This is a genomic window from Bradyrhizobium sp. U531 (assembly GCF_051710265.1).
In the GTDB taxonomy this organism is placed as follows: Bacteria; Pseudomonadota; Alphaproteobacteria; order Rhizobiales; family Xanthobacteraceae; genus Bradyrhizobium.
Map to the genome: position 1 here is coordinate 829827 of NZ_JASVEN010000001.1, position 56438 is coordinate 886264.

Genomic DNA, 56438 nt, shown 5'->3' on the forward strand with positions numbered 1-56438 from the left:
AGTGATAGCTGTCGTAGAGCTTGAACGCGCCGGCCTGATGCACGGCGCCATGGCCGAACGGCGCCTGCGAGGCCTTCAGCTTCAACGGCTTGAGCACGCTGTCGTGCGCAATCCGGCCGAGCGCGATGATCGCGCGCAGCTTCGGCATGCTCTCGAGATTGGCGATCAGAAACTGCCGGCAGGTGTTGATCTCGACCGGCAGCGGCTTGTTCTGCGGGGGAACGCAATGCACGGCATTGGCAATCCGGCAGTCCACCAGCTTCAGCCCGTCATCGGGACGCGCCTGATAGGTGCCCTTGGCAAATCCGTATTCGAGCAGCGTGGCGTAGAGCAGGTCGCCGGCATAGTCGCCGGTAAACGGCCGCCCTGTGCGGTTGGCGCCCTGCATTCCCGGCGCGAGGCCGACGATCAGTAGGCGTGCCTTGGTGTCACCGAAAGGCGCGACCGGCGCATTGTGCCACGACGGCTCGCGCGCGCGGTTCGCCTCGCGAAAGGCGACCAGGCGCGGACAGAGCGGACAATCGCGGTCAGGAACGACGGTGGGAGGCTGGCGGCTGGAGCGTGCCGCCTCACTCCTCGAAGTCGTCATCGCCCCTCGGCGCCATGGTGGTTGCGCGCTGGAGGAATTGCGGGGCGTGGTGGCGTCCCTCGCCACGCTCGCCGCGGTCACGCGGAGCGGGACGTTCGGACGGATCGCGGCCGAGCTTGGACTGCAGCTCGACGAGGTCGGTGAAGACGTCGGCCTGGCGGCGCAGCTCGTCGGCGATCATCGGCGGCTGGCTGGCGATGGTGGAGATCACCGTAACCCGGACGCCGCGGCGCTGCACGGCCTCGACCAGGGAGCGGAAGTCGCCGTCACCGGAGAACAGCACCATCTGGTCGACGTGCTCGGCGAGCTCCATCGCGTCCACGGCGAGCTCGATGTCCATGTTGCCCTTGACCTTGCGGCGGCCGGAGGCGTCGATGAACTCCTTGGTCGCCTTGGTGACGACGGTGTAGCCGTTGTAGTCCAGCCAGTCGATCAGCGGGCGGATCGAGGAGTATTCCTGATCCTCGATGATCGCGGTGTAGTAGAACGCCCGGAGCAGCGTCCCGCGGCTCTGAAATTCCTTCAGCAGGCGCTTGTAATCGATGTCGAAGCCGAGAGTCTTGGCCGTCGCATAGAGATTGGCCCCATCGATGAAGAGCGCGATCTTGTTGGTCGGAGAAGGTGACATTCAGTTTGCTCGCGTAGAGTTCGTGATTGATCGTTTTATTGTTGGCGCGGCGACAGCAGGCCGCGCATTTCTAAAGTGCCCGTAAGACCCCTCGAAACTGCAAATCCGAAGAAGTCGGGGCAATCAAGGTATAGTTATGACGGACTTGCAAAGATCCGGTGCCGCCCTCGATGGCAGCCCGGGAAACCACCCATCCCAGCCCCAATGTGGGGGTAGCAGAGCCGTTTGGCGAGGCCAAATCACAATTTGGCCTTGCGAAAACGCCCCGGTCCCTATAACTAGCCCCAATCATCCACATATTTCGTCTCACCCACAACGGAGCGACAGTCCATGGCTCGCGTCACCGTAGAAGATTGTATCGACAAGGTCGACAACCGGTTTGACTTGGTCCTGCTGGCCGCCCACCGCGCCCGCATGATTTCGTCCGGTTCACAACTAACGGTTGACCGCGATAACGACAAGAACCCTGTTGTGTCTTTGCGCGAAATTGCCGACACCACCATCTCGCCGGAGGACCTCCGCGAGGAGCTGGTGCACTCGCTGCAGAAGTTCGTCGAGGTCGACGAGCCCGAGCCGGATACGGTGCCGCTGATCGGTTCCGCCGGCGCGAGCGTCGATGCCGACGACACCGAGGTCGCCGTCGAGCGGATGACCGAGGAGGAGCTGCTGAAGGGTCTCGAAGGCCTTGCCCCGCCCGAGGAGCAGCCCGAGGAAGACGAGTAAATCGTCCGTCGCGACCGTCGAATTCTCGTGATTTTGTCAAAGGCCCGAACCCTCGTTCGGGCCTTTGCTTTTGTTGACCTTTTCGTGGTTACCTGAGTGGTCGATTGGCGAGGAGTCCTGTCACCGAATTGATCGGACACCAGCGCGATCGGCGCTAAGATGTATGCAACGAGCTGCTCCAGGCTCGTTTGAAGGCAGGACGGCATGGTATATCGGCGCCGCAGATCCACGCAGATGCAGGCCGCAACCGAATCGGTTGCCGTGGCCCCGACTGCGCCGGTCGCGCGCCCGGCCAAGCCCCGCGCGCGGATGATGCGTCAATATGACCTCGTCGAGCGCGTCCGGTCCTACAATCCCAACACCAACGAAGACCTGCTGAACCGCGCCTATGTCTACGCCATGAAGGCGCATGGCTCGCAGACCCGCGCCTCGGGCGATCCGTATTTCTCGCACCCGCTCGAAGTGGCGGCGATTCTCACCGACCTGAAGCTCGACGACGCCACCATCGTGGCCGCGCTGCTGCACGACACGATCGAGGATACCGAAGCGACGCGGGCCGAGATCGACCAGATCTTCGGGCCGGAGATCGGCGCGCTGGTCGAGGGCCTGACCAAGCTGAAGCGGCTCGAGCTGGTGTCGCGGGAGGCCAAGCAGGCCGAGAATCTGCGCAAATTGTTGCTGGCCATTGCCGACGATGTCCGTGTGCTCCTGGTCAAGCTCGCCGACCGCCTGCACAACATGCGCACGCTGGACTTTGTGCCGACGGATTCGCGCCGGCGAATCGCCGAGGAGACGCTCGACATCTATGCGCCGCTCGCCGGGCGCATGGGCATGCAGGAAATGCGCGAGGAGCTGGAGGATCTGTCCTTCCGCACCCTCGATCCCGAAGCCTATTCGGTGGTGATGCAGCGTCTCGACGCGCTCGCCGAACGCAATCGCAATCTGATCGGCGAGATCGAGGACCAGCTCTCCAACAATCTGCGCCACCGCGGCCTGGGCGCGCGGGTCTACGGCCGCCGCAAGAAGCCGTTCTCGATCTGGACGAAGATGGAGCGCAAGTCGGTCGGCTTCGAGCAATTGTCCGACATCTTCGGCTTCCGTCTCGTCGTCAACGACATCGAGGCCTGCTATCGCGCGCTCGGCATCGTCCACACTACCTGGCCGGTCGTGCCGGGGCGGTTCAAGGATTACATCTCGACGCCGAAGCAGAACGATTATCGTTCGATCCACACCACGGTCATCGGCCCCGGCAACCAGCGCGTCGAGCTGCAGATCCGCACCGAGGCAATGGACCAGATCGCCGAACGCGGCATCGCCGCGCACGTCTTCTACAAGGAAGGCGTGGGCTCGCCGACCGAATTCCTCAAGCGCGAATCCAACGCGTTCGCTTGGCTGCGTCACACTATCGGCATCCTCTCCGAGAGCGCCAACCCCGAGGAATTCCTCGAGCACACCAAGCTCGAGCTGTTCCACGACCAGGTGTTCTGCTTCACCCCGAAGGGCAAGCTGATCGCGCTGCCGCGCCATGCCAACGTGATCGACTTCGCCTATGCCGTGCATACCGACGTCGGCAACAGCGCCGTGGGGTGCAAGATCAACGGCCAGTTCGCGCCGTTGTCTTCCGAGCTGCAGAACGGCGACGAGGTCGAGGTGCTGACCTCCGAAGCGCAATCGGCGCCGCCTTCGGCCTGGGAGACGCTGGCGGTCACGGGCAAGGCGCGTGCCGCCATCCGCCGCGCCACGCGGACCGCGGTGCGCGATCAATATGCCGGTCTCGGCCGCCGCATCGTCGAGCGCCTGTTCGAACGCGCCAAGATCGAATATGCCGACGACAAGCTCAAGGGCGCGCTTCCGCGGCTCGCGCGCACCTCGATCGAGGACGTGATGGCGGCTGTCGGGCGCGGCGAGATCAAGGCCTCCCACGTCGCGCGCGCGATGTATCCCGACTACAAGGAAGAGCGTATCGCGCGCTATGGCGTGAAGAAGGGGCTCGCCGCCAAGCTCAAGGAGAAATCCTCGGAGCCGCCGCGCAGCCCGGTCGCCATCCCGATCCGCGGCATCAATTCCGACCTGCCGATCAAGTTCGCGCCGAACGGCGGCGCGGTGCCGGGAGACCGCATCGTCGGCATCGTCACGCCGGGCGAGGGCATCACGATCTACCCGATCCAGGCGCCAGCGCTGAAGGATTTCGAGGAAGAGCCGGAGCGCTGGCTCGACGTTCGCTGGGACATCGAGGACTCCGCGCCGCAGCGTTTCCCGGCGCGCATCAAGGTCGAGAACGTCAACGAGCCCGGTGCGCTGGCGCAGATCGCGACCGTGATCGCCGAGCACGACGGCAACATCGACAATATCAGCATGCAGCGCCGCTCGCCCGACTTCACCGAGACGACGATCGATCTCGAGGTCTACGATCTGAAGCATCTGAGCGCGATCCTGGCCCAGCTGCGCGCCAAGGCCGTCGTCGCCAAAGTCGAGCGTGTTAATGGATGAACTCCGTCGTTGCCGGGCTTGACCCGGCAACCCATCTCTTCGAAGAGGATGGATGCGCGGGTCGAGCCCTCCGCATGACAAGTCGAGAAATGTCACCTTCGCGAGTCCTGAGAATGCCTGCTGCTCCGCTCCGCCTCGGCGTCAACATCGACCACGTCGCAACCGTGCGTAACGCGCGCGGCGGCCGCCATCCCGATCCGGTGCGCGCCGCGCTGCTGGCGATCGAGGCCGGCGCCGACGGCATCACCGCCCATTTGCGCGAGGATCGCCGGCACATCCGCGACGAGGACATGGCGCGGCTGAAGGCCGAAATTTCCAAGCCGCTCAATTTCGAAATGGCGGCGACCGACGACATGATGCGGATCTCGCTGGCCACCAGGCCGCACGCCGTCTGCCTGGTGCCCGAACGCCGCCAGGAAGTGACCACGGAAGGCGGGCTGGATGTGGTCGGCCAGCACAACGCGCTCGCGCCCTATATCGCGCGGCTGAACGATGCCGGCATCCGCGTCTCGCTGTTCATCGCGGCCGATCCCGCCCAGATCGAGATGGCGGCGCGGCTGCGCGCGCCCGTGATCGAGATCCACACCGGCGCCTGGTGCGATGCCGTCACCGACGGCCACACCGAGAAGGCCGAGGCCGAATGGCAGCGGATCGTGGCGGGGGTGAAGCTGGCCAGGACCGCCGGGCTCGAGGTCCACGCCGGCCACGGGCTGGACTATGTGACTGCGGAGACGATCGCAGCGCTGCCTGAGATCATGGAGCTGAACATCGGCTACTACATGATCGGCGAAGCGCTGTTCGTCGGTCTGGCCGAGACCGTGCGCAGCATGCGCGCGGCGATGGACCGCGGCCGGAGCCGGGCATGATCATCGGCATCGGCTCGGACCTGATCGACATCACCCGCGTCGCCAAGGTGATCGAACGCCACGGCGAGCGCTTCCTCGACCGCATCTTCACCGCGGCCGAGCGGGCCAAGGCGGAGCGCCGCGCCAAGAACGAGAAGATGGTGGTCGCGACCTACGCCAAGCGCTTCGCCGCCAAGGAGGCCTGCTCCAAGGCGCTCGGCACCGGCATCAGGCGGGGGGTGTGGTGGCGCGACATGGGCGTGGTCAATTTGCCGGGCGGGCGGCCGACCATGCAACTGACCGGCGGGGCCCTGGCCCGGCTTCAAGCCCTGACGCCTGAGGGGTTCGAGCCCCGGATCGACCTGTCGATCACCGACGACTGGCCGCTGGCCCAGGCCTTCGTCATCATTTCAGCCGTCCCCAAGGCCCAGCCCTGATCCAATCCGGGGGCTCGTTATAATTCGCGTTAAAAATCAATATCTTACGCAGTTTTGATGCGATCCTTGATTGCGTGGCCTCCGACAACCGTCTAAAAGTCCGCAGACCGCAAATCAGCTTGGGTAAATTCGGCTTTACGCCGGAATTGGCCCTCACTATCAGAATCAGGACAATCTCCTTGCGTCGCGAACCGGGGCCGTTCGCGGGAGGAGGGCGCTCTGTGATCGCCGGCCGGAATTGAGAGAGCAATGAGCGTGACTTCGGGAACGAAAACTGAGAGCGGCGTCGGCGAAACGATCCGGGTCGTGATCCACGCTCTCCTGATCGCGCTGGTGATCCGCACCTTCCTGTTCCAGCCCTTCAACATCCCATCCGGCTCGATGAAGGCGACGCTGCTGGTCGGCGACTATCTCTTCGTCTCGAAATATTCCTACGGCTATAGCCACTATTCGATTCCGTTCTCACCGCCGCTGTTCTCCGGGCGGATCTGGGGCTCGGACCCGCAACGCGGCGACATCGTGGTGTTTCGCCTGCCGAAGGATGATTCCACCGACTACATCAAGCGCGTGATCGGCCTTCCCGGCGACCGCATCCAGATGCGGGACGGGCTGCTCTACATCAACGACACGCCGGTCGAGCGGCAGCGGATGAGCGAATATGTCGGCGAGGAGCCGTGCGGCTCGGAAGGCGGCGGCATCTCCCGGGTGAAGCGCTGGAAGGAAACGCTGCCGAACGGCGTGTCCTACGAGACGCTCGATTGCGCCGACAACGGCTACGTCGACAACACCAACGTCTACACGGTGCCGGCTGGCCATTTCTTCATGATGGGCGACAACCGCGACAACTCGACCGACAGCCGCTTCCTCGGCCAGGTCGGCTACGTGCCGCAGGAGAACCTGATCGGCCGCGCCCAGATGATCTTCTTCTCCATCGCCGAAGGCGAGCATGCCTGGATGTTCTGGCGCTGGCCGTGGGCTGTGCGCTGGAATCGCTTCTTCAAAATCGTCCGATGAAAGACGAAGCCAAGGACATCGCAATTCAACCGATCGAGGCGCAAGCCGCTCCCGAGAGCGAAGCTGCACCGAAGACGGCTGCAAAGAAAAAGCGGGTCCGCAAGGCCAAGGCGACGGACGCGAATGCGGCGCTCGAGGCGCGCATCGGCCACAGCTTCGCTGACCCGAACATGCTGATGCAGGCGATCACGCATGTCTCGGCGCTGAAGTCCGGGCGCAAGCGCGGCGACAGCTACCAGCGCCTTGAATTCCTCGGCGACCACGTGCTCGGGCTCGTCGTCTCCGACATGCTCTATCACGCCTTCCCGAACGCCGATGAGGGCGAGCTCTCCAAGCGTCTTGCCGAGCTCGTGCGCAAGGAAAGCTGCGCCGACGTCGCCAAGTCGCTCGGACTGCTCGACGACATCAAGCTCGGCTCGGTCGGCTCCAGCGCCGATGCCCGCTTGCGCAAATCCATTCTCGGCGACATCTGCGAGGCCGTGATCGGCGCCGTCTTCCTCGACGGCGGCTACGCGGCGGCATCCGAGTTCGTCAAGCGCAACTGGACCGAGCGCATGCACAAGCCGCGTCGTCCCTTGCGCGATCCCAAGACGGTGCTGCAGGAATGGGCGCAAGGGAAGGGGCTGCCGACGCCGGTTTATCGCGAGGTCGAGCGCACCGGTCCGCATCATGATCCACAATTCCGCGTCGCGGTGGACCTGCCGGGGCTCGCGCCGGCCGAGGGCATCGGCGGCAGCAAGCGCGCGGCGGAGAAAGTAGCAGCTTCGGTGATGATCGAGCGTGAAGGCGTTGGCGGCGGCAATGACGGCTGAAACGAGCGGCGAGACGCCGACTGCGACGCGCTGCGGTTTCGTTGCGCTGATCGGCGCGCCCAATGTCGGCAAGTCGACGCTGGTCAATGCGCTGGTCGGGGCCAAGGTCACGATCGTCTCGCGCAAGGTGCAGACCACGCGCGCGCTGATCCGCGGCATCGTGATCGAGAACAATTCGCAGATCATCCTGGTCGACACGCCCGGCATCTTCCTGCCGAAGCGGCGGCTCGACCGCGCCATGGTCTCGACCGCGTGGAGCGGGGCGCATGACGCCGATCTCGTCTGCGTCTTGCTCGACGCCAAGACCGGCATCGACGAGGAGGCCGAGGCGATCCTGACCAAGGCCGCCAGCGTCAACCACGACAAGATCCTCGTCATCAACAAGGTCGACCTCGTCCAGCGCGAGAAGCTGCTGGCGCTGGCGCAGGCCGCCAACGAGCGGATGAAGTTCGCGCGGACCTTCATGATCGCCGCGATCTCGGGCGACGGCGTCGACGACATCCGCAAGACGCTCGCCGAGATGGTGCCGCCGGGCCCGTATCTCTATCCCGAGGACCAGATGTCGGACGCGCCGATGCGACAGCTGGCGGCCGAGATCACGCGCGAAAAGATCTATCAGAAGCTGCACCAGGAATTGCCCTACCAATCCACGGTCGAGACGGACAAGTGGGAGGAGCGCAAGGACAAGTCGGTGCGCATCGAGCAGACGATCTTCGTCGAGCGCGAAAGCCAGCGCAAGATCGTGCTCGGCAAGGGCGGCGCCACCATCAAGTCGATCGGCGCGGATTCGCGCAAGGAGCTGATGCAGATTCTGGATGTGCCGGTGCATCTGTTCCTGTTCGTCAAGGTGCGCGAGAACTGGGGCGACGATCCCGATCGCTATCGCGAGATGGGCCTGGACTTCCCCAAGGAATAACCAAGACAAGATCGGCTTCCGATGAACGTGCCCAGCAACGTCCGGCGCTTCGAAGCGCTGCTCTATGCATCGTTGATGCTGGACGCCGTGTCCGTTGCGGTCCAGGACCGCACGCCCAATGCCGAGATGACCGAGCAGGTGATCATGTCGGGCGCCTTGCTCGCCGGCGGCATGATCCTGCTGCTGGTCTATTTCGTCTGGCTTGCCGCACGTCATCGCAAGAGCTGGCCGCGCTGGGTGCTGGCGGCGGCGCTCGTGCTGTCGGTGATCTCGCTCGGCCAGATCATCGGCGAGAAGGGCATGGAGCTCGACAGCGCCATCGAGATCGTCTCCTGCGCGCTGACCACGATGGGGCTGTATTTCTCCTTCAGCGGCGACGCGCAAGGCTGGTTCAACGCGTGAGGTTTTGCGCGGTGCCGTAGGGCGGATTAGCGAAGCGTAATCCGCCATTTGATGTGCACGGGCGATCGGCGGATTACGCCTTCGGCTAATCCGCCCTACGATTGACCGTCGGAATCCGCTACACTTCACCCCATGGAATGGACCGACGAAGGCATCGTGCTGGGAGTGCGGCGGCATGGCGAATCCAGCGCCATCGTCGAGCTGCTGACGCGGGCGCATGGCCGGCATCTCGGCCTCGTGCGCGGCGGCGCCAGCTCGCGGCTGCGGCCGCTGCTGCAGCCGGGGAACAGCGTCAGCGCGGTATGGCGGGCGCGGCTCGACGAGCATCTCGGCACCTATGCGATCGAAGGCCTGAAGCTGCGCGCGGCGACGCTGCTGGGATCCTCGCACGGCGTCTACGGCATCACCCATCTCGCCTCCATCGCCCGGCTGCTGCCGGAGCGCGATCCGCATGAGGAGATATTCTCGCTGCTCGCGCATTCGCTCGACGATTTCGACGATATCGGCGGCGCGGCGGTGCACGTCATTCATTTCGAGCTGGCGATGCTCACCGAACTCGGCTTCGGGCTGGCGCTGGAGAATTGCGCGGTCACGGGCGAGACCACCGACCTGATCTACGTCTCGCCGAAATCCGGCGGCGCAGTGTCGCGCGGCGCCGGCGAGCCGTGGCGCGACCGGCTGTTGCGGCTGCCGCCGTTCCTGCGTCATGGCGAAGCCACCAACGATCTCACCGAGCAGGATCTCCAGGACGGCTTTCGGCTCACCGGCCTGTTCCTGCTGCGCCACGTGCTGGAGCCGCGCGGGCAGGCTCATTCCGACGCGCGCGCCGGCTTCATCAACGCCCTGACGAAGCAGCAAGCGAAGGCCGCGATTCCCGCGCCATGATGCCCACGCCATGAGCGAGGCGGGATTCTGCCTTGCCCCTGCACATGGGTTCCCCCGGAACGAAATCGGGCTGGTCGCGTTCGCTCCCAAGGTTCCATAGCGGGGACAGCCTAAATGTTGATCAGGGGATTTGCCTTGTCCGCGGCGCTGCTCGCATTTGCGCCTGATGCCATGGCCGGAGAGCCGCAGCCGGGCGTATTCCGGCGCGCCTCCTGTACCGTCGTGCGGTACTATGTGGCCAAATATTCCGCTGCAGCCGCAGAGACATGGGCCCGATCGAAGGGGGCGACGGAGGCTGAAATCGAAGCCGCCCGGCGTTGCCTGGCCAATGCACCGGTGCCCGCGCAGGCCAAGACCCCGACCGTGACGGCGGGTTGGGCGGGCCAGTAGCGGCCCAGCGGGAACCAATCCATCCTTGCCCGATTCCCTTCCACGGTTTAACCGGGCGGAATGGGAAAACGAATCGTTCCGCCGGAAGAACCGGCCGAAATTCATGAGGTCCGGCTGCAGGAAGCGCTGGAAGAGCGGTATCTCGCCTATGCGCTCTCCACCATCATGCACCGCGCGCTGCCGGACGCGCGCGACGGCCTGAAGCCCGTTCACCGCCGCATCCTCTATGGCATGCGCCTGCTGCGGCTCGACCCCGGCACGGCTTTCAAGAAGTCCGCCAAGATCGTCGGCGACGTGATGGGCTCGTTCCATCCGCACGGCGACCAGGCCATTTACGACGCCATGGTGCGTCTCGCGCAGGACTTCTCCTCGCGCTATCCGCTGGTCGACGGCCAGGGCAATTTCGGCAATATCGACGGCGATAACCCGGCCGCCTACCGCTACACCGAAGCGCGCATGACCGATGTCGCGCGGCTTCTGCTCGAAGGCATCGACGAGGACGGCGTCGAATTCCGCGCCAATTACGACGGCCAGTCGAAGGAGCCGGTGGTTCTTCCCGGCGGCTTCCCGAACCTGCTCGCCAACGGCGCGCAGGGCATCGCGGTCGGCATGGCCACCTCGATCCCGCCGCACAACGCCGCCGAGCTTTGCGAGGCCGCGCTGCATCTGATCGAGAAGCCCGACGCGAAGTCGAAGGCCCTGATGAAATGGGTCAAGGGCCCCGATTTTCCGACCGGCGGCATCTGCGTCGATTCCAAGCAGGCCATCGCTGAAGCCTACACGACCGGCCGCGGCTCCTTCCGCGTCCGTGCCAGGTGGGAGCAGGAAGAGGGCAACCGCGGCACCTGGGCCGTCGTCGTCACCGAGATTCCCTTCCTGGTGCAGAAGTCGCGGCTGATCGAGAAGGTCGCCGAGCTGCTCGACCAGAAGAAGCTGCCGCTGGTCGGCGACATCAGGGACGAGTCGGCCGAAGACGTCCGCATCGTGATCGAGCCGAAGTCGAAGAACGTCGATCCCGCGCTGATGATGGAATCGCTGTTCCGGCTCACCGAGCTCGAAAACAAGATTCCGCTGAACCTCAACGTGCTGATCAAGGGCCGCGTCCCCAAGGTGGTGGGGCTCGCGGAGTGCCTGCGCGAATGGCTCGACCATCTGCGCGACGTGCTGGTCCGCCGGAGCAACTACCGCAAGGCGCAGATCGAGCACCGGCTCGAAGTGCTCGGCGGCTTCCTGATCGCCTATCTGAACATCGATAAGGTGATCAAGATCATCCGCACCGAGGATGAGCCGAAGCCGGCTTTGATGAAGGAGTTCAAGCTCACCGAGGTGCAGGCCGAAGCCATCCTCAACATGCGCCTGCGCTCCCTGCGCAAGCTCGAGGAGATGGAGATCCGCACCGAGGACAAGAACCTCCGCGCCGAGCTCAAGGGCATCAACGCGGTGCTCGCCTCCGAATCCGAGCAGTGGAAGAAGGTCGGCGAGCAGGTCGGCAAGGTCCGCGACATGTTCGGGCCCAAGACGCCGCTCGGCAAGCGCCGCACCACCTTCGCCGACGCGCCCGAGCACGATCTCGCCGCGATGGAGGAAGCCCTCGTCGAGCGCGAGCCGGTGACGGTCGTGGTCTCCGACAAGGGCTGGATCCGCACCATGAAGGGCCATGTCGAGGACCTCTCGGGGCTCGCCTTCAAGCAGGACGACAAGCTCGGCTTCGCGTTCTTCGCGGAGACGACCTCCAAGCTGCTGCTGTTCGCCACCAACGGCAAGTTCTACACGCTCGATGTCGCGAAGCTGCCGGGCGGCCGCGGACATGGCGAGCCGATCCGCCTGTTCATCGACCTCGAGCAGGAGGCCGCGCCCGTTGCGCTGTTCGTCAACAAGGGCGGCCGCAAATTCCTGGTCGCCAGCCACGAGGGCCAAGGCTTCGTCGTCAACGAGGACGATTGCGTCGGCACCACCAAGAAGGGCAAGCAGGTCCTCAACGTCGACATGCCGAACGAGGCGCGCACGGTCACCGAAGTGCTCGGCGACACCGTCGCGGTCATCGGCGAGAACCGCAAGATGCTGGTCTTCCCGCTCGACCAGGTGCCGGAAATGGCGCGCGGCCGCGGCGTGCGGCTGCAGAAATACAAGGACGGTGGCCTCTCCGACATCGCCGTGTTCGAGGCCAAGGCCGGCCTGACCTGGAAGGACTCCGCGGGCCGCGAATTCTCCGCGACCATGAAGGAGCTCAGCGAGTGGCACGGCACCCGTGCCGACGCCGGTCGCCTGCCGCCGAAGGGTTTCCCGAAGTCGAACAAGTTCGGCAAGGTGATCGGGTAGGGCGGCAGGACGCGCTGCTGCCACAGCGGTGGTGTCATGCCCCGGCTTGACCGGGGCATCCAGTACGCCGCGGCCTGTCGCTTCAATCACCGCGACCTCGGAGTACTGGATCGCCCGGTCGAGCCGGGCGATGACAGCAGTGGTGCGATGCGCAGCTCTTCCACTCGTTATAGCGAGGAGCTGCGGCAGCGCCCCTCTCCAATTCGCATTCCACGGCTCGGCGTCGTCTGATACCGTCCACGACGCCGGTGGTCTGGAATGTCGAGAAATAGCGCGATGTACGATGTCATTGTTGTCGGCGGCGGCTCCGCCGGCGCCGCTGTGGCCGCAAGGCTGTCCGAGGATCCCGCGCGGCGCGTGCTGTTGCTGGAGGCGGGCCGCGACTGGCGCGCCGATGAAGCGCCCTGGGAGGTGCGGACGCCGAACCCGATCCCGATCATCCACAAGCGTGAGTACCAAGAGAAATGGCAGTGGCCGGATCTGCTGTCGCGCCGGGTGGCCGGGCAGGAGCCGCGCTTCTACTGGCGCGGCAAGGGGCTCGGCGGCTCCTCGATGATGAACGGCCAGATCGCGATCCGCGGCGTTGCCGATGCCTTCGACGAATGGGCGGCCAATGGCTGCACCGGCTGGTCGGCGAGGGACGTGATGCCGCTGTTCTCGGTGATCGAGGACGATCTCGAGTTCGGTGACGCCGGGGGCCACGGAAGCGGCGGGCCGTTGCCGGTCTATCGCGCCCCTCCGGACAAGTGGGGCCCGATCGATCGGGGCTTGCGCGATGCGGCGCTGGAATGCGGCTATCCCTGGTGCGCCGATCTCAACGGCGCCGACGGCGAGGGCGTTGCCTGCTATCCCATCAACAGCCGCGACTTGCGCCGCATCAGCACCAACGAGGCCTATCTCGAGCCGGCGCGCGGCCGCGCCAATCTGGAAATTCGCGGCGACGCGCTGGTCGATCGCGTCTTGATCAGCGACGGCCGTGCCACCGGTGTCCGCATTCATATCGAAGGGCAGGGCACTCACGAGATCAGCGCGAGGCAGATCGTGCTCTGTGCCGGCGCGATCCACAGCCCTGCGATCCTGCTGCGCTCGGGCGTCGGCCCGGCCGAGGAATTGAAGGCGATGGGAGTAAGCGTCGCGCGCGACCTGCCGGTCGGCAAGCATTACTTCGATCACCCGCTGTTTCGCACCACGGTCCAGCTCCACGAAAATCTGCGCCCCACCGATCCGGACACCCGCCACACCAATTGCTGCGTGACCTATTCCTCGGGGCTCGCCGATGGCGGCAAGCGTGACATGATCCTGATCGCGTTCAATCATCGCGGCATCGGCATGCCCGGTGCGATCGGCGCCGGCCTGTTCAACGCGTACTCCCGCGGCACCATCAAGCTGGCCTCGACCGATCCTGCGATCGACCCTGTCGTTGAGGAGAACATGCTGGCCGATCCCCGCGACATGCTGCGGATGATCGACGCGGTGAAGCGTCTCGCGGTGATCACGTCGCAGCCGGCGCTGTCCGGCATCGCCGACTGGATCCGGCTTGCCGACACCGATTTGACGCTGCCGCAGGCAGCTGCCTTGCCGGATCACGAGCTCGACGCGGTGCTGCGCCGCGAGACCGGCGACATCCAGCACGCCGCCGGCAGCTGCCGCATGACCGGCGTCGATGACGCCGATGGCGTGGTGAATCCCGATGGCACCGTGAAGGGCATCTCGGCCTTGCGCGTCGCCGACGCCTCGATCATGCCGTCCGACTGCCGCGCCAACACGCATTTCACGACGGTGGTGATCGGCGAGGCGATCGCGCGGAGGATGATGCGCTAGGGCGCGGTCGATGCGCAGGGGGCGATGATAGCAGGCGCTCGCCGCTCCCTCCGCGTCATTGCGAGCGCAGCGAAGCAATCCAGAATCCCTCCGCGGAAAGACTCTGGATTGCTTCGCTGCGCTCGCAATGACGGAGCAAAGGGCGAGGGCATCGCTCTCCAATTCGCATTTCAAATAGCGAACACGAATTCGCCTTCTCGCGGCGCGTCTCGCCCGAGTTTTGCTTCATGTGCCGCCCTCGATAAAGACAAGGGCGCAGGGAAGGCCGGGCGCCGGCGGCACCCGCAGGTCCGTGGGCGTCAAGAACGCACACGGGGTGGACCACAGGTGTGCCGGTCGCCCGGCCTTCCCTGCGCGAATGGTTTTAACGGTGTCCTTCGTGCTCTCCTCGGGGAGCGTTGCACTATTGCCCCCGTCGCCTTGCGGATGATCGATGCGCGGACCGGTCGGCCGCCGCATCACCGCATGACTTGACGCCAGAACCGCGGGCGCCGGGACCACACGACTTCTCCGTCCGCGCACGTCCTCGCTGGGACTCCGAGGGGTGGCGTGTGCTCGCCCCCGAAGCCATGCGAAGACGCTGTCAGCGCCGTGTCGTATGCACGAAAAGGCGATTGCTCACGGTCTCCCGCCCTGCAACACCCCTCGCGCCGACGCCGTCGCGTCCATCGCTACCCAGCCCGCGGTTCGTGACGATCGCGATCCGCCCCTTGTCTCGGACCGGGGTGTTTCGTTTGTGCGATAATTCCGAAATTCGGTAAAGTGGAATATTTTGCGCGAGGGGGCTTGACGGGCGAGGAGGCGGAATTGGCCGGCTGTTTTGCCCGACGGGCAATGGCTTTTCAGAAAGGACATTTTTTCGCGCGTCGAGGTCGCGGACGCACATGTCACCTTTGGCCGTTAACGGTTCCAGCAGCAGTTCCATGCCTCGCGGGTTCGATAACTCATCTAAGTGACAAAAATCACATAGTTGAAGGCTTGCCTTTCGGCACTCTGCGCCTACGCTGGATATTTATTGTTTGGGGCGACGATGGGCGTTTTTCGCTGCTGCTTTCTTTTACTCTCGTTTCTCTGGCTATCGCTCGGTTCCGCCTCTGCGGAGCGCCGGGCCGCGCTGGTCATCGGCAATTCCGCCTACAAGAGCGTGCCTCGCCTTGCCAATCCTTCGAACGATGCTGCCATCGTCGGCGGCATGTTCAAGAAGGCCGGCTTCGACATCGTCGACATCAAGCTCGATCTCAGCGTCGTCGACATGCGGAAGGCGCTGCGCGAGTTCGGCGTTAAGGCGCGCGAGGCCGATGTTGCGGTCGTCTACTATGCGGGCCACGGCATCGAGCTGGACGGCAACAATTACCTGATCCCAACCGACGCGACGCTCGAGACCGACACCGACGTGCTCGACGAAACCTTTCCGCTCGACCGGGTTCTGTTTGCCATTGAGCCCGCCAAGCAGCTGCGCCTCGTGATCCTGGACGCTTGCCGCGACAACCCGTTCGCCAAGACAATGAAGCGCACGGTTGCGGCCCGCGCCATAGGTCGCGGCCTCGCCAAGGTCGAACCGACCAGCCCGAATACCATGATCGCCTTCGCGGCCAAGGCCGGCTCGACGGCCTCTGACGGCGATGCCAGGAACAGTCCCTTTGCCGCGGCGCTTGTCGAACGCCTCCCCACGCCTGGGCTCGATCTGCGCAAGGCGTTCGGCTTCGTGCGCGACGATGTCTTGAAGAACACCGGCTACAAGCAGGAGCCTTACGTCTACGGCTCGCTCGGTGGCGATGACGTATCGCTGGTCCCAGCCAAGCCCGTCGCGGCAGGACCACAAGCGAACCCTCAGGATGCGATCCGCCGGGACTACGAGCTGGCGCTACAGGCCGGAAATCGGGATGCCTGGGAAGCCTTCCTGCAGGCCTTTCCCGACGGGTTCTACGCCGGCCTCGCCCGAGCGCAGTTGAAGAACGTCGCTGCCGAAGAGGCCCGCGCCGCAGCAGCCGACAAGGCGCGTCAGGCGGAGGAAACGAAAGCCCGTCTCGCCGCCGAGCGTGCCAACAAAGTTGAGCAGGAGAAAGCATCGGCCGCGGCCAAGGCGGCGGAGGAGAGGCGTCTTGCTGCCGAGAAGGCCAAGCAAATCGAGGAAGCCAAGGCGGCTGCAGCTGAACAGCGCAGGAAAGAGGCCGAGGCTGCCGCGGCGAAGGCCGCAGCCGACAAGCTCGCCGCATAGAAGGCACTGGCCGAAAAGATCGCAAGCGAGAAGGTCGCGGCCGATCTGGCCGCGAAGCAGGCCGCGGTCAACGCGGAGAAGATCGCAGCCGTTGCGCCAGCTTCGACCCCGTCTTCGATGACGCCGCAGGAAACGACGAAGCTGGTGCAGTCGGAGCTCCGCCGCGTCGGCTGTCTGACAGCTGCGGCCGACGGCGACTGGAATGCCGCGTCAAAGCGTTCTCTGTCGCTGTTCAACAGATACGCCGGCACCAAATTCGACGACAAGCTCGCGAGCTTCGACGCGCTCGACGCGATCAAGGCCAAGGCGGGACGAGTTTGCCCGCTGGTCTGCGACCGCGGCTTCAAGGCCGACGGCGACGCCTGCGTGAAGATCGCCTGCCGCGCCGGCTACCGGGTCAATGACGACAATGAGTGCGAGAAGCCTGCGGAGAAGAAGCCCGTCGCGACGCGCAGCGACTCCAAGATGAAGGATGTGGAGCGAAAGCAGACGGAATCAGCTCCGTCGCGTCCTCAGGCCACGGGTCAGATGGTCTGCAACAATGCAGGTTGCCGGCCGGTGAGACCTGGGTGTCGGTTGGCCTATCGCATGGCGGGAACAGTTACAGCTCAAGCCCAGGAAGAGTGCCACTGACGGAATCCGCCAAGAAGCGCTGTCGGCTGGAACATCGCTTCCCGATGACGAATCGGTGGTGGCGCCCATCGACGATAAGCCTAGATCACCCCCGCCAACCTGAACGCCACGCCTGCCGCGCAGCTTCCCGCCAACACCGTCAGCATCCCCAGCTTGAACCGGAAGATCGCGGTCGCCGCCGCGATCGCCAGCACCAGCGCCGGGAGATCGACGCTCGTCGGCACCGGCCTGTCGAAGTTCAGCGGAAACGCATGCACCGGCACCGTCTCGCGGAATAGCGTGTGCAGCGCGAACCAGATCGAGAGGTTGAGGATGACGCCGACCACGGCGGCGGTGATCGCGCTGAGCGCGCCGGCAAGGCCCTTATTGCCGCGCAGGCGTTCGATGTAGGGTGCGCCGACGAAGATCCAGAGGAAGCAGGGCGTGAAGGTGACCCAGGTCGCGAGCAGGCCGCCGAGCGTGGCCGCAAGCATAGGCGACAGTCCGCCGGGATCGCGGTAGGCCGCCATGAAGCCGACGAACTGAAGCACCATGATCAGCGGGCCGGGCGTGGTCTCGGCCATGCCGAGGCCATCCAGCATCTCGTGCGGCTTCAGCCAGTGATAATGCTCGACCGCCTGCTGGGCGACATAGGCCAGCACCGCATAGGCGCCGCCGAAGGTGACCAGCGACATTTTCGAGAAGAACAGGGCGATCTGGCTGAAGACATTGGCTTGCCCAAGCGCGAGCAACAGCACCATGACCGGCACCAGCCAGAGCGCCAGCCACATCGCGCCGACGCGGATCGCGCGCGCGGTGTTGGGTTTGACGTGGTCGGGCACGGCATCGCCGAGCATGCTGTCGATCGCGGCGGTGCCATCGCCGTGGCCGTGGCCGGCCGGGGCAAATTCGGGACGGCCGCTGCGCGCGCCGGCATAACCGATCAGACCGGCGGCGATGATGATGACCGGGAAGGGGACCGCGAAGAAGAAAATCGCGACGAAGGCTGCGGCCGCCAGCGCGATCATGATGCGGTTCTTCAGCGCGCGCTTGCCGACGCGCACCACGGCCTCGACGACGATGGCGAGCACGGCGGCCTTGAGGCCGAAGAACAGCGCCTCGACGAAGCTGACATTGCCGTAAGCCGCGTAGATGTAGCTGAGGCCCATGATGGCGATGATGCCGGGCAGGATGAACAGCCCGCCCGCCATCAGCCCGCCGGCAGTACGATGCATCAGCCAGCCAACATAGGTGGCGAGCTGCTGCGCCTCCGGTCCCGGCAGTAGCATGCAATAGTTCAGCGCATGCAGGAAACGGCCTTCGGAGATCCACTTCTTCTCCTCGACCAGGATACGGTGCATCACCGCGATCTGGCCCGCGGGCCCGCCGAAACTCAGGCAGGCGACGCGAAGCCAGACGCGGAACGCTTCCTGGAAGCTGATGCCGTGACAGGCATCAGCTCCCGCTTGAACACCACGGGTGTCCATTACGCCTTCACCTTGTTGGTCGGCCAGTTATGAGTCTCGGCCGTCGCATCGCGGCACCAGCGGTAGAAGGCATCGTAGAGCGTCATGCCGGCCTCGAGCTGTTCGAGGTCGTCGTCATACATGCGCGACAGCCCGAGCGAGGCCGCGAGCAGGCCGGGTGCCTCCGGCGCGAGGTCCGGCCGCGCGGTGTCGGCGCCGCGCACCAGCGTGGCGAGCCGGAGCAGGGCCGGGGTGGCGATGCCGAACTCCTCGATCATGACGTCGAAGGTGCAGAGCTCGCCGCGGTGGCTCCAGAACACGTTCTCGATGTCGAACGGCGCGGCGTTGAAGCGCTCGCCGACCGCGACCACCTCGGACGGTGCCACATACAGGAAAACCGCGTTGGGATCGACGAAGCGGCGGATCAGCCAGGGGCAGGCGATGCGGTCGACCTTCGGCCGCGCCCGCGTCACCCAGACGGTGCGCCCCTTGGCGTCGCGCGGCGGCAGCTTGCGGGCGTCGATCAGCGGCAGCTTTGCGTCCTTCCAGCCCTCGAAGCCGCCCTCCAGCGTCTCGGCCTGCACCCCGAGTTGCCGCAGCCAGGCCGCCGTGCCCTGCGCGAGCTTTGCACCACGCAGGCAGGCGACGATGGCGGAGCGGCCGGAAAGCTCGCCGCCCCAGTTGGAGACATTGTCGTGGCTGAGCTTGATCGAGCCGGGGATCAACCTGGGATCGGCGGCAAAATCCTCGTCCGTGCGTACGTCGATCAGAACGGGCGCGTTCGCCGTGCCGATCAGCCGGGTCAATTTATCAGATGATATGGTCGTAAACGTTGACATGATGCGTCCTCGCATAAATCAAACGGGACGCGATACTTGGGCATGTCGCCTCGTGGGGAGATCGCTCAAATCCCCATGGCGCCAATTACACCGAAACTAAGAAGCACTGTCAATCCGGGGAATGATTGGTTCTTCGAAAAGGGCGGCCCGCCGGTCTATAATGCGTCCCAACGGACATGAATCTCCTGGAGAATTCGATGCATTCTCATTCCCTCGAGCAATGGACCCGTGACCACGCCTTCCTGGGCGAGAAGCACGACGAGAACGAGCGGCGCACCTGGCTCGTCGTCGTCCTGACACTGGTCATGATGGTCGGCGAGATCGTCGCCGGCTCGCTGTTCGGCTCGATGGCGCTGCTCGCCGACGGTTGGCACATGGGCACGCACGCGGCCGCGCTCGGCATCGCCGCGTTCGCCTACCGCTTCGCGCGGCGGCATCTGGGGAATGCGCATTTCACCTTCGGCACCGGCAAGTTCGGCGATCTCGCCGCCTTCGCCAGCGCGATCATCCTCGGTCTGATCGCGGTCGAGATCGCTTATGAGAGCGTGCTGCGGCTGATCAATCCGGTGCCGATCGTCTATGGCGAGGCGATCGCGGTGGCAGCGCTCGGTCTGTGCGTCAACCTCGCCAGCGCCTGGCTGCTGCGCGACAGCCATGATCACCATCATGGACATGCGCATGGTCACGGCCATGCGCATGATGATCACGACGATGATGACCACGACCACGATCACCACGGCCATCACCACCATCATCACGACAACAATCTGCGCGCGGCCTATGTCCATGTCATGACCGATGCCGCGACCTCGGTGCTGGCGATCGCCGCGCTGGTGGTCGCGATGTCGTCGGGATGGGTCTGGGCCGATCCCGCGGTCGGCCTCATCGGCAGCGTCGTGATCGGGGCTTGGGCTTTCGGCCTCGTCAAATCATCGGGCGCGGTGCTGCTCGACGTGCGGGCCGACGAGAAGCTGGAGCGGGTGATCCGCGCGCGCATGGAGGCCGGCGATGACCGCGTCACCGATCTGCATCTGTGGCAGGTCGGCCCCGGCCATTGTGCCGTGCTGCTCTCCGTCGTGTCGGACAAGCCGAAGCCGCCGGCGGTCTACAAGCGGCGGCTCGCCGGATTGAAGGGCCTCAGCCATGTCACGGTGGAGGTCGAGACCTGTCCGCATTGAGATGACCGGAATTCTGTCGCGCGGCCGGGGTTGATCTTCGGTCGCAGCCTGCACGGCTGCAAGGGAGGACATATGATGCGCAAGGCCAAGCTCGCTCTCGCCATTGCCGCACTGGCGCTGTCAGGTGCCACGGCGTCGGCGCAATCGGACAAGAGCGGTGTCGAAAAACTCTACGTGCTCAATTGCGGGGAGGGCACCGCCGGCGACATCTCGCGCTGGACGCCGGGCCTGAACGAAGGCAAGACGATGGACTTCGTCGACACCTGCTATCTGATCAAGCACGCCAAGGGCTGGTTCCTGTGGGACACCGGGATCGCCGATTCCGTGGCCGCGATGCCGAATGGTCTCGTGCCCGCCGATCCCAAGGCCGTCACCTGGCGCCGGCCGAAGACGCTGGCCGCCCAGCTCGAGCAGCTCGGCGTCAAGCCCGACGACGTCGAGGCCATGGCGGTCTCGCACACCCATCCGGACCATACCGGCAATGTCGAGCTGTTCCCGCAGTCGATGCTCTACGTACAGAAGGCCGAATATGACTGGCCGGGCGCCAACAACACGCCACGCTTCAAGCCCTCGCACCCCGTGGAGCTGCTCACCGGCGACAAGGACGTGTTCGGCGACGGCAGCGTGACCATCCTGTCGACGCCGGGCCACACGCCCGGGCACCAGTCGCTGCTGGTGAAGCTGCCCAAGACGGGTGCTGTGGTGCTGTCGGGCGATGCCGTGCACTTCAAAGACAACTGGGACAATCGCCGCGTGCCCAGCATGAACGTCGACAAGGACCAGAGTTCGGCCTCGATGCAGAAGATCGCGGACACGCTCGCCAAGGACAAGGCGCAGCTCTGGATCAACCACGACAAGGCGCAGCGCGACAGCCAGAAGCTGGCGCCGGAGTTTTACGACTGAGCTTCACTGCTGTTGCCACAGCGGTGGCTGCAGACCTGTGCTAGCCGCCCGTGAAAGCGCCGGATCGGGAGACGACGCGTGGGGGAATGGCTCGGGGTTGCGATCGCGCTGGTCTCGAGCGGCCTCGGCGGCACCGCTGCGGCGATCACCCGCTATCTCGTCGGCGGCGCCGATCCCATCCTGCTGGCGATCCTGCGCTGGGGCATCGGCTTTCTCTGCCTGCTGCCATGCGCGCTGCTGCTTCGCGTACGCTGGCCGCAACCGCGCGACTGGCCGGCCGTGGCCGGGCTCGGCATCGCTTTCTTCGGTCTGTTCTTCATCCTCTACAATATCGCGGTGTCCTACACGACGGCGGCGCGCGCCAGTCTCGCGTTGGCGACGCTGCCGCTGCACACCATGGTGGTCGGCGCGATCCTCGGCGTCGAGCGGCTGACCGCGCGCAAGATCATCGGTGTCGGCATCGCCGTGCTCGGCGTGACCGCGGCGCTGGCCGCGGGCCTTGCGCAAAGCCCGCCGGGCGCCTGGCGCGGCGAGTTGATCATGACCGGCGCAGTGTTCTGCATGGCGTTCTACAACGTGCTGTCGCGGCCCTTGATGCAACGCTCCAGCGCACTCGGCTTTCTCACGGTCGGCATGGGCGCGGGGGCCGCGGTGCTGGTGCCGGCGGGTCTCGTGCGCGGCAGCTTCGCCGCGCTCGATCATTTCATGCCGGCGCAGTGGATCGCCGGCGTCTATCTCGGCATTGGCGGCGGTGCGCTCGCCTTCATCCTCTGGGTGATGGCGCTGGCGCGGGCAACGCCGACGCGGGTGGCCAACACGATGACGGTCAATCCGATTGCCGCCACCTTGCTCGCGGCGCTGCTGATCGGGGAGCCGATCACGCCAAACCTTCTGATCGGGCTCGTGGCGGTGTTCGCCGGCATCTGGATCGCGACCAGCGAGGCGAAGCCGGCCTAGCTTTTCGGCGCCGTGACCGGCGGCGGTGCGCCGTCGGGCGTCTTCTTCGGCTTCAGCGAGCCGGCATAGAACGACACCAGCCAGACCAGGAGGACGGCGAGCAAATAGACGCCCCAGGCCTGTGGCGGCGTGGTCGCCCAGCGCAGCAGGCCTTTGAATGTGCGGGGCGGGCGGGGCTCTTCGTTCATGGCCCGCTTGTGCGCGAAAGCGTGAGGCCGGTCAATCCGGCCGCGGCCCGGTGCGGACCAGGAACAGCGCCGCCAGCGCCGAGAGGCTGAGCGCGGAGGAGACGATCAGCACCTTCGCGCCCATCAGGTCGATCAGAAGGCCGAACGCCAGTGGCGCCACCGCCTGCGCCATGCGGGCGGGAGCGCCGATGATGCCGAGGCGGTAGCCGAAATCCTTCGGCCCGAAGATCGACAGCGGCAGCGTGCCGCGCGCGATCGTCAGGATGCCGTTGCCCGAGCCATAGAGCAGCGCAAATGCGCTCGCGGCGGGAGCGCCGAAGACGGCAAATACGGCGGCGCCGACCGGCTGGGTGATGCAGGCCAGCCGCGTCGACCACAGCGGATGGAAGCGGCTCAGAAAGCTCGCTTCGAGAATGCGCGCGGCGACTTGCGCCGGACCGATCAGCGCGCCGGCGGCGATTGCCTCGATGTGGGTGGCGCCCATCGTTTCGAGGATGCGCGGGAAATGCACGGCCATGGCGCCGGTGACGGTCCACGCGGCGGCAAAGACGAAGGCGAGCAGGATCATGGTGCGGTCGAGCGGCACATGCGGCTTCTCGGCCGCGGCTGCCGCCTGCTTCGCGCCCTTGATCGCCGGCAGCATGAAGAAATTCAGCGGCAGGCCGATCAGGATGTTGGCGGTCGCCCAGGCAAAGCAGGTCTCACGCCAGCCGATATGCGACAGGCCCCAGGCGGTGAGCGGCCAGCCGACGGTCGAGGCAAAGCCCGCCATCAGCGTGATGCCGGTGATCGGCTTGCGCGCCTCGGTGCCGTAGATGCGGCCGAGCGCGGCGAAGGCCGCGTCATAGAGCCCCATCGCCATGCCGATGCCGAGCACGAGCCAGGCGAACACCATCACCGGGATGGAGTGCGCGAAGCCAAGCAGCGCGAGGCCGGCGGCGATGGTCAGGTTCGAGGCCGACAGCACCTGCCGTCCGCCGACGAGATCGATCTGCCGCCCGATGCGGGGCCCGAGCATCGCCGAGATCACCAGCGAGGCCGAGAACGCGCCGAAGATCCAGTTGGAGGAGACGCCGAGGTCGTGCGCCATGGGGTCGGCAATCAGCGCCGGCAGATAATAGCTGGACGCCCAGGCCAGGGTCTGCGTGGTGCCGAGCGCCAGGATGATCGGAAGCGGGCGCGGGCTCATATCGCTGCGTGTCTGGTCGGCGGTGTCATCGGTTCCATTTGCCGCTTGCCGCGCGAGCGCGTCAACTGCGCCTGCGGCATATTCGACCTGCTGCGGGCGGGAGCCTTTGTTGCACCATGCGGGCGCGGCCTTCCGCTCGTCACGAATGCACGTCATAATGGCGCATGCAATTGACCTCGCGCCTCGCGCTGATGAGCTGGCTGACCGGCCAGGGGCTCACGGGCCTTCCCGAAAACGAACTGCTCCGCGGCTTCTGCGAGCGCTGCTGCGCCGAAGGGCTGGAGCTGTCGCGCGGGCTGGTCGTGATCGACACGCTGCATCCGATCTATGAGGGCCGCGGCTTCCGCTGGAGCGACCGGCCCAGCAACGAGAGCGACGCGTTCGAATACGGCTCGACCGCCGAGGGCGATGCCGCCGCGAGCTGGCGCCGCTCGGTGTTTTTCCACATGCTCGAGCACGGCCACGACGAGATGGTGATCGATCTCGCCGACGCGCCGTCGATGGATTTCTCGCAGATCGGCGAGCTCGCCGAGAAGGGCCACAAGCACTATCTGGCCTTCGTGCATCGCTTCGGCGAGACCGGCGCGCTCGGCCTGATGGACTGCCTCTATTCCTGCTGGACCACGCGGCGCGACAGCGGCTTCAGCGAAGGTGAGCTCGAAGCGCTGCGTGATCTCGTGCCGGTGCTGGGGCTTGCGATCAAGTCGGCGCAGCAGGTCGACATCGCCCGCACGCTCGGCCGCGTCTATCTCGGCCGCGACGCCTCCGAGCAGGTCTTGCGCGGGCGCATCTCACGCGGCGTCACCGAGCGCATCAAGGCCGTGCTGTGGTATTCGGATTTGCGCGGCTCGACCGCGATCAGCGAGAGCATCGGCCCTGACGAGATCATTCCGTTCCTCAACGACTATGCGCAGGCCGTGATCGACGCGATCCACGATGCCGGCGGCGACGTGCTCAAGCTGATCGGCGACGGCGTGCTCGCGATGTTCACGGCTGCGGATATGGCGGATGCGCGGCGGGCCGCGCTACGCGCCGAGCATCTGTTCCGCAAGAACGTCGCGGCGCTGAACAGGCGGCGGGAAGCCGACGGCCGTCCGACCACGTCGGCCTATATCGGCCTGCATGTCGGCGAGGTCTTCTACGGCAATATCGGCAGCGAGGACCGGCTCGATTTCACCGTGGTCGGCCCCACCGTCAACGAGGTCAGCCGCATCGCCTCGATGAGCCGCTCGGTCGACCGCGAGCTTCTGGCATCGGCGGAATTCTACAAGGGCCTGGACGCCGCCGGCCGGCGCTATCTCGTCTCCACCGGCCGTTACGCGCTGCGCGGCATCGGCCGTGCGCAGGATCTCTACACGCTCGATCCTGATGTCGACGCCAGCGAGCCGGTGACGGGAAGCTACGAGCGGTACCTGGCGGCGAACTAGGGCTGGATCGTCGTCCCCGCGAACGCGGGGACCCATACCGCGTGATCTATCGAATGCGGACGGTGCCAGTCCCGGCGGACGTGTGTAACGGCGAGCCTTCGTCAACTTCTCCCTGGGGTTATGGGTCCCCGCGTTCGCGGGGACGACATCTGGGCTAGCACCTCACGGCGGCCTCATCTCCCACCATGTCCGGTTGCCGGTCCAGCGCCACGGCCGGCGAGAGCCAGATCACCAGCGCCTGCACGCCGAACACGGCGGCTGCGAGATAAAGGCACGCTTCCGCGCTCCAGAGGCCGCCGACGATTGCGCCCAGCGCCGAGCCGAGCGGACGGGCGCCGTAGCTCATGATGTTGATGGCGGAGACGCGGCCGAGCAGGCGCGGCGGCGTCACGGACTGGCGCAGCGTCGTGGTCGAGATCACCCACAGGATCGGGCCGACGCCGAGCAGGAAGAAGCTCAAGGCCGCAAGCGCGGGCGAGGGGACCAGCACCGTCAGCGCCATCACCACCGCGGCGACGAAGCCGGTGACCGGGCCGAGGCCGACCACGGTGCCGAAGGCGATGCGCTGCATCACGCGGGTGGCGAACAGCGCGCCGATCACCATGCCGACGCCGTACATCGTCAGCACGGTGCCGACGCCGGCGGCGGTCAGGCCGAGATGGCGTACGGCATAGGGCACGAACACGGCGATCTGCAGGAACCAGCCGGTGTTGAAGATGAACTGGGTGATGAACACCGGCCGCAGAAGCGGATGGTGAAACACGAAGGCGGCGCCTTCGCGGATGTCCTGGAATGGATGCCGCCGCGGCGAGGGGCTACGTGCGGGCTCGTAGATGCCTGACAGCAGCACCACCGCGATCGCCGACAGCGCCGCGGCGAAGCCGAAGGCCGGGCTCGCGCCCCACCAGCCCACCAGCGCGCCGCCGAGCGCAGGCCCGCTGGCAAAGGCGACGGTGCGCGCAAGCTCGATGCGGGCATTCGCGGCCGGCAGCAGCTCTGCGCTGACCAGCGAGGGCACCAGCGCCGGCGCGGCCACGCTGTAGACGACGGTGCCGCACACCGCGGCGAATCCGAGCAGCGCCAGCAGCGGCAGGTTGAGCGCGCCGAGCGCCAGCAGCAGCACGATGGTGGCGAGCGCCACAGCGCGCAGGGCCTCGGCGCCCGCCATCAGCGAGCGGCGCGAGATGCGGTCGGCAAGCAGGCCGGCGGGAATGGCGAACAGCACGAAGGGCAGGGTCAGCGCCGTCTGCAGCAGGCCGGTCTGGCCTTCCGCAACCCCGAGCGTGAGCACGGCGACGATGGGCGCGGCGGCCAAAGCGATCTGCTCGGCCGACTGCGCCGCAAGGTTGGACCAGGCGAGGCGGCCAAAGGTGTCGGGGAGACGAGGCGGGTTTGACATGGCTCATTTCCTGCAAAGTCGGATTGGCGCGAGTATCCGGCGCCAGGGGCCGCCAAACCCACCCGGTTTCCGACAGGGCGGCGCATAACGCGGTCGGGACGGGAACTCATGCCACTAGATGCAGTTGCAAATGAGTTGCAATAAGCCCCGACTTCGGTATTCTCGCCCCATGGATGCCCGATCGCCCGATTTGACGCCCGACGCCGCCGGCTGGCGCGCTGATGCGCCCGCCACCAAAAGCCTCGCCGAGGTCAATGCCACGGTCGCCGTTCCGACCGCGGGCCGCTGGTGGCGCCGGCTGCTCGCCTTCGTCGGTCCGGGCTATCTCGTCTCCGTCGGCTACATGGACCCCGGCAATTGGGCGACCGATCTCGCCGGCGGATCGAAGTTCGGCTACACGCTGCTCTCCGTCATCCTGCTCTCGAATTTGATGGCGATCCTGCTGCAGTCGCTGGCGGCACGGCTCGGCATCGTCACCGACCGCGACCTCGCACAGGCCTGCCGCGCCACCTATTCGCCGGGGGTGAACTTCCTGCTGTGGCTCGCCTGCGAGGCGGCGATCATCGCCTGTGATCTGGCCGAAGTCATCGGCACCGCGATCGCGCTGAAACTGCTGTTCGGCATCCCCCTGATCGGCGGCGCGCTGCTCGCCGCGCTCGATGCGTTCCTGCTGCTGTTGTTGATGAACCGTGGCTTCCGTTTCCTCGAAGCCTTCGTCATGGCGCTGCTCGCAGTGATCGCGGTGTGCTTCGCGGTCCAGATCGCGGCGGCCGCGCCGCCGGTCGCGGAGGTCCTGCACGGCTTCATGCCGAAGACCGAGATCTTCACCAATCCGGAGATGCTCTACATCGCGATCGGCATCATCGGCGCCACCGTGATGCCGCATAATCTCTATCTGCACTCCTCGATCGTGCAGACCCGCGCCTATGAGCGCAACGACGAGGGCCGCCGCGAGGCGATCAAATGGGCGACGACGGATTCGACCATCGCCCTGATGCTGGCGCTGTTCATCAATGCCGCGATCCTCGTGGTCGCCGCTGCGACCTTCCACAAGAGCGGACATTCGGACGTGGCCGAGATCGGCCAGGCTTTCGAATTGTTGTCGCCGCTGCTCGGCCTCGGCATCGCCTCGACGCTGTTCGCGGTGGCGCTGCTCGCCTCCGGCCTCAACTCGACGGTGACCGCGACGCTCGCCGGCCAGATCGTGATGGAGGGTTTTCTCGACCTGCGCCTGCCGAGCTGGGCGCGCCGTCTGCTGACGCGCGGCATCGCCATCGTTCCGGTGATCGTCGTCACCGCGATTTATGGCGAGCGCGGCACCGCTGATCTCCTGGTGTTCAGCCAGGTCGTGCTGTCGATGCAGCTGCCCTTCGCCGTCATTCCGCTGGTCCGCTTCGTCTCCGACCGCCGCAAGATGGGAAGGTTCGCCATTCCCTCATACGTTGCTGCGATCGCGTGGATCGTCGCGGGCGCCATCGTGATCCTGAACCTGAAACTGTTGTTCGACACGTTGTTCGGCTGAGGGCAGGGCGCGACCCGCGCCGTGCGCGCGGAGCATGTTTCGACGCTCTGGCCGCGGCGCCGCCTGTCGCCTGTAACCGTTTCGCGCGAGCCCGGCCCAGCCCTTCGGAAATGCACGCCGTCCGGTGGCCGAAGGGCTTTCGGCGCGCGCCGGGCGAACTACCGCTTTTCAATTGGTGTGAAGAGGGTATACTACCTTCAATTGCTGATAGGCCACATCTGCTGACAGGCCATATTATGACGTTGCATTTTTCAGGATTGATTTTTCTCCCGGCGGGATAATCGGCGGTCCCGCGCCGGAGTAAGTGCGCCGATCGCATTTTCTCCGGATCTTCGAAGGGTTGTGCGTGAGGTCGCGCACGAAGCCAATGGTGAAGCCATTGGTGGCTGATTGATTATTGCTGCGCGGGTTCGCGTCCCGGAAAGGGACGATGATCAAGCCAGAATGCGTTGATTGCTGTGTTGAAGTCATTGATGAGCGTGTGCTGCCGTGACCAAGTGTCCAGCATGTTCAGCCCGTATTGCTCGCGAGCATCGCTTCTGCTCGCAATGTGGCGCGCGTCTCGATCGTGCCGTGGAGCAGCCGGCCCGTCCCTCCGTCGCCAGCCCGACTGATCACGACGCACGCGTCGTTCCGCTGCATGATCAGGCCGCCGTTCGGTCGCAGATGCTGACCGAAAACAAGCAGGTCAGCGTTCTCTTCGTCGACGTCTGCGACTCCACCGCGCTGCTCCAGCACTCCGACCCCGAGGAAGCCCGCAACTATCTCGGCAAGGCGCTGAACCATTTGGCCGAAGCGGTGGGGACCTATGGCGGCACGGTGAGCCAGCTGCTCGGCGACGGGCTCGTCGCCCTGTTCGGCGCGCCCGTGGCGCAGGAGGATCACGCGCTGCGCGCGTGCCTCGCCGCCCTCAAGATGCAGCGGGCCAGCATTCCCGGCCACGATGTTCAGGGCGTGGCCAGCCCGATGCTGCGCATCGGCATCAATTCGGGTGAAGTCCTGGTCGGTGTCGTCGGACAATACGGCTGGTCGCATTACGGCGCCGACGGCAAGACCATCCACCTTGCATCGCGGCTGGAAAAGTTGGCGCAGCCCGGCGGCATCCTGATCAGTGCCGCGACACAGCGCCTCGTCGCGCAGCAGATCGACACGCGGCCGATGGGGACGCGTCCGGTACGAGGGCTGGATGATCCGGTCGAGCTCCATGAGGTCGTGGTCGCCACCGAAAGTTCGGCGGCGGCGCCGCTGACGCGCAAGCCGCGCTGGGCACCGCTGGTCGGCCGCGAGGATACGTTGCGGATCCTGGCCGGGGATCTCGACATCGTCCGAACAGGTGCGATGCGAACGATCGGGCTGTGCGGCGATGCCGGAATCGGGAAGTCCCGCCTGATCGCCGACTGGGTCGCTGCCCTTGCAAGCGAGGGCATGGAGGTCTGCATTTCGCAGGCGAGGGGGTATGCGAGCGCGCGCGCCTACAGCACCGCCGCGGATCTGAGCGCAAGCCTGGCCGCATTGCCGCAATCGAGCGAGACGGACGCACAATCGGTCGGGCGGACGCTGGCTGCCGCATGGGCCAGCGAAGGCGCCGCGCATCTTGCGGCGGTCAATGATCTCCTGGGTCTGGAGGCGCCGGACCAGGCGTGGCTGGCGCTGAATCCGGCGCAGCGGCGGCGCCGGATTGGCGAGGCGTTGCTGTGGCTGGTGCGCAGACGCGCCCAGGCGGGGCCGTTCGTGCTCGTGCTCGAGGACGTTTTCCTGGCCGACCGCGACAGCCGGCGGTTGTTCGAGGCACTGCTCCCGAAGCTTCAGGGACTGCCCATCCTGGTCTGTGTCAGCTATCGACCCGATTTCGACCATCAATGGCGCCAGGCCCCGTGGTTTGCAGAACGCGTGATCGAGCCTCTGCGCGACGGCGAGATGCTCAGGCTCGCGCGCGCGCTGCTGGGGGACGACCCGTCCGTGCTCGGCGTCGTCAGTGAGCTGGTCACGCGCGCGGACGGCAATCCGTTCTACCTGGAGCAATTGGTCATCACGCTGATCGACGACGGGTCGCTGGAGGGAACGCCGGGTGCATATCGCCTGCAGCGGCCGCCCGGAGACCTGCGCGTGCCGGGCTCGATTGCCGCGGTGATCGGCGCGCGCGTCGACAGGCTGCCGGAAGCTGCAAAGTCCGCGCTCGAGGCAGCGGCGATCCTCGGCGATCCCATCACGCGCGAGCTGATCGCGGCGATGCAGGCCGCGGACATCGCGCGAGCCGAAGAATTGCTGGGCCTGTGCGTCGCATCCGGCCTGTTGACGGGACCGGATCAGGCGCGCGGTCCGCTCGATCAGCACGCCTTCGCGTTTCGCCACGCCTTGGTGCGCGATGTCGTGCTCGGCGCCCTGACGCGCGCGCGGCTCAAGGCGCTGCACCGTCAGGCCTTCCTGGCGCTGCATGCGCGCCCCGGAGCGACCGAGGCGGATGTCGCCCCGGCGCTCGCACACCATGCCTTCAAGGGGGAGGAGTGGGAGCAGGCGGCCCGCTTCACCGTCAAGTCGATGGCGCGCGCCATCTCGCGCTCGGCCAATCAGGAGGCCCTCCAGCTGTTCGAGAAAGGGCTGCAGGCGGCCGGCCGCGTCGATGACGCCTCGGTGGCGCAGAGCCTCGAGCTGGCGCTTCGACTCGAAGCGATCGGGGCGATGCTGGCGCTTGGACAGATCGACGACATCTTCAGCAACATGGAGCGCGCGGAAGCCATCGCGGTGCAACTGAACGATCAGCGCGCACGGGCGGCGGTGTCGACCGAGACGGCGGTGTTCCTGTGGATGCGCGGACGCTTCGCGCAAGGCCTGGGGTATGCCTCACGAGGTTTGGAAGCGGCCCGTCTCGCGCAGCGCCGCCACATGATGATGGCGGCGCACCAGACCCGCCTGATGCATCTCCATGCGCTCGGTCGCTATGCCGAAGCGGCGATGGAAAGCCAGGTTCTGCTCTCCGACTACGGACCGGAGCTGTCGGCGCATGTCGTGCAGGCCGGATGGGCCGCCATCCCGATCATCAACCTGCATGCGTTTCATGCCAGCACGCTCTGGCGGCTGGGAGACACGGCGAGGGCCCACGCGTTCTGCGCCAAGGCCTATGAAATCCTGTCGAACATCAGCCATCCCTATTCCCGTCTGCTGATCGACACCGTCCAGTCGCAGATCTGGATCGAGAGCGGGGAGCTCGATCGTGCCGAGACCTTGATGCGCACGGGCGTGCAGCAATGCATGACGCACAACGTCCCGACCATGCTTTCGGTCTGCACCGGCGTTCTCGGCAGCGCGCTCGCGCGCAACGGCAAGGCCGCCGAGGCGGCGGCGATGCTGGAGAAGGGCTTCGCCGATCGCATCTACGAGGCGGCCGGACCCTACGGCCGGACGTTCATGCGCGTCAGCCTCGGCGTTGCCTATCGCAAGCTCGACCGGCTCGACGATGCCATCGCGGTCGGCCGCAAGGCCGTCGAGCAGGCCGCCGAAGAATACGGCCACCAGACCGAAGCCCTGTGCGAGCTTGCGGACACCTTGCGGCAGGCCGGCGATCTGGCGGGCGCCGAGGCGCATTTCAAGCGGGCCGCCGAGGCAGCGGAGCGTCTGGGCATGCCGCACTACCAGAGACGGGTTGCCGAGGCGCTCGCAGATTGGCGGAAGGACGGGTACGCAGCATGAAACTCTCGACCTATGAACCCGACGCGATGGCGCCGGGAGTACGCCGTCTCTCCTATGGTCTGTTCTGCTGGCTCAACCGCCACATCACGGTCTTGCGCGCGGTCGGCGCAGTGCTTCGGCGCTGGCCCGCGATAGGCGGCTGGTTCGGCATGGTGGCACGCGCCAGCGCGGTCAAGGACGTGCTGACGCGCACGCCCAGCTTTGCCAACACGGCGCACGCGGCCAACATGGTGTCCGGGGATTACCTCATCGGCATGGATCCCGGCCCGACCTACACGGCCGACAGGGATCTGGTCCACGCGCGCCTCGACGCCCTGGACGTCCCGAACGCGTCCGACGAGGAAGCCAAGAAACGGATTGCGATGCTGGGATCCGGAGATCGCAGTTTCGATCTGATCGACAACTATCTGATGTGGGTCGTATTCCACGCCATGAAGCCGCTGTTCGGATCGGCGACCGACGCGGTGGTGGCGGGCTCGGCGGACCCGGCCGCCCAAGCCGCCGTCGATGAAGGCCTGCAACGGCAATACATGCTGGAGATCCGGTATGTTGCGGGTCAATTGCTGGCCGGCAACCTTGCGACGCTCGACCTTCGGCGGCGGGCGGAGACCTGCGGAGACGCGCTTCAGGCGCGCATCGATCGCGTGACCGGTCCCATCGGTACCGCGTGGGGTGTCAAAAGCGCGTCCGAAGACATCGAGCGAAACGCGGTGGGGCTGGCCTGGATCTCGCATCCGGTCACGGTTCAGTCGGGAGCGCTTGCCGTGCAGGAACTGCTCGGCCGCCCCCAGGTCTACGAGCAGCTGTTGTCCCGGGCCAAAAGTCTCAAGGACCGCGTCTGGACCGACGCCGGCTTCCGCAAGGACGTGCGCGACCATGTGCTCGAGCTCATGCGTTTCCGCCCGATCTTTCCGCTGCTGGCGCGCGACGTGCCAAGGGACACGGAGCTGCAGACCGGCGCGCGGCAGAACGCCAAATGCCCCGGTGGCGGCAAGATCGCGCTGCTGTCGATCGCCGCGCTGTTCGATCCGAGCGTGGTCTCCGACAGCAGGCGCTTCTGTCCCGAGCGTGACTGGGGCAAAGACGATCCCTTGCGCTATCTCATGTTCGGATATGGCTACCGCCAATGTCCTGCCAAGGACCATGCGGTGGACATCCTGACGAGCGCGCTGATCGGATTGCTGACGCTGCCCCGCCTGCAACTGGCGCGCGGTGAGGACAAGGCCATCACCTATGACGGGCCGCTGATGTTGTCCATGCGCATGCGTATCACCTGAGCGAGCGGAGAGACGGCTATGCTCGAGATCGTCCGGCAGCAGATGATCTGCATCGTGGCGCCCGGCTGGGCCGGCGAGGCCAAGCTTCCAACGTCGCTCCACGATGGGTTGAACGCCCTCTTGAAGGACGTCGCGGTGGTCCATTTCGCTTCGATCGGGCTGCTGCCGGCCTTGGACGGCGCGCCGAAGCCGTCGCTCGTGCTCGAGCTGGCGGTCGAGGAGGGCTTCCGCCCCTGCGACCTGCTGTATCGGCTCGTCTACCATTCCGACGGCGCGATGTGGGCGCTGTTCGGCTCCATGATCGCTCCCGGTGTCGCGGTGCCTACGGCCAAGCACAAGGAGCAATTGCTCGCGGATTTGATGAGCTGGCACAGCATCGCCGATGGCGGCTTCGTCGGTGCTCGCGACCGGTCGGTCCGGCAGATCGAGATGGAGAGGGACCTGCTCGACCAGACGCGCACCGAAGCGCGCAACCTCAAGCCGAAATACGGCAACGATCGCACCGCCTTCGCGCTGGCACTGGCGCGGTGGGCCTACGCCAATCCCCGCTTCGGATGGGCGGCGACGCCTTCGCCGCGCTCCTATTGGCGCGGGAAGGGCGCCAGCATCGGTGCGAAGCTCGCTTATCCCGTGGCGGCGATCGTGCTGTGGTTCCTTTTGCTCGGGATCGTCTGGACGCTGCCGCGCGCCTGGAACTGGTTCTTCGGCGCGCCCGGGTCCGTTGGGCAGGCCATCGAAAACGCCATCACCAAGACAACCGAATGCCTGTTCGCGATGAGCTGGCACGGGCTGCTGGCGCTTGCGATCATTGTCTTCCTGGTCTGGCTGTTCCTGGTGCCGCTGCCCGCGCAATTCGTGTCCTGGAGGCGCTGGCTGAACAGCGTGCAGCAGGAGCTCGACCGGCCGACCGAGACGCTCTCGTCGCTGGCCACCTATGTGGGCGGCTGGGTGATCGGCGTGCCGCTGCTCCTGGCCGTCGCCGCCTGCGCCATCGCCTATACGTTCGCTCCGTTGGCCTATGCGCTCGCTCCGGACTATATGCATAACGTCATCGAGCCTAAGCTGCCCAAGCTGACGGGACTGCAGATCACGGTGATCGCCGTCGTCGCGATCATCGCGGTGCTCGTCATCGGCGCGGTGTTCTACTGGCTCAATCGCTATTTCACCGAACTGAGCAAAAAGTTCTTTCATCCGCTTCAAGACGACGTTCCGCGCGCCCAGCAGATCCATCCGTCGGTCGAGCAATGCGAGGCCGATTTGGTCGGCGGCACCCAGCACATGTTCAGCCTCACGGAGCTGCGCGGCCCGCAATGGTGGAGCGCGTGGTGCATCCGCGTGTCGCTGCGCATCGTGACGTTCGCCGGACGGGTGTTCTTCACGCAAGGCTGGCTCGGCAACGCGCCGGGCATCCATTTCGGTCATTGGCACATCATCGACGGCGGTCGCCGCTTTCTGTTCTGCTCGAACTACGACGGCAATTTCGGCGGCTATCTCGACGACTTCATCAACGGCGCGGCCGTCGGCACCACGCTGGCCTGGCGCTGGACCGAGCTGCATCCACGCGACCCGGCGCTGGCGGGACAGCCCGGCGTTGCAAAGTCACGCAGCTTTCCGCCGACGCGCTTCGTCGTCTTCCGCGGCGTGAAGTGCGAGCTGCGATTCAAGTCCTATGCGCGCGACAGCATGCTGCCGCATCTCTATCGTTTCGACGCCTGCAACCGGACCGTCGACCAGATCAACCTCGCGACGGGACTGCGCGACGCCCTGTTCGGCGAGCGCAACGAGAAGAACGACGATCTGATCATGAGGGCCATCGAGACATGAAGCACGCTCCGCGTCTCTCCGAGCAAAGCCACGACATCCAGGGCATGCTGAAGAGCGGCTTCGGCTGGCTCACCACGAGTCGCTTCAGGCTGCTGACGATCCGCGACGAGAAGCTGGCGAAGGCATGGCTGGCGGAACTGCTCGGGACCGGCCTGATCGTCAGTGCGGAACAGGTCGGCAAGGCCAAGAAGAAGCAGAAGGAGAGCGGGCCCCTCGATGCCGTCGTCGCGATCGGCTTCACCTATTCGGGGCTGGTGAAGCTGGGTTGCCAGGAAACCGGCGACCATCCGTTTCCAACCCCGTTCCGCAGCGGCATGGGCAGCGAATTGCGCGCCAAGCTGTTGCGTGACGAATACCGGAAGTGGTGCTGGACCGATCACGAAGGCCCCGGCGGCGGCGAGGTCGTGCATATCCTGCTTGCCGAATGGAAGAAGCGCGGCGCCGCGTCGCGGCTGCCTGCGATCAACCCGAGTGCTTTCTCCGTCATCGAGGCCGGCGACGATTCCGATTTCTTCGACGCGAACGGCAAGCTGCGCGAGCCGTTCGGATTCCGCGATGGCCTCGCCCAGCCAGTGATCCGCGGCCTCAGGGATCAGGATGGCGGGAGCCTGGCGCAGGCGCGGGCGGAGGCCGGGGATCTCTACGACGACCGACTGGTGGAGCCGGGCGAATTCATCCTGGGCTATCGCAACGAATACGACGAGCTGACCTTTTGCCCGGACGTGCAGGGATGGGCGAGCGCAAGCGGACGGTTCACCCTGAACGGAAGCTATCTCGCCGTACGACAGTTCGAGCAGAAAGTGGACGCGTTCAAGGCGTTCGAGGCGTCGCATTCGGATTTCGAGAGGGCGAACGGAGTTTCGGCCGGCGAGAAACTGATGGGGCGCAGGAAGGACGGGCTGCCGTTGTCGTGGAAAGGCAACACGAACGTGCCCGTGTCGGATTCGGCGGCCGATGCGTTCCGCTATCGCGTCGAGGACGCCGACGGTTTCATGTGCCCCAAGGGGGCCCATGTGCGCCGTTCCAATCCGCGGGACTCGCTCGGCATCGACGTGCAATCGAGCATCAAGTCATCCAAGCTGCATCGGCTGCTGCGGCGCGGGCGGCCCTATGCCGAGGCCTCGGGCCGGCAGGGCATCTTCTTCATCGCCTGCAATGCGGATCTCGAGCGGCAGTTCGAGTTCATCCACCAGCGTTGGCTGCAAAACCGGAGATTTGGAACGCTCGAGAGCCAGGATGATCCGATCGTGGGCTCGCAGTCGTGTCCGAAGGCTTTCACAATCCCGGGCGAGGCCAGCGGCGGTGAACTTTCGCTGCAGCACTTCACGGAGACGCTCGGGGGTGGTTACTTCTTCCTGCCGGGGATCGCGGCGCTGAAATTCATCGCCCGGGTTTGATCGCGTTCAGGGTTGTTGTTTGCGGCTGACCTTTCCGGAAGGGCGCTGCGCGCCTTTTGCGGATCGCGTCTCAGTCTTGCGGCTCGGAGGCGGCATCGCCCTGCGCGTCGATACGCAGCCAGCCCGAGGGCGCGAGGCGCTGCTGCGGCAGGAAGCGGGCCTTGTAGTCCATCTTCTTGGAGCCCTCGATCCAGTAGCCGAGATAGACGTAAGGCAGTCCCTGGCGGCGGGCGCGGGCGATGTGGTCGAGGATCATGAAGGTGCCCATCGAGCGGCTGACCTGGCCAGGCTCGAAGAACGAATAGACCATCGACAGGCCGTCGCTGAGCACATCGGTCAGCGCCACCGCGATCAGCTCCTCGCCGCGTCCGGTGATGCCGCTGTCGGGGCCGCGCTTGCGGTATTCGATGATGCGCGTCTCGACATGGCTGTCCTCGACCATCATGGCGTAGTCGAGCACCGTCATGTCGGCCATGCCGCCGTGGCGGTGGCGGGCGTCGAGATAGGCCCGGAACACCGAATATTGCTCGGAAGTGGGAACCGCGCTGCGCTGCTCGCCGATGATGTCGGAGTTGCGCGCCATCACCTTGCGGAAGTTGCGGGACGGCCGGAACTCGTTGGCGACGACCCGCACCGAGACGCAGGCGCGGCACTGGTCGCAGGCCGGCCGGTAGGCGATCGACTGGCTGCGGCGAAAGCCGCCGTGAGTCAGGAGGTCGTTGAGGTCGCCGGCGCGCTCGCCGACCAGATGCGTGAACACCTTGCGCTCATGCCGGCCCGGCAAATAGGGGCAGGGAGAGGGCGCCGTCAGGTAAAATTGAGGGGTGTCGCGCGAGTGCTGGGTCAAGGGACGTCGTGGGCCTCCGAAGTGGGTCTCAGCATCGCGCTACGGAAGCCCCTGGTCAATTGGTCTGCTCGGCGGGTCAGGTCAGACAGCTTAGCGGGTCCTGGTTGACAGGTCCTTGCTCACCAGCTTCGGGCGCCGTGGGTGGCTCCTTGGGCGACGGGTGCGCGGACCGAGTTGTTGATCACGACCGTTCCCAGCACGAGATCGTGCAGCAGGCGACGGCGGCCGTTGAACAGGCCGACCAGCACCACGAAGGGCGACAGGAACGAGAACGTCACCCAGAACAGCACGGCATGGGTGGCGCCGAGCACGAAATAGCCGGGGGCGCCGTACCAGGTGCGCAGCTCCAGATCCATGATCCGCATGCCGATGGTCGCCGACGAGGGGCCGCCGATGCAGGCGCCGTAATAGACGATGGCCCAGATCACGGAGGCCGGCCAGGCCAGCCAGAACAACGCCCAGCCGAGGCCGAGCGTGACCACGCCGAACAAGGCGATGAAGATGTAGCCGAGGATCACCGGGACCGAGATCACGACCATGTCGATCAGGAAGGCGAACACCCGCCGCGTCGCAACACCGCGGAACAGTTCGGGCTGCAGATACGGGTCGAAGGCGTGCGGCTGCGCCCCGCCGTCATTGCGCCAGGCGCCCGAATTGCCCGAGTCGTACGACATGATCCGTCCTCCCAAGGGGGAAACAGAGGGAAAAACCCTCGAGGCAGGACATGGGAACAGGCCGTCCCCCTGCCAAGGGCGCTGGGGCATTAACAAGCCGAAATATTCCGGCGATTCGGGGGCGGGGGGAGGGCTGTCGGTTGAGCATCACCAATGCCGCTACACCCTCGGTGGTCATCCCCGCGAAGGCGGGGATCCATAACCACAGGGAGCAGTTTGGCGAAGACTTGCCGCTTATCCTTTGTCGGTATGACGACAGCGCATCATCGATAGATCACGCGGTATGGATCCCCGCTTTCGCGGGGATGACACCGAAGATGACGCGGCAGCCTACGGCACCTTATCCCTGGCTGCGCAACTTCTCCGCCGCCTTCGGCGCAAAGTAGCTGAGCACGCCGTCGGCGCCGGCGCGCTTGAACGCGAGCAGGCTCTCCATCATGGCGCGCTCGCCGTCGAGCCAGCCGTTGTTCGCGGCGGCAGCGATCATCGCGTATTCGCCCGACACCTGATAGGCGAAGGTCGGCATCGCGAAGGTGTCCTTCACGCGGCGCACCACGTCGAGATAGGGCATGCCGGGCTTGACCATCACCATGTCGGCGCCTTCGGCGATGTCGAGTTCGACCTCGCGCAGCGCTTCATCGGTGTTGGCGCTGTCCATCTGATAGGTGCGCTTGTCGCCGGTCAGCGTCTTGGCCGAGCCGATGGCGTCGCGGAACGGGCCGTAGAACGCGGAGGCGTATTTGGCCGCATAGGCCATGATCTGCACGTCGGACTGACCGGCGCGATCCAGCCCCTCGCGGATCGCGGCAACGCGGCCGTCCATCATGTCGGAGGGCGCGATGATGTCGCAGCCGGCTTCGGCCTGCACTAGCGCCTGGCGCACCAGCACGGCGACCGTCTCGTCGTTCAGGATCCTGCCGTCCGAGATCAGGCCGTCATGGCCGTGGCTGGTGAAGGGATCGAGCGCGACGTCGCAGAGCAGGCCGATGTCCGGAAACTCCTTCTTGATCGCGCGCACCGCCTGGCAGACCAGATTGTTCGGATTGGTCGCTTCCGAGCCGTCCTCGTCGCGCAGGGACGGGTCGGTGTAGGGAAACAACGCGATGCAGGGGATGGTGAGCTTCACGGCGCGCTCGGCCTCACGCACGGCCTGGTCGACGCTGAGGCGCTCGACGCCGGGCATCGAGGCAATCTGCTCGCGCTTGTTGTTGCCGTCGATCAGGAACAGCGGCCAGATCAGGTCGTCGGTGGTGAGCACGTTCTCCCGCACCATGCGGCGGGCCCATTCGGCCTTGCGGTTGCGGCGCGGGCGGACGGTCAGATCGAGGGCATGGGGCACGGCCGTGCCCTCGTGGCGCGAGACCTCGCGCAATTCGATCGGACGTCCGTATTTGATCGCCATCACTCTTCCTCCGGCTGGAATTATTCTTATACCAGCTCGCATGGTTCCCGTCACCGCGGCTTGACCTGCCGCAAGGGATAGCAGCCGATTGATTTTGCAGGGCGAAGCAGCCAAAAGGGGCCCATGTCCGAGATCTCAACCCGCGATGCGGCCCGCGACAACGCCAGGGACGCTGCCAGGGACACCGCCAGAGAGACCGCGCGGGAGAGCGCCATGTCGGTCGCCGCGATCTCGTCGGAGCGGGCCGAGTCCGACGACAATGTCTGGACGCGCCGCCTCGTGCTGTTTCTGCGGGTGATGGCGCTGCTCTCGATCCTGAAGGGTCTCTATCACTGGGCGCAGGTCACCGGCTTCGTCGGCGGCGAGGACGAGGCGTTCGAGAACCAGTCGATGGCCTGGCAGGCGTCGACCGTCTACTTCGCGGTGATCGAGCTCGTCGCCGCGGTCGGGCTGTGGCTGGCGACGCCGTGGGGCGCGGTGGTGTGGCTGACGACCGTGGTGTCGATGGCGGTGATAGAGCTGATGTTCCCGGGGATTTACGGTGGCAGCCTGATCGTCGTCGGCGTCGAGGCCTTCATGCTCGCCGCCTATCTCGCGCTCGCCTGGATGGCCGCGCGCGAACGGCCGCCATAGCGCAAGCGTCGCGATCAACAATGCTCTCGTGCCCCGGACGCAGCGCAGCGCTACTTCAGCGGTGCGCTGCTGAGCCGGGGCCCATCTCTCCAAATTCTCGCTTGCGGCTTTCTGGGTCCCGGATCTTCGCTTCGCTCGTCCGGGACACGGGAGCGGAGTTGTGCCCGGTTGGTTGACCGTTAGTTGCGTAAAATTTGCCGTTACTTTTCGCTAACCAGCCGGTTCCGCCACAGGCCTTACGCGCCCGTTTCGAAACGGAGCGGGGCTGTTCTGGAATGCGACAGTTGCGGCGGACGGAGGGTGAACAGGACCTTGCGAAGGTCAACAGAGGCTTTCGAAAAGTGCTTGTGGCACAGGCTTAATCCGCAATTCACTCTCTTAAATTCATGATCTCTTTATTCTCTTATTTAAGCCGATCTTCAAACGCGCCCCTTAAGTTGCACCTATCAGGCGGGACACAAGTTTCGTCGAATAAGTGTCGATAAAAACGACAACAGGGGAAGTGTCATGATGAAAGCCGTCGCAACTGCGGCAGATACCGCAGAGCGCGTCTCCGGCCAGCAGGGTTCGGTGCAGTCGCTCTATCTGGAAGCTTTGACTCTGGTGGAGCGGCTGCATCGCCGGCTCCTCGACGTGATCAAGGACGAATTCGATCGCCGCGGCCGTGCGGACATCAACTCGGTGCAGGCGCTCTTGCTCTACAACATCGGCGACAAGGAGCTGACCGCTGGCGAGCTGCGCACGCGCGGTTACTATCTCGGCTCCAACGTCTCCTACAATCTGAAGAAGCTCGTCGAGCTCGGCTTCCTCGATCATCAGCGCTCGCGCGTTGATCGCCGCTCGGTGCGCATTCGCCTGACGCCGCAGGGCCAGGAAGTCCGCCGCATCGTCGATACGCTCTACCAGAAGCACGTCAAGACGGTCGAGCAGGTCGGCGGCATCTCGGGCGAGGAGTTCTCGACCCTGAACAAGTCGCTGCATCGCCTCGAGCGGTTCTGGACCGACCAGATCCTGTATCGCCTCTGAGACTTCCAACGAACAAGGCCAAGCCGGCCCACAACAAGACCGGCAAGCCTGCCAAACGTGCCTGACTTCCCCAAGCGCGCCGGCCCGGAGTTGCCCCCGGGCCGGTGCGTTTACGTTTTTGCACCTGCGAAAAAAGTCGCTGAAGCGGGGAACCAGTTCCGGGTCCGGCGCTTATCTCCTTCGGATCGATGGCGATCGGAGAACTTGGCGATGCTGGTCGAGCGCGGGCTTCAGGCGATGAACGTGGAACTCGTGAGCGAGGCCTACGCCATCGCCGCGAATTACCTTCGCCGGTCCGGGGCCATCCCCGATACGCTCGTCACCAACGAAGGCCTGCTCGAAGTCATCATCAAGCTGCTCCAGCACGGCGAATTCAACAAGATCAGGCTCGCCAACAAGGCGATCTCGAGGTTCGAGGCGCAGGCCCGGCCCCGCGCGGTTGCCTGATCAACGCCCAAGACATCGACATCAAGTCAAAAGACATCGACCAACCAGAGGATGCCATGGAAGCCGCCATCGACCGCATCATGCAGACCTATGACCTGCTCGCCAACCGCACCGCCGCGGCCAGCGAGGAGGCGAGGGCCAAGGTCACGAACTACCTCAATACCCTGATGGAAGCCGGCGAGAAGGACCCTCACAGGCTGACGGTCTGCGGGCTGACCTATTTGCGCCAGCTCGACGGCAGCGTGGACCCCGTGAAGGCGGGGTATACCGGGCTGTAGGAGAAAGCCGACCCCGCTCGGGCGGGAGAGGGCGGCTGGTTAAGGGTCCGAAACGGACCCTTCGGAGGCGTCGGGGCGGGCCAGTTCGAAAGAACTGCCTGCCGGCCATATCCCCCAATCCCCCACCACATCTTGCACAAATATCCGCCCCGACCCGCAACTACTTGGCCAGTTGCGGGCGATGTGGTAGATCGCGCTCGCCGCTTCCGATCGCCACACCAGACCGCCCGTAGCCCGCCAAAAGGCTGCGGCGGTGGAGATATTCGCAAGATGACTGCACCCAAGACCGCCTCCGCCCCCGATTCGTTTTTCAGCGCCTCGCTCGACCAGGCCGACCCGGAAATCGCAGCCGCCATCAAGGGCGAGCTCGGCCGGCAGCGCCATGAAGTCGAGCTGATCGCCTCCGAGAACATCGTCAGCCGGGCCGTGCTGGAAGCGCAGGGTTCGGTCATGACCAACAAGTACGCAGAGGGTTATCCGGGCGCGCGCTACTACGGCGGTTGTGAGTGGGTCGACGTCGCCGAGAACCTCGCGATCGATCGCGCCAAGAAGCTGTTCGGCGCGGGCTTCGCCAACGTGCAGCCGAACTCCGGCAGCCAGATGAACCAGGCGGTGTTCCTGGCGCTGCTGCAGCCCGGCGATACCTTCATGGGTCTCGATCTCGCGGCCGGCGGCCATCTCACCCACGGCTCGCCCGTCAACATGAGCGGCAAATGGTTCAAGGCCGCGCACTACACCGTGCGCCGCGAGGACCAGATCATCGACATGGATGCGGTCGCCAAGCAGGCCCAAGAGGTCAAGCCGAAGCTGATCGTCGCCGGCGGCTCGGCCTATTCGCGCGCCTGGGATTTCAAGCGCTTCCGCGAGATCGCCGACAGCGTCGGCGCCTACCTCCTGGTGGACATGGCGCACTTCGCCGGCCTCGTCGCCGGTGGCGTGCATGCCTCGCCCGTGCCGCATGCCCACATCACCACGACGACGACCCACAAGTCGCTGCGCGGCCCGCGCGGTGGCCTGATGCTGTGGAATGACGAGGCGCTGACCAAGAAGTTCAATTCGGCGATCTTCCCGGGGCTGCAGGGCGGCCCGCTGATGCACGTGATCGCGGCGAAGGCGGTTGCCTTCGGCGAGGCGCTGCGTCCGGACTTCAAGGTCTACGCGAAGAACGTCGTCGAGAACGCCAAGGCGCTGGCGGAAGCCATGAAGAGCCATGGCTTCGACATCGTCTCCGGCGGCACCGACAACCATCTGATGCTGGTCGACCTCCGCCCGAAGGGCCTGAAGGGCAACGCCTCGGAGAAGGCGCTGGTTCGCGCCGCCATCACCTGCAACAAGAACGGCATTCCCTTCGACCCGGAGTCGCCGTTCGTCACCTCCGGTATCCGTCTGGGTACGCCGGCGGCGACCACGCGCGGCTTCGGCGTCGCCGAATTCCAGCAGGTCGGCGGCATGATCGCCGAGGTCCTCAACGCGATCGCGCAGTCATCGGACGGCAAGGCGCCGCTGGTGGAAGCTGCGATCAAGGAACGGGTCAAGGCGCTGACCGATCGATTCCCGATCTATCAGTAAGACCAAGAAAAACCGGTTAAGGTCCAACGGATGCGCTGCCCGAACTGCAACAGTCTCGATACGCAGGTAAAGGACTCGCGTCCGACCGAGGATTCTTCCGTCATCCGCAGGCGGCGCGTGTGCGTCGCCTGCAATTTCCGCTTCACCACCTTCGAGCGCGTGCAGCTGCGCGAGCTTACGGTGATCAAGCGCAACGGCCGCCGCGTGCCGTTCGATCGCGACAAGCTGATGCGCTCGGTTTCGATCTCCTTGCGCAAGCGGCAGGTCGAGCCGGAGCGGGTCGAGAAGATGGTCTCCACCATCGTGCGCGAGCTCGAGACCGGCGGCGAGGCCGAGATCTCCTCGGAGGTGATCGGCGAGACCGTGATGGAGCATCTGCGCACGCTCGACGACGTCGCCTATGTGCGCTTCGCCTCGGTCTATCGCAATTTTCGCGAGGCCAAGGATTTCGCCGACGTGCTCGGCGAGCTCTCCGGTGAGGAGGAAGCGCGGCTCGCCGCGATCCGCAAATGATCTTCCGTATCCTGGAAGACCAGTTCGCGCAGAAGGCCCGCGAGGCCAAGGACGCCGATTTTCGTTTCATGCAGCTGGCGCTGACGCTGGGTCGGCGCGGGCAGGGACGCACCTGGCCCAATCCGGCGGTCGGCGCCGTCATCGTCAAGGACGGCATCATCGTCGGCCGCGGCTGGACGCAGCCGGGCGGGCGGCCGCATGGCGAGCCCGAGGCTTTGCGGCGGGCCGGCGAGGCCGCACGCGGCGCCACGCTTTACGTCACGCTCGAGCCATGTTCGCATTTCGGCAAGTCGCCGCCTTGCGCCGATGCGGTGATCGCTGCCGGCATCAAGCGGGTGGTCGCGGCGGTCGAAGATCCCAATCCGGAGGTCGCAGGGCAGGGCCATGCACGCCTGCGCGCGGCCGGCATCACGGTAGATGTGGGCCTGTGCGCGGCGGAGGCTGCGTTCGACCATGCCGGGCATTTCCGCCGCATCAGGGATCACCGTCCGCATGTGATCCTCAAGCTCGCGGTCTCGCCCGACGGCAAGATCGGCGCCGCCGGCGGCAAGCCGGTCGCGATCACCGGGGAGGCGGTGCGCGATCGCGTGCATCTCCTGCGCGCGCAGAGCGATGCCATCCTGGTCGGCATCGGCACGGTGCTGGCGGACGATCCGCAGCTCAATTGTCGCCTGCCGGGCATGGAAGGGCGTTCTCCGGTGCGCGTCGTTCTCGACCAGAGCCTGCGTATTGCAGCCTCCAGCCAGCTTGTTCGTTCCGCGCGCGAGACGCCGCTCTGGGTGATCGGCTCGGAGCTTGCGGAAGCAGCTGCCGCAACCCGCCTTGGCGCGGCCGGTGCGCAAATCATGCGCATGCCTCCGAATGGTGCGTCCGGCCTCGACCTTCCGGCCGTGCTGCGTGCGCTCGCCGAGAAAGGCATCACCCGCCTGATGGTCGAGGGCGGCAGCCGCGTGGCGGCATCGTTCGTCACGGCTGACCTCGTCGACGAGATCTGGCTGTTCCGCGGCGTGGAAGCGGTGGGCCCTGACGGCGTCGATGCGCTCGATGCATTGCCCCTGTCGAAAATCACGCAGTCGCAGGCCTACAAGGTTCATGCTAGCGAGACATTCGACCAGGATACTTCAAGAGATACTCTCACCATCTACGAGCGCGCGTAATGTTCACCGGCATTGTCACCGACATCGGGGAGATCGTCAGCTTCACGCCCGTGGCGCAGGGCCAGCTGCACCGGCTGCGCATCGCCTGCAGCTATGATCAGACCACGATCGCCGACGGCGCCTCGATCGCCAGCAACGGCGTCTGCCTGACTGTGGTCGCCTCCGGCGTCGCGGGCGGCAAAACCTGGTATGAGGTCGATGCCGCCGCGGAGACGCTGGCGCTGACGACGGCGAAGCACTGGAAGCTGGGCACGAAGCTCAACCTCGAGCGCGCGCTGAAGATCGGCGACGAGCTCGGCGGCCATATCGTGGCCGGCCATGCCGACGGCATCGCGACCATCGTCAGCCGCGAGGACCTGCCCGACATGGCGCGGTTCGAGCTGTCGACCACGCGGGAGCTGGCGCGGTTCATCGCCACCAAGGGCTCGATCACGCTCGACGGCGTCTCGCTGACGGTCAACACGGTCAAGGACACGACCTTTTCGGTGCTGATCATCCCGCACACGCTCGAGGTCACCACGATTGGTGGCTGGAAGGCCGGCAGCGAGGTGAATATCGAGGTCGATCTGATGGCCCGCTATGCGGCGCGGCTGACGGAAATGACGTGACGGCCGAGCCGTCATTCCGGGGCGATGCGAAGCATCGAACCCGGAATCTCGAGATTCCGGGTTCGCTTCGCGCCCCGGAATGACAGTTTCTAACTTGGCTTATGTGCTTGCGGCGACTACATAACGCGCCGACCCCCTAGAACGGATCTTAACGATGGCTGACGCACGGCGTGCCCCCCTGAAGGACCAGACCGACATTTCCGGCGCACGCGCGCTGATTGTCGAGGCGCGGTTCTATGACGATCTCCAGGATGCGCTTCTGGAAGGCGTGATCGCCGAGCTGAAGTCGGCGGGCGTGACCCATGACGTCATCACGGTTCCGGGCGCGCTGGAAATCCCGGCGGCGGTGGCGATCGCCATCGACGCCGCCGCGGCGAACGGCAAGCCTTACGACGCCGCGATCGCGCTCGGCTGCGTCATCCGCGGCGACACCATCCATTTCGAGATCGTCTCGCAGGAATCCTCGCGCGCGCTGATGGATCTCGCGGTGTCGCGAAAACTGCCGCTGGGCAACGGCATCCTCACCGTCAACAATGAGGACCAGGCCTGGGCGCGAGCGCGCGCCAGCGAGCTCGACAAGGGCGGCGATGCCGCGCGCGCGGCACTTGCGATGCTGCGCATCAAGCGCCGTCTGGCGCGGGCCTAGAGCCATGGCTGACGCGAAAAAGCCGACGGGGCCCACGGAGAAGAAAGCGAACCGTCGCGGTGCGGCGCGGCTCGCGGCCGTGCAGGCGCTCTACCAGATGGACATCGCCGGCGCCGGCATCAACGAAATCTTCGCCGAGTTCGAGAGCCACTGGCTCGGCAACGAGGTCGAGGGCGACACCTATTTGCCGGCGGAAGCTGCCTTCTTCCGCGACGTCGTCTCCGGCGTCGTGCGCGACCAGAAGAAGCTCGATCCCTTGATCGACGAGGCGCTGTCGAAGGGCTGGCCGCTCAAGCGGATCGAGGCGATCCTGCGCGCGGTGCTGCGGGCAGGGGCCTATGAGCTGGAGCACCGCAAGGACGTCCCGGGCCGGGTCGTCATCTCCGAATATGTCGACGTGGCCAACGCCTTCGTCGACCGCGAGGAGACCGGCATGGTCAACGCCGTGCTCGACCAGATCGGCCGCCAGTTCCGCGGCGACGAGTTCGGGCGGGGGTAGCCCCGCACATCCCGCTGTCATGCCCCGCGAAGGCGGGGCATCCAGTACGCCGCGGCAGCGGTTGTTGAAAGCGGCGTCTCGGCGGACTGGATCGCCCGGTCGAGCCGGGCGATGGCAGCGGAGTGTAGGGCCGACATCGATGACGACGCCGCAAAACCCCTCCGCCGAAGACAGCCTCATCGCGCGCTATTTCAAGCCGCTGGCGACCGATCCCGGTGCATTCGGGCTGGTCGATGACGCCGCGGTGCTGTCCGCGTCCGGCGAGGACATCGTCGTCACCACCGACGCCGTGGTCGAAGGCGTGCACTTTCTTGCCACCGACCCGCCCGGCACCATCGCGCGAAAAGCGCTACGGGTGAACCTGTCGGATCTCGCCGCCAAGGGCGCGGTGCCGGCCGGCTTCGTGCTGACGCTGGCGCTGCGCAGCAAGGAGGATGGCTGGCTACGGCCCTTTGCGGACGCGCTCGGCGAGGACGCCAGGGAATTCGCCTGTCCGCTGCTCGGCGGCGACACCGTCTCGACGCCGGGTCCGCAGATGATCTCGATCACTGCCTTCGGCCGGGTGCCGAAGGGGCGGATGGTGGGCCGGACCGGCGCGAGGCCGGGCGACCGCATTCTGGTGACGGGCACGATCGGCGATGCCGCGCTCGGCCTCGACGTGCTCACCGGCGGCCCGGTCGCGGCGGCACTTGCGGCCGATCCCGCCGCCGCGGAGGCGTTGGCCTCGCGCTACCGTGTGCCGCAGCCGCGCAACGTGCTGGCGCCGGCCGTGCGCGATCATGCGACCGCGGCGATGGACGTGTCCGACGGCCTCGCCGGCGATCTGGTGAAGCTCTGTGCGGCCTCCGCCGTCTCGGCCACGGTCGACGTGACGAGCCTGCCGCTCTCGGCCGCGGCCGCAAGCCTCGTCGCCCGCAAAGCGGTTTGCGTCGAGACGCTGCTGGCGGGGGGCGACGATTACGAGGTGCTGTGCACCGCTCCGCCGGCGCAAGCCGATGCGCTGATCGCGGCGGGGCGGGCGGCCGGCCTTGCCGTCACGGCGATCGGCACGATCGTCGCAGGGCAACAGGGGGTGCGCTTCCTGGACGGGCAGGGCCAGGAACTGGTTCTGAAGCGGCTGTCCTACAGCCACTTCTAGGAATCGCTCCAAACCGGCATCTTAGTTCTCAGCACCTGATCCTAAATACCTGCCGAGATCGGCGTTTTCGCCCCTATCCGGCGTTGCACCCTCAATTTGATTTTGGCAAGCTTGTGCACGACTGAGGCCGCCCCTTTTGGGCAAGGGGCGGCTTTGTTCGAAATCAAGGCGCCGCACCGCACGACGGACAACAAAGGCGCCGGGGGTACATCAAGGATCTGAGGCAAACATCACATGACAGCATTATGGTTGATTGTGCTCTGCGGAGTGCTTTCCGTCGTCTACGCGATTTGGGCGACGTCTTCGGTGTTGAGCGCGGATGCGGGGTCGCCGCGCATGCAGGAGATCGCGGGAGCGGTCGCTGAGGGGGCACAGGCGTATCTGCGGCGCCAGTACACGACGATCGGCATCGTCGGCGTGGTCATCTTCGTCTTGCTCGTCTATTTCCTCGGGATCTACGTCGCCATCGGTTTTCTGATCGGCGCCGTCCTGTCGGGGGCGGCCGGCTTCATCGGCATGAACGTCTCGGTCCGCGCCAATGTGCGCACCGCGCAAGCGGCGACGACGTCGCTCGCCGGCGGCCTCGAGCTGGCCTTCAAGGCAGGCGCCATCACCGGTATGCTGGTGGCAGGTCTCGCGCTGCTCGGCGTGACGCTCTATTTCGGCTTCCTGGTGCATTCGCTGAAGCTTGCGCCTGACAGCCGAACCGTCATCGACGCCATGGTGGCGCTCGGCTTCGGCGCCTCGCTGATCTCGATCTTCGCCCGTCTCGGCGGCGGCATCTTCACCAAGGGTGCGGACGTCGGCGGCGATCTCGTCGGCAAGGTCGAGGCCGGCATTCCCGAGGACGATCCGCGTAACCCCGCGACCATCGCCGACAACGTCGGCGACAACGTGGGCGACTGCGCCGGCATGGCCGCGGACCTGTTCGAGACCTATGCGGTGACCGCGGTCGCCACCATGGTGCTCGCCGCGATCTTCTTCGCCAAGACGCCGATCCTCGCCAACATGATGACGCTGCCGCTCGCGATCGGCGGCATCTGCATCATCACCTCGATCATCGGCACTTTCTTCGTCAAGCTCGGGGCGAGCCAGTCGATCATGGGCGCGCTCTACAAGGGCCTGATCGCAACCGGCGTCCTGTCGCTGATCGGCATCGCCGGCGTGATCTACAGCCTGATCGGCTTCGGCAAGCTCGATGGCGTCGACTTCACCGGCATGGCGCTGTTCGAATGCGGCGTGGTCGGTCTCGTCGTCACCGCGCTGATCATCTGGATCACCGAATACTACACCGGCACGGACTATCGTCCGGTGAAGTCGATCGCCCAGGCCTCGGTGACCGGTCACGGCACCAACGTGATCCAGGGTCTCGCCGTCTCGATGGAAGCGACCGCGCTGCCCGCGATCGTCATCATCGCCGGCATCCTGGTCACCTACAGCCTTGCCGGCCTGTTCGGCATCGCGATCGCGACCGCCACCATGCTGGCGCTGGCCGGCATGGTCGTGGCGCTCGACGCCTTCGGCCCGGTGACGGACAACGCCGGCGGCATCGCCGAGATGGCGGGCCTGCCGAAGGAGGTGCGCAAGTCCACCGACGCGCTCGATGCGGTCGGCAACACCACCAAGGCGGTGACGAAGGGTTACGCGATCGGCTCCGCCGGTCTCGGGGCCCTCGTGCTGTTCGCGGCCTACAACCAGGACCTCAAGTTCTTCGTTGCAGACAGCGCGCATCATCCCTACTTCGCCGGCGTCAACCCGGACTTCTCGCTGAACAACCCTTACGTCGTGGTGGGCCTGCTGTTCGGCGGCCTGCTGCCGTATCTGTTCGGCGCGATGGGCATGACCGCGGTGGGTCGCGCGGCGAGCGCGATCGTCGAGGAGGTCCGGCGCCAGTTCCGCGAGAAGCCGGGCATCATGCAGGGCACCGACAAGCCTGACTATGGCAGGGCGGTCGACCTGCTGACCAAGGCGGCGATCAAGGAGATGATCATCCCCTCGCTGCTTCCGGTGTTGTCGCCGATCGTGGTCTACTTCCTGATCTACGCGATCGCGGGCGGCGGGGTGGCCGGCAAGTCGGCGGCGTTCTCGGCCGTCGGCGCCATGCTGCTCGGCGTGATCGTGACGGGCCTGTTCGTCGCGATCTCCATGACCTCGGGCGGCGGCGCCTGGGACAACGCCAAGAAGTACATCGAGGACGGTCATTTCGGCGGTAAGGGCTCTGATGCCCACAAGTCGGCGGTGACCGGCGACACCGTCGGCGATCCCTACAAGGATACGGCGGGCCCCGCGGTGAACCCGATGATCAAGATCACCAACATCGTGGCTCTGCTGCTGCTGGCGATCCTCGCGCACTGAGCTACGCAACAAGGTAAGAGAAAACCCCGCGGTGCGAGCCGCGGGGTTTTTGCTTGGTAAGAACCTCGTTCGCGCCCTACGAACAAACACGGAGATCAATCCATGTCGCTCTCATCCGCCCGGAATTATGCACTCCGCGCCGCCAAGTCGCAGGACCAGAAGGAGGCCGCCGAATTGTTGTCCAAGGCCATCCTGGAGCTCGCGCTGGCGATCGAGGCCACCGATGCCAAGGTCAAGAAGATCAACAAGTCATCCTAAAGCGCGAGGTGGCCGCACGACTCCAGCACCGGTTCACGCCTTGGCTTCCGATCCTTGCTCAGTCCTCCGCGCGAACACCTCCTTCGCTGCAAACAGACCGTTGAGCGCGGCCGGGAAGCCGGCATAGACGGCCATCTGCATGAGGATCTCGACAATCTCCTCACGGCGGAGCCCGACATTCAGGCCTGCCTCGATATGCACCTTGAGCTGGGGAGCGGCGTTCCCCATCGCCGCGAGCGCTGCGATCGTCGCGATCTCGCGCGAACGGACGTCGAGCCCGGGCCGTGAGTAGATGTCGCCGAATGGAAATTCGAGAATATAGGTGGCGAAGTCCGGGGCGATGTCGCCGAGCGCCGCCACGACCTTATGGCCGGCCTCTCCGTCGATTTCAGCGAGTGCGCGCCGACCGCGCTCCAACCGGCTTTCGCCGGCGTTGGGGAAGTGTTGCATCATAATCCTTCATCCTCTGTTCCGTTTCGGCATAACCGCCGATCTTGGTGTCGAGGACGAGAAGACAGGCATTCAGCTCGTCGACGCGGGCCCGTACGCTTTCGCGGTGCCGCTCCAGCAGCGCGCGCCGCTCGGCCTCGGTGCCGCTGCCGCGATCCCGGAGCTCCGCGTAAAGCAGCATGTCCCGGATCGGCATGCCCGTCGTCTTCAGGCGGCCGAGAAACTCGATCCAGACCAGGATCGAGGGATCGTAGTCACGTCGGCTGGATCGGTCCCGATCGGCGTAGGGCAACAACCCGATCCGCTCGTAGTAGCGGATCGTATGGGCCGTCAGTCCTGAACGCTTTGCGAGTTCGCCGATCTTCATGTCTGTCTCTCATCACGACGCACGGAAACTACGAGTTTGAGTGCGCTCTAAGTCAAGAGACAATTGGGGTGATGTGGATTTCGCGTCGTAGGGCGGATTAGCGCAGCGTAATCCGCCATCTTGTTTGCCGATGCAATCGGCGGATTACGCCCCGCGACAGCGCTTCGCGCAGTCGCAAGGCTAATCCGCCCTACGGCTCCAATGCGCCGCTACTGCACGTCCATCTGCAGGCCTTCCTTCTGGATGATGCCGGCGAACTTCTTCGTCTCGGCGTCCACGAAGGCGGAGAACTGCTCGGGCGTGCCGTAGTCGGCGCGGGCGCCCATGGCGAGGATCTGCTTCTTGATGTCGTCGCGCTCCACCATCGCCTTGACCTGCAGATTGAGCGCGTTCAGCACTTCGGGCGAGACGCCCTTCGGCAGGAACACCGAGAACCAGGACGAGACGTCGAAATTCGAAAGCTCCGGCGCGCTCTCGCGCATGGTCGGCAGGTCCTTGGCAAGGTCGCTGCGCTCGGTGGTGGTGACGCAGAGACCGTTGAGCGTGCCGTTCTGCACCTGCGGCAGGCTGGGATAGAGATTGTCGAACAGGATCTGGATGTCGCCGGCGAGCGCGGCCTGCAGCGCGGGGCCGGCGCCGCGGAACGGGATGTGCGTCATCTTCAGCCCGGTGAGCTGCAGGAACCAGGCGCCGGTGAGGTGAGGGCTCTGGCCGACGCCGGAGGAGGCGTAGCTGAGCTTGTCCGGATTGGCCTTCAAATAGGCGATCAATTCGGGGATCGACTTGATGCCGGTCTTCGGATGCGCCGACACGATGTTCGGGATCCGGATCATGTTGGAGACCGGCTGAAGCTGGTCCGGCTTGTAGGTGAGATTCTTGAAGATGCTGTAGGCGATCGCGTTCGGACCGGGATTGCCGATCAGGATGGTGTGGCCGTCAGGCTTGGAGCGGACCACCTCGGCGGTGCCGATGGTGCCGCCGCCGCCGGAGCGGTTCTCCACGACGGCCGACTGGCCCCAGGCGGTTTGCAGATGCGCGGCCAGGAGCCGGCCCATCACGTCGGTCGAGCCGCCGGCTGCGGCCGGCACCACGAGACGAACGTTTTCGGTGGGCTTCCAGTCCGCAAGGCTCGATCGCGGCAAAATCGCTGCGGCTGAAAGACCGGCGGCGCCGGCGAGCACGTGACGACGGGACAAAGTTCTGGGCACGAATCCACTCCCTGCTTCTTTCTTTGCAGCGAGCCTAGGAAACCGCAGGTGCGACGGCAAGTCGCGCGCGGCCGTGAGTGCCGCGCGAAGGGCGGCACGACGCCGCAGGCGAGGGGGCATATGCCTTCCCGCGGAATTGGAAGGCGCATCCAGATGCTTGGCCTGAAGCGTTGTCCGGCTGCGACGCCGACAACGCCTGCGCAGGCTCAGTTGAAGCTGATCAGCTTGAAGATCGGTGCGAGGTAGCTCATCTCCTGACCCGATGTCGCCGTGGTGCGGCTGATGAAGTCGAAGATCTTGCCGTCCTGCAGGCCGTAATTCGCAAGCCGCCGGACGCGCCGGGTCTTGTCGAAATAGATCGCGATCACGCGCTGATCGACCACCTTCTGGTTCATGAAGGCAACCATGCGCTCCGAACGCTGGGAGATGTAATAGAACACTTCACCGTCGAGGGTGGCGACCGTGGAGGGCGTGCCCATCACGATCAGCACCTGGTCCTGGCTGGCGCCGATCGGAATCTGCTCCAGCGCGCCCGGCGGCAGGATGTAGCCCTTCTGGAATTGCTCGCCGGAGCAGCCGGCGAGGGCGGCGCCGACCAGGGTCACGGCCGCGAGCATGCGGAAGGCCCGCCAGCGTGCATGAAGGCCGCGCCGCTTGTCTGCGCGCGGGCTGGTCTGGTTCGTTATCGTCATAGCGGAACTGATTCCGTCCCCTTGCGTCGCGCGAGGCGCTGAAGTACCGGGCTGAGGCTCCGAATGCAACACGCGCGCGCCCGCTTGCGGAAACCACAATGCTTTGGCCGTTCAATCACTTCAGGAAACCCCGGCTAACCCCGCCGGGCACCATTGAAGCCATCTATGGCATGATCGTGACGCAGGCGCGAGAACCCATATTTTACCGCGACTTGAGCGTCCCCGATACGGTTAACGGTCGTTTCGACCTGTTGCTGCTGCATCTCTGGCTGCTGCTGCGCCGCCTGCGAACGGTTCAGGGCGCCAACGAACTGTCGCAGGCGCTGTTCGACCGCTTCTGCGAGGACATGGACGACAATCTGCGCGAGATGGGCGTGGGCGACCAGACCGTGCCGAAGCGGATGCGGGCCTTCGGCGAGGCCTTTTACGGCCGCGTCCAGGCCTACGACCAGGCCGTGGCCGCCGGCGGCGAGGCCCTGGCAGAGGCCATCTGCAAGAATATCTTGAACGGGACCGGCCTGGACCAGGCCCGGCGGCTCGCTGCCTATGCCAGGGCGAGTGAAGCCGCGCTCGGCCAGACCGGCGAGGCTGCGCTGCTGCAGGCCTCCTTCAGGTTTCCTCCAGCGCTTTCCGAGGACGTCACGCCATGAGCCGACCAAAGACCGGATCCGAGCCCGATCCCTGGAGGGTGCCCGTCATCGTGGCGCAGATCCCCGATACCGGCCTGCATCGCGAGTTGGTGGCGTCCGCCGCGGAGCGGCAGGCGATTGCGGAGGTTGCCGGCCTGCGCGAGGTGCTGTCCGTCCGGGCCGAATTCGATGTGGTGCCCAAGAGCGGCAGCCGCCTTCAGGTGACCGGCAGCGTCCGGGCCCGAATCGGCCAGACCTGCGTGGTCACTCTCGATCCGATCGAGAGCGAGATCGATGAGGAGGTGGACCTGGTGTTCGCCCCCGAGGCCGAGGCGCGGCGCCTGGCCGACCTGATCGAGGAGGGCCGGGACGGCGAGGAGCCGCCGGCGGTCGCCGACCCGCCGGAGGCGATCATGGGTGGCATCATCGACCTCGGCCGGCTCGCCACCGACGCCCTGTTCCTGGCGATCGACCCCTATCCGCGCAAGGAGGGCGCCGTGTTCGAGGCGGAGGTCACCGCCCCCGATCCGGAGGACCATCCGTTCGCAGCGTTGAAGGCGTTGCAGGACAACAAGAAGGACCAATAGCCGGCTTTCCCGTGTAATCGTCCTGCAAGGGCGCGCGAGGCATCTGCCCGGATGGTTTCAAAGATTTATATATCTGCCTGATTTCAATATGTTTCTTGCCAATTCCGGGGTTGGCGGCCGGATCGCCCTGAAAGCAAAAGGCTGGGGGCAAGAGGTTGTTTCGGGGTAACAAAACGCTATTGTCGCGCCCCGGTTCGGGTGCGGCGTGGCGCTCGGTCGGTCGCCATGTCCGTGGCGAACCCATTCTGCGGCCCCGCTCGTTCAAGACCGCACCAGATCAGGTTTTCCAGGACTTTTATGCCAAGCAAGGTTCGCATTGCGCTTGACGCCATGGGAGGCGACGCCGGCGCCGCCATGGTCATTCCGGGCGCGGCCATCTCGCTTGGCAGGCATCGCGACACCGAATTCCTGCTGGTCGGGGATCGCGCCAAGATCGAGCCCGAGCTCGACCGGCACCCGGAGCTGAAGGCGGCCTCGAAGATCGTCCACACGGACATTGCCGTCAGTGGTTCGGACAAGCCGAGCCAGGCGCTGCGACGGGGCCGCAGGACGTCCTCGATGTGGATGGCCATCGACGCGGTGAAGCAGGGCGAGGCGGATGTCGCGGTTTCCGCGGGCAATACCGGCGCGCTGATGGCGATGTCGCGCTTCCATCTGCGCACGCTCAAGGGAATAGATCGCCCGGCGATCACGGGGGTATGGCCGACCAGGCGTGGCGAATCCGTCGTGCTCGATCTCGGCGCCACCATCGGCGGTGATGCGCACCATCTGGTGTCCCTCGCCATTATGGGCGCCGCGATGGCGAGCGTGCTGTTCAACAAGCCGCGCCCCACGCTCGGCCTGCTCAATATCGGGACCGAGGAAATCAAGGGGCACGAGGAGATTCGCGAGGCCGGCGAAATCCTGCGCATCAGGAACCTGCCGGAGCTCGATTATATCGGCTTCGTCGAGGGGGACGGCATCGGCAAGGGCGTCGCAGACGTGATCGTGACCGAGGGTTATGCCGGCAATATCGCGCTCAAGGCCGCCGAGGGAACCGCACGGCAGATGGCCGAATTACTCCGCAACGAGATGAAACGGAGCTGGCTGTCCAAGCTCGGCTATCTCTTTGCCCGCGGCGCCTTCCAGGCCCTGCGCGACAAGATGGACCCGAACAAGTCCAATGGCGGCGTTTTCCTGGGCTTGAACGGGATCGTGGTCAAGAGCCATGGCGGAACCGGCGCCGAAGGCTTTGCCTCTGCGATCGATGTTGGCTATGAGATGGCTCACTACGATCTCCTGAACAAGATCAATCAGATGCTCAACCGCGAGGGTGGTGCACTTAATTCCGTGCAGGCCGCGCAGGAGGCTGTTTCGTGACTCAAATTCGTTCGGTCGTGCTGGGCTGCGGCTCCTATTTGCCGGAGCAGGTGGTGACCAACGCCCAATTGGCGGCGCGTATCGACACCTCCGACGAGTGGATCGTGCAGCGCACCGGGATTCGCGAGCGGCACATCGCGGCCGAGGGCGAGTTCACCTCGCACCTCGCCGTCAGGGCGGCGCAGGCCGCGCTCAGCGATGCGGGCCTCGACGCGCAGTCGATCGACCTGATCGTGCTGGCGACCTCGACGCCGGACAACACCTTCCCCGCGACCGCCGTCGCCGTGCAGAACGCGCTCGGCATCAACCACGGCGCGGCCTTCGACCTTCAGGCGGTGTGCTCGGGCTTCGTGTTCGCGCTCGCCACCGCCGACAATTTCCTGCGCACCGGCGCCTTCAAGCGCGCGCTGGTGATTGGCGCGGAGACCTTCTCGCGCATCCTCGACTGGAACGACCGCGGCACCTGCGTGCTGTTCGGCGACGGGGCCGGCGCGGTCGTGCTCGAGGCGCAGGCGCAGCCGGGCAATGCGGCGACCGATCGCGGCATCGTCACCACTCACTTACGCTCCGACGGCCGCCACAAGGCCAAGCTGTTCGTCGACGGCGGACCGTCCTCGACCCAGACCGTCGGGCATCTGCGCATGGAGGGCCGCGAGGTCTTCAAGCATGCGGTCGGCATGATCACCGACGTGATCGTCGATGCCTTCCAGGCGACCGGGCTCAGTGCCGAGACCATCGACTG

The 56438-nt window shown here is 65.6% G+C and carries 53 protein-coding genes and 1 pseudogene (2 of these 54 cut by a window edge); 39 read left to right on the forward strand and 15 right to left on the reverse strand.

The features are described from left to right. Positions 1 to 589 carry the 5' portion of a uracil-DNA glycosylase gene (locus tag QRQ56_RS04205; protein ID WP_438737777.1) on the reverse strand. Its footprint begins 86 nt before the window's first position, so only the first 589 of its 675 coding nucleotides appear in the window; the start codon lies at positions 587 to 589; its stop codon lies off the left edge, out of view. Continuing rightward, the gene (locus QRQ56_RS04210) at positions 570 to 1217 is read right to left on the reverse strand and encodes a LabA-like NYN domain-containing protein (protein ID WP_438737779.1); all 648 of its coding nucleotides are present in this window, start codon (positions 1215 to 1217) and stop codon (positions 570 to 572) included. The genes QRQ56_RS04205 and QRQ56_RS04210 overlap by 20 nt, the downstream gene beginning before the upstream one ends. 330 nt (positions 1218 to 1547) lie before the next feature. Here QRQ56_RS04210 and rpoZ point away from each other — a divergent pair, with 330 nt between their 5' ends. The 12 genes from rpoZ to QRQ56_RS04270 all read left to right on the forward strand — a co-directional run bounded on the left by rpoZ (position 1548) and on the right by QRQ56_RS04270 (position 14271). After that, on the forward strand, positions 1548 to 1940 hold the full coding sequence (rpoZ, locus tag QRQ56_RS04215) for a DNA-directed RNA polymerase subunit omega (RefSeq protein ID WP_008133017.1): 393 nt from the start codon (positions 1548 to 1550) through the stop codon (positions 1938 to 1940). A gap of 204 nt (positions 1941 to 2144) precedes the next feature. After that, positions 2145 to 4430, forward strand: coding sequence for a RelA/SpoT family protein (locus QRQ56_RS04220; protein ID WP_438737782.1), 2286 nt, complete (start codon positions 2145 to 2147; stop codon positions 4428 to 4430). 113 nt (positions 4431 to 4543) lie between these two features. After that, positions 4544 to 5296: a pyridoxine 5'-phosphate synthase gene (locus tag QRQ56_RS04225; protein ID WP_438737784.1), complete on the forward strand. Its 753-nt coding sequence runs from the start codon at positions 4544 to 4546 to the stop codon at positions 5294 to 5296. After that, positions 5293 to 5712, forward strand: coding sequence for a holo-ACP synthase (gene acpS / locus QRQ56_RS04230; protein WP_438737786.1), 420 nt, complete (start codon positions 5293 to 5295; stop codon positions 5710 to 5712). Before QRQ56_RS04225 ends, acpS begins: the two co-directional genes overlap by 4 nt. A gap of 249 nt (positions 5713 to 5961) precedes the next feature. Further along, positions 5962 to 6726: a signal peptidase I gene (gene lepB / locus QRQ56_RS04235; RefSeq protein WP_438737788.1), complete on the forward strand. Its 765-nt coding sequence runs from the start codon at positions 5962 to 5964 to the stop codon at positions 6724 to 6726. Further along, a complete protein-coding gene (gene rnc, locus QRQ56_RS04240; protein WP_438737790.1) occupies positions 6723 to 7538 on the forward strand; it encodes a ribonuclease III in 816 nt (271 codons plus the stop codon). Before lepB ends, rnc begins: the two co-directional genes overlap by 4 nt. Beyond that, positions 7528 to 8454, forward strand: coding sequence for a GTPase Era (era, locus tag QRQ56_RS04245; RefSeq protein ID WP_438737792.1), 927 nt, complete (start codon positions 7528 to 7530; stop codon positions 8452 to 8454). Before rnc ends, era begins: the two co-directional genes overlap by 11 nt. A gap of 21 nt (positions 8455 to 8475) precedes the next feature. Continuing rightward, positions 8476 to 8856 (forward strand): hypothetical protein, encoded by a 381-nt coding sequence (locus QRQ56_RS04250; RefSeq protein ID WP_438737794.1) that lies wholly within the window; start codon positions 8476 to 8478, stop codon positions 8854 to 8856. 132 nt (positions 8857 to 8988) lie between these two features. Next, entirely contained in the window at positions 8989 to 9741 is a 753-nt protein-coding gene (gene recO / locus QRQ56_RS04255; RefSeq protein WP_438737796.1) for a DNA repair protein RecO, read from the forward strand. 114 nt (positions 9742 to 9855) lie between these two features. Beyond that, positions 9856 to 10131, forward strand: coding sequence for a hypothetical protein (locus QRQ56_RS04260; protein WP_438737797.1), 276 nt, complete (start codon positions 9856 to 9858; stop codon positions 10129 to 10131). Positions 10132 to 10191: 60 nt separating this feature from the next. After that, positions 10192 to 12450, forward strand: a complete 2259-nt coding sequence (gene parC, locus QRQ56_RS04265; protein WP_438737799.1) for a DNA topoisomerase IV subunit A — start codon at positions 10192 to 10194, stop codon at positions 12448 to 12450. A 276-nt stretch (positions 12451 to 12726) separates the two neighbouring features. Beyond that, positions 12727 to 14271: a GMC family oxidoreductase gene (locus QRQ56_RS04270; protein WP_438740062.1), complete on the forward strand. Its 1545-nt coding sequence runs from the start codon at positions 12727 to 12729 to the stop codon at positions 14269 to 14271. A gap of 583 nt (positions 14272 to 14854) precedes the next feature. Here the strand turns inward: QRQ56_RS04270 and QRQ56_RS04275 are convergent. Continuing rightward, positions 14855 to 15196 (reverse strand): hypothetical protein, encoded by a 342-nt coding sequence (locus tag QRQ56_RS04275; protein WP_438737801.1) that lies wholly within the window; start codon positions 15194 to 15196, stop codon positions 14855 to 14857. 105 nt (positions 15197 to 15301) lie between these two features. Between QRQ56_RS04275 and QRQ56_RS04280 the strand changes: the two are divergent. Beyond that, positions 15302 to 17122: pseudogene (locus QRQ56_RS04280) on the forward strand (caspase family protein). Positions 17123 to 17202: 80 nt separating this feature from the next. On the opposite strand, the gene chrA reads toward QRQ56_RS04280, so the two are convergent. Both chrA and QRQ56_RS04290 read right to left on the reverse strand, forming a co-directional pair. Beyond that, positions 17203 to 18588 carry a chromate efflux transporter gene (gene chrA, locus QRQ56_RS04285; protein ID WP_438737802.1) on the reverse strand — a complete coding sequence of 462 codons (1386 nt, stop codon included), beginning with the start codon at positions 18586 to 18588 and terminating at the stop codon, positions 17203 to 17205. Then, a complete protein-coding gene (locus QRQ56_RS04290; RefSeq protein ID WP_438737804.1) occupies positions 18588 to 19406 on the reverse strand; it encodes a chromate resistance protein ChrB domain-containing protein in 819 nt (272 codons plus the stop codon). Before QRQ56_RS04290 ends, chrA begins: the two co-directional genes overlap by 1 nt. A gap of 197 nt (positions 19407 to 19603) precedes the next feature. On the opposite strand from QRQ56_RS04290, the gene dmeF reads away from it, so the two are divergent. From dmeF to QRQ56_RS04305, 3 genes are all read left to right on the forward strand, one after another. Further along, on the forward strand, positions 19604 to 20584 hold the full coding sequence (gene dmeF / locus QRQ56_RS04295) for a CDF family Co(II)/Ni(II) efflux transporter DmeF (RefSeq protein ID WP_438737806.1): 981 nt from the start codon (positions 19604 to 19606) through the stop codon (positions 20582 to 20584). Between the two features lie 72 nt (positions 20585 to 20656). Continuing rightward, the gene (locus tag QRQ56_RS04300) at positions 20657 to 21487 is read left to right on the forward strand and encodes an N-acyl homoserine lactonase family protein (protein WP_438737807.1); all 831 of its coding nucleotides are present in this window, start codon (positions 20657 to 20659) and stop codon (positions 21485 to 21487) included. Positions 21488 to 21565: 78 nt separating this feature from the next. Continuing rightward, complete coding sequence (locus QRQ56_RS04305) at positions 21566 to 22444, forward strand: DMT family transporter (RefSeq protein ID WP_438737809.1); 879 nt, start codon at positions 21566 to 21568, stop codon at positions 22442 to 22444. Here the strand turns inward: QRQ56_RS04305 and QRQ56_RS04310 are convergent. Further along, positions 22441 to 22632, reverse strand: a complete 192-nt coding sequence (locus QRQ56_RS04310) for a hypothetical protein (protein WP_438737811.1) — start codon at positions 22630 to 22632, stop codon at positions 22441 to 22443. The two genes, QRQ56_RS04305 and QRQ56_RS04310, sit on opposite strands and share 4 nt — an antisense overlap. 31 nt (positions 22633 to 22663) lie before the next feature. Beyond that, positions 22664 to 23821, reverse strand: a complete 1158-nt coding sequence (locus QRQ56_RS04315) for an MFS transporter (protein WP_438740064.1) — start codon at positions 23819 to 23821, stop codon at positions 22664 to 22666. 164 nt (positions 23822 to 23985) lie between these two features. Between QRQ56_RS04315 and QRQ56_RS04320 the strand changes: the two genes are divergently transcribed. Continuing rightward, positions 23986 to 25248 carry an adenylate/guanylate cyclase domain-containing protein gene (locus tag QRQ56_RS04320; RefSeq protein WP_438737813.1) on the forward strand — a complete coding sequence of 421 codons (1263 nt, stop codon included), beginning with the start codon at positions 23986 to 23988 and terminating at the stop codon, positions 25246 to 25248. 154 nt (positions 25249 to 25402) lie between these two features. Here QRQ56_RS04320 and QRQ56_RS04325 read toward each other — a convergent pair whose 3' ends face one another. Further along, entirely contained in the window at positions 25403 to 26647 is a 1245-nt protein-coding gene (locus tag QRQ56_RS04325) for an MFS transporter (protein ID WP_438737815.1), read from the reverse strand. A gap of 169 nt (positions 26648 to 26816) precedes the next feature. Here QRQ56_RS04325 and QRQ56_RS04330 point away from each other — a divergent pair, with 169 nt between their 5' ends. The 5 genes from QRQ56_RS04330 (at position 26817) to QRQ56_RS04350 (ending at position 36354) form a co-directional block, all read left to right on the forward strand. Then, positions 26817 to 28169: an Nramp family divalent metal transporter gene (locus QRQ56_RS04330; RefSeq protein ID WP_438737816.1), complete on the forward strand. Its 1353-nt coding sequence runs from the start codon at positions 26817 to 26819 to the stop codon at positions 28167 to 28169. A 573-nt stretch (positions 28170 to 28742) separates the two neighbouring features. Further along, positions 28743 to 31856, forward strand: a complete 3114-nt coding sequence (locus tag QRQ56_RS04335) for an ATP-binding protein (RefSeq protein WP_438737817.1) — start codon at positions 28743 to 28745, stop codon at positions 31854 to 31856. Positions 31857 to 31948: 92 nt separating this feature from the next. After that, positions 31949 to 33133 carry a cytochrome P450 gene (locus QRQ56_RS04340; RefSeq protein ID WP_438737819.1) on the forward strand — a complete coding sequence of 395 codons (1185 nt, stop codon included), beginning with the start codon at positions 31949 to 31951 and terminating at the stop codon, positions 33131 to 33133. 18 nt (positions 33134 to 33151) lie between these two features. Continuing rightward, positions 33152 to 34957: a hypothetical protein gene (locus QRQ56_RS04345; RefSeq protein WP_438737821.1), complete on the forward strand. Its 1806-nt coding sequence runs from the start codon at positions 33152 to 33154 to the stop codon at positions 34955 to 34957. Continuing rightward, positions 34954 to 36354 carry a Dyp-type peroxidase gene (locus QRQ56_RS04350; RefSeq protein ID WP_438737822.1) on the forward strand — a complete coding sequence of 467 codons (1401 nt, stop codon included), beginning with the start codon at positions 34954 to 34956 and terminating at the stop codon, positions 36352 to 36354. The genes QRQ56_RS04345 and QRQ56_RS04350 overlap by 4 nt, the downstream gene beginning before the upstream one ends. A 70-nt stretch (positions 36355 to 36424) precedes the next feature. Here QRQ56_RS04350 and QRQ56_RS04355 read toward each other — a convergent pair whose 3' ends face one another. The 3 genes from QRQ56_RS04355 to hemB all read right to left on the reverse strand — a co-directional run bounded on the left by QRQ56_RS04355 (position 36425) and on the right by hemB (position 39277). Then, positions 36425 to 37201 carry an arginyltransferase gene (locus tag QRQ56_RS04355; protein WP_097663231.1) on the reverse strand — a complete coding sequence of 259 codons (777 nt, stop codon included), beginning with the start codon at positions 37199 to 37201 and terminating at the stop codon, positions 36425 to 36427. Positions 37202 to 37320: 119 nt separating this feature from the next. Continuing rightward, positions 37321 to 37875 (reverse strand): RDD family protein, encoded by a 555-nt coding sequence (locus QRQ56_RS04360; protein ID WP_438737824.1) that lies wholly within the window; start codon positions 37873 to 37875, stop codon positions 37321 to 37323. Positions 37876 to 38215: 340 nt separating this feature from the next. Next, complete coding sequence (gene hemB / locus QRQ56_RS04365) at positions 38216 to 39277, reverse strand: porphobilinogen synthase (RefSeq protein WP_438737826.1); 1062 nt, start codon at positions 39275 to 39277, stop codon at positions 38216 to 38218. A gap of 123 nt (positions 39278 to 39400) precedes the next feature. Here hemB and QRQ56_RS04370 point away from each other — a divergent pair, with 123 nt between their 5' ends. The 13 genes from QRQ56_RS04370 (at position 39401) to QRQ56_RS04430 (ending at position 50404) form a co-directional block, all read left to right on the forward strand. Then, the gene (locus QRQ56_RS04370; protein ID WP_438737827.1) at positions 39401 to 39910 is read left to right on the forward strand and encodes a DUF6163 family protein; all 510 of its coding nucleotides are present in this window, start codon (positions 39401 to 39403) and stop codon (positions 39908 to 39910) included. Positions 39911 to 40417: 507 nt separating this feature from the next. Continuing rightward, on the forward strand, positions 40418 to 40936 hold the full coding sequence (gene ldtR, locus QRQ56_RS04375) for a transcriptional regulator LdtR (RefSeq protein WP_106952563.1): 519 nt from the start codon (positions 40418 to 40420) through the stop codon (positions 40934 to 40936). Positions 40937 to 41146: 210 nt separating this feature from the next. Next, a complete protein-coding gene (locus QRQ56_RS04380) occupies positions 41147 to 41383 on the forward strand; it encodes a hypothetical protein (RefSeq protein WP_438737830.1) in 237 nt (78 codons plus the stop codon). Positions 41384 to 41439: 56 nt separating this feature from the next. Beyond that, positions 41440 to 41661 carry a hypothetical protein gene (locus tag QRQ56_RS04385; protein WP_014494771.1) on the forward strand — a complete coding sequence of 74 codons (222 nt, stop codon included), beginning with the start codon at positions 41440 to 41442 and terminating at the stop codon, positions 41659 to 41661. A gap of 270 nt (positions 41662 to 41931) precedes the next feature. Next, entirely contained in the window at positions 41932 to 43230 is a 1299-nt protein-coding gene (glyA, locus tag QRQ56_RS04390; RefSeq protein ID WP_438737832.1) for a serine hydroxymethyltransferase, read from the forward strand. Positions 43231 to 43260: 30 nt separating this feature from the next. Continuing rightward, a complete protein-coding gene (gene nrdR, locus QRQ56_RS04395) occupies positions 43261 to 43743 on the forward strand; it encodes a transcriptional regulator NrdR (protein ID WP_007603426.1) in 483 nt (160 codons plus the stop codon). Next, entirely contained in the window at positions 43740 to 44900 is a 1161-nt protein-coding gene (gene ribD, locus QRQ56_RS04400) for a bifunctional diaminohydroxyphosphoribosylaminopyrimidine deaminase/5-amino-6-(5-phosphoribosylamino)uracil reductase RibD (RefSeq protein ID WP_438737834.1), read from the forward strand. Before nrdR ends, ribD begins: the two co-directional genes overlap by 4 nt. Then, entirely contained in the window at positions 44900 to 45508 is a 609-nt protein-coding gene (locus QRQ56_RS04405; protein WP_438737836.1) for a riboflavin synthase, read from the forward strand. Before ribD ends, QRQ56_RS04405 begins: the two co-directional genes overlap by 1 nt. Positions 45509 to 45662: 154 nt before the next feature. Beyond that, entirely contained in the window at positions 45663 to 46154 is a 492-nt protein-coding gene (gene ribH, locus QRQ56_RS04410) for a 6,7-dimethyl-8-ribityllumazine synthase (RefSeq protein ID WP_438737838.1), read from the forward strand. Between the two features lie 4 nt (positions 46155 to 46158). Continuing rightward, the gene (nusB, locus tag QRQ56_RS04415; protein WP_438737839.1) at positions 46159 to 46653 is read left to right on the forward strand and encodes a transcription antitermination factor NusB; all 495 of its coding nucleotides are present in this window, start codon (positions 46159 to 46161) and stop codon (positions 46651 to 46653) included. A 139-nt stretch (positions 46654 to 46792) separates the two neighbouring features. Then, on the forward strand, positions 46793 to 47791 hold the full coding sequence (gene thiL / locus QRQ56_RS04420; RefSeq protein WP_438737841.1) for a thiamine-phosphate kinase: 999 nt from the start codon (positions 46793 to 46795) through the stop codon (positions 47789 to 47791). Between the two features lie 234 nt (positions 47792 to 48025). Beyond that, positions 48026 to 50146, forward strand: coding sequence for a sodium-translocating pyrophosphatase (locus QRQ56_RS04425; protein ID WP_438737843.1), 2121 nt, complete (start codon positions 48026 to 48028; stop codon positions 50144 to 50146). A gap of 102 nt (positions 50147 to 50248) precedes the next feature. Beyond that, a complete protein-coding gene (locus QRQ56_RS04430) occupies positions 50249 to 50404 on the forward strand; it encodes a hypothetical protein (protein WP_008129438.1) in 156 nt (51 codons plus the stop codon). 33 nt (positions 50405 to 50437) lie between these two features. Here QRQ56_RS04430 and QRQ56_RS04435 read toward each other — a convergent pair whose 3' ends face one another. From QRQ56_RS04435 to QRQ56_RS04450, 4 genes are all read right to left on the reverse strand, one after another. After that, positions 50438 to 50854, reverse strand: a complete 417-nt coding sequence (locus QRQ56_RS04435) for a carboxymuconolactone decarboxylase family protein (RefSeq protein ID WP_438740066.1) — start codon at positions 50852 to 50854, stop codon at positions 50438 to 50440. After that, complete coding sequence (locus QRQ56_RS04440) at positions 50793 to 51221, reverse strand: MerR family transcriptional regulator (RefSeq protein WP_438737845.1); 429 nt, start codon at positions 51219 to 51221, stop codon at positions 50793 to 50795. Before QRQ56_RS04440 ends, QRQ56_RS04435 begins: the two co-directional genes overlap by 62 nt. A gap of 209 nt (positions 51222 to 51430) precedes the next feature. Next, positions 51431 to 52429 carry a Bug family tripartite tricarboxylate transporter substrate binding protein gene (locus QRQ56_RS04445; RefSeq protein ID WP_438737847.1) on the reverse strand — a complete coding sequence of 333 codons (999 nt, stop codon included), beginning with the start codon at positions 52427 to 52429 and terminating at the stop codon, positions 51431 to 51433. A 206-nt stretch (positions 52430 to 52635) separates the two neighbouring features. After that, complete coding sequence (locus QRQ56_RS04450; protein WP_438737848.1) at positions 52636 to 53121, reverse strand: outer membrane protein assembly factor BamE; 486 nt, start codon at positions 53119 to 53121, stop codon at positions 52636 to 52638. A gap of 98 nt (positions 53122 to 53219) precedes the next feature. Here QRQ56_RS04450 and QRQ56_RS04455 point away from each other — a divergent pair, with 98 nt between their 5' ends. The 4 genes from QRQ56_RS04455 to QRQ56_RS04470 form a co-directional block, all read left to right on the forward strand. After that, a complete protein-coding gene (locus QRQ56_RS04455) occupies positions 53220 to 53771 on the forward strand; it encodes a ubiquinol-cytochrome C chaperone family protein (RefSeq protein ID WP_438737850.1) in 552 nt (183 codons plus the stop codon). Beyond that, positions 53768 to 54337, forward strand: a complete 570-nt coding sequence (locus tag QRQ56_RS04460; RefSeq protein WP_438737851.1) for a YceD family protein — start codon at positions 53768 to 53770, stop codon at positions 54335 to 54337. The genes QRQ56_RS04455 and QRQ56_RS04460 overlap by 4 nt, the downstream gene beginning before the upstream one ends. A gap of 297 nt (positions 54338 to 54634) precedes the next feature. Continuing rightward, the gene (gene plsX / locus QRQ56_RS04465; protein ID WP_438737853.1) at positions 54635 to 55696 is read left to right on the forward strand and encodes a phosphate acyltransferase PlsX; all 1062 of its coding nucleotides are present in this window, start codon (positions 54635 to 54637) and stop codon (positions 55694 to 55696) included. Then, a protein-coding gene (locus QRQ56_RS04470; RefSeq protein ID WP_438737855.1) for a beta-ketoacyl-ACP synthase III crosses the window boundary here: on the forward strand, positions 55693 to 56438 show its 5' portion. The gene runs 235 nt beyond the window's last position; the window shows 746 of its 981 coding nt (coding positions 1–746); its start codon is at positions 55693 to 55695; its stop codon lies off the right edge, out of view. The genes plsX and QRQ56_RS04470 overlap by 4 nt, the downstream gene beginning before the upstream one ends.

Coding starts and splice junctions, on each gene's coding strand:
- glyA (WP_438737832.1), top strand. CDS start 41,932: ATGACTGCACCCAAGACCGCCTCCGCCCCCGATTCGTTTTTCAGCGCC.
- dmeF (WP_438737806.1), top strand. CDS start 19,604: ATGCATTCTCATTCCCTCGAGCAATGGACCCGTGACCACGCCTTCCTG.
- recO (WP_438737796.1), top strand. CDS start 8,989: ATGGAATGGACCGACGAAGGCATCGTGCTGGGAGTGCGGCGGCATGGC.
- QRQ56_RS04460 (WP_438737851.1), top strand. CDS start 53,768: ATGAGCCGACCAAAGACCGGATCCGAGCCCGATCCCTGGAGGGTGCCC.
- QRQ56_RS04270 (WP_438740062.1), top strand. CDS start 12,727: ATGTACGATGTCATTGTTGTCGGCGGCGGCTCCGCCGGCGCCGCTGTG.
- acpS (WP_438737786.1), top strand. CDS start 5,293: ATGATCATCGGCATCGGCTCGGACCTGATCGACATCACCCGCGTCGCC.
- nusB (WP_438737839.1), top strand. CDS start 46,159: ATGGCTGACGCGAAAAAGCCGACGGGGCCCACGGAGAAGAAAGCGAAC.
- QRQ56_RS04250 (WP_438737794.1), top strand. CDS start 8,476: ATGAACGTGCCCAGCAACGTCCGGCGCTTCGAAGCGCTGCTCTATGCA.
- QRQ56_RS04330 (WP_438737816.1), top strand. CDS start 26,817: ATGGATGCCCGATCGCCCGATTTGACGCCCGACGCCGCCGGCTGGCGC.
- QRQ56_RS04345 (WP_438737821.1), top strand. CDS start 33,152: ATGCTCGAGATCGTCCGGCAGCAGATGATCTGCATCGTGGCGCCCGGC.
- QRQ56_RS04435 (WP_438740066.1), bottom strand. CDS start 50,854: ATGCAACACTTCCCCAACGCCGGCGAAAGCCGGTTGGAGCGCGGTCGG.
- QRQ56_RS04275 (WP_438737801.1), bottom strand. CDS start 15,196: ATGGAACTGCTGCTGGAACCGTTAACGGCCAAAGGTGACATGTGCGTC.
- parC (WP_438737799.1), top strand. CDS start 10,192: ATGGGAAAACGAATCGTTCCGCCGGAAGAACCGGCCGAAATTCATGAG.
- ldtR (WP_106952563.1), top strand. CDS start 40,418: ATGATGAAAGCCGTCGCAACTGCGGCAGATACCGCAGAGCGCGTCTCC.
- QRQ56_RS04260 (WP_438737797.1), top strand. CDS start 9,856: ATGTTGATCAGGGGATTTGCCTTGTCCGCGGCGCTGCTCGCATTTGCG.
- QRQ56_RS04225 (WP_438737784.1), top strand. CDS start 4,544: ATGCCTGCTGCTCCGCTCCGCCTCGGCGTCAACATCGACCACGTCGCA.
- QRQ56_RS04210 (WP_438737779.1), bottom strand. CDS start 1,217: ATGTCACCTTCTCCGACCAACAAGATCGCGCTCTTCATCGATGGGGCC.
- QRQ56_RS04450 (WP_438737848.1), bottom strand. CDS start 53,121: ATGACGATAACGAACCAGACCAGCCCGCGCGCAGACAAGCGGCGCGGC.
- QRQ56_RS04440 (WP_438737845.1), bottom strand. CDS start 51,221: ATGAAGATCGGCGAACTCGCAAAGCGTTCAGGACTGACGGCCCATACG.
- QRQ56_RS04430 (WP_008129438.1), top strand. CDS start 50,249: ATGTCGCTCTCATCCGCCCGGAATTATGCACTCCGCGCCGCCAAGTCG.
- QRQ56_RS04405 (WP_438737836.1), top strand. CDS start 44,900: ATGTTCACCGGCATTGTCACCGACATCGGGGAGATCGTCAGCTTCACG.
- QRQ56_RS04370 (WP_438737827.1), top strand. CDS start 39,401: ATGTCCGAGATCTCAACCCGCGATGCGGCCCGCGACAACGCCAGGGAC.
- QRQ56_RS04310 (WP_438737811.1), bottom strand. CDS start 22,632: ATGAACGAAGAGCCCCGCCCGCCCCGCACATTCAAAGGCCTGCTGCGC.
- QRQ56_RS04350 (WP_438737822.1), top strand. CDS start 34,954: ATGAAGCACGCTCCGCGTCTCTCCGAGCAAAGCCACGACATCCAGGGC.
- lepB (WP_438737788.1), top strand. CDS start 5,962: ATGAGCGTGACTTCGGGAACGAAAACTGAGAGCGGCGTCGGCGAAACG.
- rnc (WP_438737790.1), top strand. CDS start 6,723: ATGAAAGACGAAGCCAAGGACATCGCAATTCAACCGATCGAGGCGCAA.
- QRQ56_RS04320 (WP_438737813.1), top strand. CDS start 23,986: ATGCAATTGACCTCGCGCCTCGCGCTGATGAGCTGGCTGACCGGCCAG.
- QRQ56_RS04385 (WP_014494771.1), top strand. CDS start 41,440: ATGGAAGCCGCCATCGACCGCATCATGCAGACCTATGACCTGCTCGCC.
- era (WP_438737792.1), top strand. CDS start 7,528: ATGACGGCTGAAACGAGCGGCGAGACGCCGACTGCGACGCGCTGCGGT.
- QRQ56_RS04360 (WP_438737824.1), bottom strand. CDS start 37,875: ATGTCGTACGACTCGGGCAATTCGGGCGCCTGGCGCAATGACGGCGGG.
- QRQ56_RS04425 (WP_438737843.1), top strand. CDS start 48,026: ATGACAGCATTATGGTTGATTGTGCTCTGCGGAGTGCTTTCCGTCGTC.
- QRQ56_RS04290 (WP_438737804.1), bottom strand. CDS start 19,406: ATGTCAACGTTTACGACCATATCATCTGATAAATTGACCCGGCTGATC.
- chrA (WP_438737802.1), bottom strand. CDS start 18,588: ATGGACACCCGTGGTGTTCAAGCGGGAGCTGATGCCTGTCACGGCATC.
- nrdR (WP_007603426.1), top strand. CDS start 43,261: ATGCGCTGCCCGAACTGCAACAGTCTCGATACGCAGGTAAAGGACTCG.
- thiL (WP_438737841.1), top strand. CDS start 46,793: ATGACGACGCCGCAAAACCCCTCCGCCGAAGACAGCCTCATCGCGCGC.
- QRQ56_RS04455 (WP_438737850.1), top strand. CDS start 53,220: ATGCTTTGGCCGTTCAATCACTTCAGGAAACCCCGGCTAACCCCGCCG.
- ribD (WP_438737834.1), top strand. CDS start 43,740: ATGATCTTCCGTATCCTGGAAGACCAGTTCGCGCAGAAGGCCCGCGAG.
- QRQ56_RS04325 (WP_438737815.1), bottom strand. CDS start 26,647: ATGTCAAACCCGCCTCGTCTCCCCGACACCTTTGGCCGCCTCGCCTGG.
- QRQ56_RS04315 (WP_438740064.1), bottom strand. CDS start 23,821: ATGAGCCCGCGCCCGCTTCCGATCATCCTGGCGCTCGGCACCACGCAG.
- QRQ56_RS04220 (WP_438737782.1), top strand. CDS start 2,145: ATGGTATATCGGCGCCGCAGATCCACGCAGATGCAGGCCGCAACCGAA.
- QRQ56_RS04300 (WP_438737807.1), top strand. CDS start 20,657: ATGATGCGCAAGGCCAAGCTCGCTCTCGCCATTGCCGCACTGGCGCTG.
- ribH (WP_438737838.1), top strand. CDS start 45,663: ATGGCTGACGCACGGCGTGCCCCCCTGAAGGACCAGACCGACATTTCC.
- rpoZ (WP_008133017.1), top strand. CDS start 1,548: ATGGCTCGCGTCACCGTAGAAGATTGTATCGACAAGGTCGACAACCGG.
- hemB (WP_438737826.1), bottom strand. CDS start 39,277: ATGGCGATCAAATACGGACGTCCGATCGAATTGCGCGAGGTCTCGCGC.
- plsX (WP_438737853.1), top strand. CDS start 54,635: ATGCCAAGCAAGGTTCGCATTGCGCTTGACGCCATGGGAGGCGACGCC.
- QRQ56_RS04380 (WP_438737830.1), top strand. CDS start 41,147: ATGCTGGTCGAGCGCGGGCTTCAGGCGATGAACGTGGAACTCGTGAGC.